This window comes from Virgibacillus halodenitrificans JCM 12304 (assembly GCF_001310895.1).
Taxonomy (GTDB): domain Bacteria; phylum Bacillota; class Bacilli; order Bacillales; family Amphibacillaceae; genus Virgibacillus_Q; species Virgibacillus_Q halodenitrificans.
Map to the genome: position 1 here is coordinate 1 of NZ_BAZS01000022.1, position 57,671 is coordinate 57,671.

Here is a 57,671-nt window from a genome sequence, read left to right on the forward strand (position 1 = left end):
TTAAAAGTAATTATTTAAAATAATATCTGATAAAATTGATTAGAAGAAAGGAGTATGCTAATAGAACAAACAGGCCATATTGTTGAGCACAACTAAATGGAAGAATGAATTTTTATAATGAATTATGGGAGGTTACTATGACTCTAAAATATAAATGTTTAATTTTAGACCATGATGATACAGGGGTAAAAAGTACTCCAGATATACACTATCCATCATTTGTGGAGGCACTTATAGACCTAAGACCAAATGAGCAACCTATCACGCTTGAAGATTTTGTTAGATACTGTTTCAATCCAGGCTTTTCCTCTTTATGTAAAGACATTATGAAATTCACAGAGGAAGAACAAAAACATCAGCAACTAGTTTGGAAAAGGTATACGGAATCAATTGTACCTGACTTCTATGAGTTGTTTGTAGAGACCATTCAAGAGTTTAAACGCCAAGGTGGAATTGTGACAGTGGTTTCTCATTCCGAGAGGAACCGGATTGAAAGAGATTATTCTATTCATTGTGGATTCGTGCCGGACGCAATCTTTGGGTGGGAACTTCCAGAACATCAGAGGAAACCACATACATATCCAATTAAGGAAATTTTAAGACGCTTTAATCTTCTAGAAACTGAAGCACTAATGTTGGATGATCTAAAGCCAGGGTTAGAGATGGCAAGAAACAGTAATGTAGACTTCGCCGCTGCTGGGTGGTCGCACAGTATTCCTGAAATAAAGGAACAGATGAAAAGGGAGTCAAAATATTACCTTGAAACTATAGAGCAATTCAATCGATTAATATTATGTGAATAAATGTTTGGTAATTATTCAATTAAAGAGTGCTTTCAATGAATAAAGAAAAGCGTCCTCTATTGCTTTATTGAGCCAAATAATGGAGTGATTTTCCACTAAAAGTTATCAAGCGATGCTTGGGGACGAATTTTAATGTTATAAGTTTTACCTGAATTTTTAATTAGGAGGTGGACAATGAAAATTTTTGGTGAACGCAACTATGATTTAAATTATTGGAAAAGAACTGGAGCGTACGCTGTCATTCAGAATCATCAACAACAATTTTTATGTGTGGAAGACTTAGACGGGAATTTATTTTTAGTCGGTGGAGGGGTTGAAGCAGATGAAGCTCCTGAAAATGCATTATTAAGAGAGAGTATTGAGGAAACAGGGCATAAAATTCAAATAGTTGAGACCATAGGGAAAGCCGAAAGACATTGGGTTTCAGCAAAATACCCTCGTGATTCTCAACATAATATCGGAATATTATACGCTTGTGAGCTATTGGAAAGGATAGCAGAGCCAGTTGAAAAAGAGCCAATGTGTTGGGTTGATTTCAGTTATTTAGAAAAGTATCTTTTTCATGAACATCACTTATACTTAATCAAACAGTATTTAAATATTTATACATAAGACATACCCAATAAAAGCTGGGAAGGATACATTGTCTTTAGTTGAGTAATGACTTTCAATCATTGGGCGCAGTAGGAGTAACAAACACTGTGCCTGAAACGGGTCAAATCGTGGAAGAAGATTAGGAGAGGATAATTATGCATTTATCACTTTTAGGCATTTCAATATCATTATTTGGAATAGCCTAATACTAACTTCAAGGGGTTTACCAAACGTAATTGGATTGGTCATTTCATTTGTAGGGTTGCTAGTTTCGTTGGTTTCTTGTTTTCTAAATGAGGCAAAAAAAGTAAAAAATAATTCATATTGAAATTTTTTTATTTCAAATTAAAACCAGATTCTCCCCCAAAGTTAAGAGCAATTCTTGAATAATCTTTGCGATTCAAACGTGCCAGTTCTTAAATAACCCATAGGAGGGAATATAATGTCCAACGAAGTAGGAACAAGAAAAATTATCTTAGATTTAGCAGTTACTCTAGATGGTTTTATTGAAGGGAAAAATGGAGAAATTGATTGGTGCATAATGGACCCTGAAATGGAGTTTGCTAAATTTCTTAATCAAATCGATACAATTTTATATGGAAGAAAAAGTTACGAATTGTGGGGGCAATATATTCCAACAACCAAGGCTCCTGATGACGAGAAGGAAATGTGGGAGTTGATACACAGTAAGGAAAAATATGTGTTTTCCAGAACGCAAAAGGGGTTTGATAATAAAGCAATATGTATAAATGAAAATATCCCCGAGGAAATAAATAAATTAAAGGGTAATAGTGGTAAAGATATATGGTTATATGGTGGAGCGAGCCTTATCACGACTTTTATTGATTTGGGACTAGTGGATGAGTACAGATTATCTGTCCACCCTGTGGTATTGGGAGAAGGAAGACCATTATTTATTGATTTAAAACAAAGAATGAATCTAAACTTGATTAATACAAAAACCTATTCCTCCGGCGTAGTTCAACTAATCTATCGATCAAACAGTAATTGAATTTAACAATAGCACGATAGTTGGAATGGCCCTTTATTCCTTGCCAGGTCAAAGGTCGAAAAAGAGAGTCATAGCTTCAAATCCTGTTACACACTCTTAATAAAAAACTTCTACTAATGGTAGAAGTTTTTGTGTGGTCTAGCCTTATAATACTAAATTTACTTCTTGCATCATCAAATTAACCGCCTCTATAGCACTTCGTTTTAGTAAAATTGTATTTACCATTTCTTTTTATAAATATTTAAGGTGTAAATGGATACGTGTGTTAAATGGTACTTTTGTTTACTCTGGTTTCTTGTTGCATTCCTCCTCATTTAAGTCCTTTAGCAAAATAACCAGGCGTCTTTTCTCGCTAGTATGTAATTCCTCATATCGATCAAGTTCGCTTTTAATAAATTCTATTGTTGGGTTTTGTTGTTTTTTGCTACCGACAAAATACGTTGTAATCGAACTAGTCAACATACCTATTAAACCTATACCGATAAGCATTAATATAATTGCAATTAAACGTCCCATACCTGTATCAGGTGATATATCCCCATAGCCTACGGTCGTGGCGGTAACGATGGACCACCAAAGACCATCTTCATATGTATTAATTGATGGTTCGAAATGCTTGACCAAGAAAGTAGATAAGCCTATTAAGAGCACAGATACAGCAAAGACTTTATGAAAATTATTGGTTTTTAGTATATTTCTAAATGGTGTAATATACTTTTTACCTAATGATATAATTCGCAGCACTCGAAACAGCCTAACCACCCTAGCGGTCTGAAAGATGCTATCTAAGGGAATCACAGAAATAATATCAAAGGGGTTTTCTTTTATATAGTGCCATTTATTTTTGCTGATTAGAAACCGAATGAGAACATCTGTAAATAATACGAACCAGATGATTTTATCCAAGTATATTAAGTTGTCCTCTTCATGCCATATCAAAATTACTGATAAGAGAATGAGTATGATCAAAAAAATTTCATAAATTAATGCTAATTTTTTTCGCATGAAAACCACCTTGTTTAGTTAATAGTAAAAAGACACTTATTGCGAATAAGTGTCTTTTAGATGAAATACTCTACCCTCCGATAATATGGTAACCAGAGTCTACATGTAATACTTCTCCAGTTATTCCTCTGGATAATTCGCTCATGAAGAATAAGGTAGCATCCCCAACCTGGTCTTGGTCCACATTTCTACGTAAAGGGGCTTTTTCTTCTATTATACTCATCTTCTCATTAAATCCGGATACACCTTTTGCGGATAACGTACGAATCGGACCTGCTGAGACGGCATTTACACGTATATTGTATTTACCCATATCTTCTGCTAAATATCTCATGCTGGCCTCTAAAGAAGCTTTTGCAACACCCATTACATTATAGTTTTGGATTACTCGTTCCGCCCCTAAATATGTTTGAGTTACAATACTTCCGCCTTCAGTCATCAATTCTTTAGCAGCTTTTGTTACTGATACTAGAGAATACGCACTAATTTCCTGTGCAAGTAAGAAACCGTCACGAGATGTGTCAGCATATTCACCTTTTAGTTCTTCACGTTTAGCAAAGGCTACAGAATGAATAACTCCATGAATGACTCCTATTTTTTCTTTGATTTCTTTAAACGCTTGTTGTACACTTTCATCACTAGCAACATCACATGATACAACTAATTCTGCCTGAATGTCATATTTTTCAAGTAACTTAGTTAATTTTTGATAGGATCGTTCCTGTCTATAAGTGAAAATTAAGTTTGCTCCTGCGTTATGTAATGATTTTGTGATTCCCCACGCAATACTACGTTCACTTGCAACTCCCATAACCACAATCTTTTTACCTTCTAATAAATTTGCCATAAATGTACCTCCATAATATGTTTCTTTTGTATATTATAACTAACAGCCTTTATGAAAGAAACCTTTGAGAAAAATATATTTGTGTACAGGTTATTATGACAGGGTTTAAACGGTGTTTCGACATTTTTATAAAAAAAATTCATTTTACCCTTTACAAATATAAAATATCTGGGTATAATAAAATTCGTTGGTTTGAGAAGAGCATAGTAGAAATCTTCAAAGCCACTTCTATTTTAAATTATATACATTGCACTGGCCCGTTGGTCAAGCGGTTAAGACACCGCCCTTTCACGGCGGTAACACGGGTTCGAATCCCGTACGGGTCACCAATATACGGAGGATTAGCTCAGCTGGGAGAGCACCTGCCTTACAAGCAGGGGGTCGCAGGTTCGAGCCCTGCATCCTCCATCATCTGCCGGCCTAGCTCAATTGGTAGAGCAACTGACTTGTAATCAGTAGGTTGGGGGTTCAAGTCCTCTGGCCGGCACCATTTATTTTTATGTATAATTCTTATATAATAGTTAACAATATGGAGGGGTAGCGAAGTGGCTAAACGCGGCGGACTGTAAATCCGCTCCCTCAGGGTTCGGCAGTTCGAATCTGCCCCCCTCCACCATTTTTATATTGTTGGGCTATAGCCAAGCGGTAAGGCATCGGGTTTTGATCCCGTGTATCCTAGGTTCGAATCCTAGTAGCCCAGCCACTTTTTTTATTTTTAGGATTATTTTTGTTGAGAACAGGGTAATACATAAAACTAGGTATAAACACTCAGTAGGTAGAGCAACGAGCAATCCTTCTACCGAATAAGCTGCGAGTAACCCCGATGTACCTGGCATCATTGAAAAAGCTGGAAGAAGCAGGTGTTCACAAGATGAACGCAGTCTTAAGCAAGAAAACATAAAAATAATATGAGCCATTAGCTCAGTAGGTAGAGCATCTGACTTTTAATCAGAGGGTCGAAGGTTCGAATCCTTCATGGCTCACCACTTAAAAAATGAGGTTAAATACGTCATATATAGCAAATAAGATAAACAAGGTCGTTTAAAAAATGAACAGCCTTGTTTATTTGCATTTTAGAGTAAATTTTTACATAATAGATACAGTCATTTTTTTGTGAATAGATAGCAATCTCGTGTTATACTTTAAATATAATTTAGATGCTAAATAAATTTTATGCGCCATGTGTATGTGTTTATAGCATGCTGGACAAAAGGATGAGTAGGTATGGAAACTTCCAGGATTCCTGGTTTTTACAATATGACGGTTGAGGAACGTAGAGATTTATTAAAGAAGTTGCATTCCTTTACAGAGGAAGAAATAGCTAACTTGTTTTCTAAGGAGCCTCTACCTGCTGAAACAGCAGACAAGATGATTGAAAATACAATTGGTACTTTTCCTCTTCCATTAGGTTTAGGATTGAATTTCTTAATAAATGGGAAAGAATATGTAGTACCGATGGCTATAGAAGAACCATCCGTTGTAGCTTCAGCAAGTTATATTGCTAAAATTGTGAGAAATGCTGGTGGTTTTACCACCGAAGCTACCGATCGGGTTATGATCGGGCAAATTCAAGTAGTTGGTTGTCCAGATTTTGAAATTGCAAAGGAAAGCCTCTTAAAAGAGAAGGAAGCGTTAATTGAAAGTGCCAATGCAGCCTACCCAAGCATGGTAGCAAGGGGCGGAGGCGCAGAGGATCTGGAAGTAAGGGTACTGAATGAAGATGGTGATTCCCCATATAGCAAAATGCTTGTTGTACATGTATATGTGAATACGTGTGATGCCATGGGTGCGAATATAATAAATACAATGGTAGAGTCATTGGCTCCAACAATTGAAAGAATAACTAAAGGAAAGGTTTATCTGCGGATTTTGTCAAATTATGCAGATAAATGTCTGGCACGTGCAAAGTGTGTAATACCTCCAAACCTTTTACAGACCGATGGGTTTTCGGGAGAAGAGGTTCGTGATGGTGTGATTCATGCCTTTGAATTTGCTGACTCAGATCCTTATAGAGCTGTGACCCATAACAAGGGAATTATGAACGGGATCGATCCGATAGTTATTGCGACAGGTAATGACTGGCGAGCAGTAGAAGCGGGCGCGCATGCGTATGCTTCTCGCAGTGGAAAGTATAGATCAATGACCACATGGTCTGTAGATGAACAAGGCAATCTGGTTGGTGAGCTTGAATTACCTATGTCTGTTGGAACGGTAGGTGGATCTATCCGAGTCCATCCGATTGCTAAGACCTCACTGAGTATATTAGATGTGGAATCAGCTCAAGAACTAGCTCAAGTTATCGTTTCTGTTGGACTAGCGCAGAACCTCGGTGCATTAAAAGCTCTAGTGACAGATGGTATTCAGAAAGGTCATATGGCATTACATTCTCGCTCTGTTGCAATAGCAGCAGGGGCCTCTGGGGAGATGATTGATATCATTGCAGAAAAGTTAGTAGAAGAAAAAGAAATCCGTGTCGGAAAAGCTAAAGAATTGGTGGAAATGTATACAAAATGAGTGCAGAAAAAGTAACTACAACAGAACAAACAGCTATCGGTGTAGCTCATAGTAAATTGATTTTGATAGGAGAGCATGCAGTTGTACACGGGCAACCTGCCATTGCTATTCCTTTCCCATTAGTTGGTGTTGAATCTGTGGTAGAGCATGTACCAGGTTCAATTCAGATAGATAGTACCTTCTACCATGGACCACTTGATTTAGCTCCGGAGTCTTTACAAGGTATTGCTAATTGTATTAGAGGTACATTGGAGTATTTGGAGCAACCTTATGGTGATCTAATGATACGAATTAAATCATCGATCCCACCAGGTAAAGGCCTTGGGTCAAGTGCTTCGGTAGCTATTTCATTAGTTAGATCTCTCTTCGCTTATTTTGGAGAAGAGTACACAGAGCAGGAATTACTAGATCTTGCTAACATTGCGGAGACGTATGCCCATGGTGCACCAAGTGGAATTGATACGTTAACAATCACCTCTGGGTCACCTGTTTGGTATGAGAAACAACATTTAATTGATTTTATAAATTTAAGTGATGATTTTCACTTTGTAGTAGCCGATTCTGGGAGAATTGGTGATACTAGATTAGCGGTGGAATCTGTAGCCGAGCTATTGAAAACAGCACCGAAACGGATACAGAAAAAGTTAGATCGTATTGGGGATCTAACACATCAGGCTAAACATGCTTTGGAAAAAAGAGGGAAGCACATTCTTGGACACCTACTAAATGAAGCGCAAAAAGAGTTGGAGTCTCTGGGTGTTAGTGATACTGGCCTTAATAAACTAATCCAATTTGCCAGAAAAGAAGGCGCCCTTGGAGCTAAGCTAACAGGCGGCGGAAATGGTGGTTGTATTATTGCCCTGGCCCAGAATGAAGTACATTCAAGACAGCTTGCTGAAAAATTGAGAAAACTCGGAGCACACGCTGTGTGGCCATTTACATTAAAACAGGAAAACAATAGGAATTATTAAAGGGGAGTAAAGATGAAGGCTACAGCTAAAGCACATACAAATATTGCTTTAATCAAATACTGGGGGAAGCGGAATGAAGAAATTATTCTGCCTACAAATAATAGTCTTTCCCTCACATTGGATGGCTTTTATACAGAAACTACTGTAGCCCTTCATGAGGATTATACGGAAGATCACTTTATTCTTGATGGCCAACCAGTAGTAGGGGAGCAATATAAACGTGTAACAACGTTTTTAGACCTTATACGTAAGCTGGCAGGTAAAAATATATATGCAGATGTTCGTTCTATCAATAATGTTCCTACTGCAGCAGGGTTCGCTTCTTCAGCTTCGGGCTTCGCAGCTTTAGCCGCAGCTGGAACAAAAGCAATGGGGATACATCTAAGTGAGCAAGAACTTTCCCGACTGACCCGCCAAGGATCAGGATCTGCATGTCGATCCATATATGGTGGATTTGCCGAGTGGAGAATGGGGAAGGAAAATGACGGTTCTGATTCCTACGCTGTGCCAATTGCACCTGTAGAACATTGGGATTTGCGGGTAGCTGCAGTGATTCTTTCTTCTACTATGAAAAAGGTATCCAGTCGAGAAGGGATGAAGCGGACGGTTGAGTCCTCTCCATTTTTTGATGGATGGGTGAATAGTATACCCAAGGATTTAGAAGAAATAAAAGAGGGCATTAAAGCACGAAACATGGAAAAGGTTGGAAGCATAGCCGAAGCAAATTGTTTGAGAATGCATGCTACCACGCTGGGGGCTAACCCTCCTTTTACGTATTGGCATGATACGACATTGACTGTTATGCAAACAGTAAAGCAGTTAAGAGAACAAGGAGTTCCTGCCTATTTCACTATTGATGCAGGCCCGAACGTAAAAGTATTGTATTTACCTGAAAATGAAAAGACAGTGGAGAAAGTACTCCGTGAAATTCCTGGTGTCACAGATGTACGTTTAAGCAAATCTGGTCAAGGAGTAACCTATATATAGGGGTTGGATATGTTGCCTAATGCACCAATGACAATAAAAGTACCTGGAAAATTAATGATTGCAGGGGAATTTGCTGTTTTACAACCACATCATGAACTCGTTGTAATGGCTGTTGATCGTTTTGTATATGCAACGATTGAAGACCATGATGCAAATAGAATAACATTAAATGATTTTGGTTTATATGACATTGGATGGACGTATGCTGATAATCGGCTGACTTTTTCTACAGACGATCAACGCACACGTTTTGTTGGGGCCGCTATGGCAACTGCGTTAACATACTTAAAGGAAAAGAATATCCATCCAACTCCATTCCGGCTTGCAATTAAAAGTGAACTTGATGATGTCTCCGGGATTAAATACGGGCTCGGCTCAAGTGCTGCTGTAGTTACAAGTGTCATATCAGCAATTTTAAATAAATACAATGATGAGAAAGCGGCTGCCTTATTAACATTTAAACTGGCTGCTATTTCGCATGTTCGGACACAAGGGAATGGTTCAGGAGCAGATGTAGCTGCCTCTTCCTATGGCGGTTTTCTACAATACGCCTCTTTTCAGGCTGAATGGCTCCAGGAGCAATATGAAAATACACCTACAATCACAGAACTGCTGGAAAAAGATTGGCCATATTTATCGATTAAACCAGTAAAAATTCCTTCAAATGTCTATGTGTGTATAGGTTGGACGGGAAAGCCTGCATCTACTTCAAGACTAGTGGATGATATACTTAAATTAAAAACGGCTAACCAAAGCCAATTTAAACAATTTTTAGATGATAGTGAGACCGCTGTAAGTAACTTCTTACAAGGTATGACAGAGGGAGATCTTCCCCTTTTACTGCAAGGGATTAAACAAAACAGAAAAGCATTGGCGACTGTAGGGGAAAACGCTGGTGTAGAAATAGAAACTCCATTATTACGTACGTTATGTGATATTGCAGAAAATATGGGGGGTGCTGGTAAGCCTTCTGGCGCTGGTGGTGGAGATTGTGGAATTGCCTTTATGCCCTCAAAAAAGCAGGCAGAAGAAATAGTACATGCTTGGGAAGCTGCAGGAATTAAGCCACTTACAATTCAACCATTCCCTACTGGGGCTCATATTGTATCTTAAACATCTTAAGATCAAATGCTTGTAGAAAATCATATTCTACAAGCTTTTTAATATTTGTTCGGGAAATTTCCTACTGACATGAGTATAATCTACTGCTGCTAGAAATTAACAAAGCCTAAGAATTTGTTATAAGTGATTATTCACTTTTTTAATACTGCATAAATATTCAAAAAAATGCTTGGTTGAGTCATCCTCATTCTTTTATATACAATAGTATAAAAGGAGGCGCTTACATATGAACAAAAATATTTCTGTAATTGGCGTACCGATGGATTTGGGGCAAAGTCGTCGTGGGGTAGATATGGGACCAAGCGCGATGAGATATGCAGGTGCTATTGAAAAGTTAACTACACTAAAATATATCGTAAAAGACTTGGGAGATATCCCAATTAATCGACCAGTTAACAATGAATCGACAGATGGAACTAATTTAAAGAACTTACATCAAGTGATAGAGGCCAATCAACAATTAGCAGATATGGTCGATGAAGAAATACAAAAATACAACTTTCCATTAATTTTGGGGGGAGATCATAGCATAGCTATCGGTAGCCTTGCAGGTATAGCAAAGCATTATAAGAATCTTGGGGTTATTTGGTATGATGCACATGGCGATTTGAATTCTAGTGAAACTTCTCCCTCAGGTAATATTCATGGGATGCCTCTAGCTGTGAGTTTGGGCATCGGACATGACAAATTGGTAAATATTTCAGATTACGTTCCTAAAATTAAACCCGAAAATATTGTTATTATCGGAGCAAGATCTCTGGATCCGGGTGAAAAGGAGCTTATTAAAGAAAAAGGAATAAAAGTTTTTACCATGCATGAGATTGATCGTCTGGGTATGCCAAATGTTATGTCGGAAGCCATAAAATACTTAAAGGATCGTACAGATGGCGTCCACTTAAGTTTAGATTTAGATGGACTGGATCCATCTGAAGCTCCAGGTGTAGGCACACCAGTGCTCGGTGGAATTACGTACAGAGAAAGCCACTTGGCAATGGAAATGCTGGAAGAGTCAGGTATGATTACATCAGCTGAGTTTGTAGAAGTAAATCCAATTCTGGATGAAAAGAATAAAACTGCTACAGTAGCAGTTGCATTAATGGGCTCATTGTTTGGAGAAAAGTTAAATTAAGAAAACTAAAAAGACATTAGGTGAACTTAATCTCTAATGTCTTTTCTCTATGTATCTCTGGTTGTATATGAGGCCATTAACATGCCTTCTTTAAGTACTCATTTATTAGCTTATCCAATTTCATACTCGTGGAGACGACAACTTCTGATGTAAGCGCATTGTTGTAACTAAGCATTATCATCTCTTCGCGACATTTTTCAATTTCTTTCTTTAAATTAAAATCACTCACAAAACTGTCCTCCAATCAAGTATACTATAGTAAAGAAGATACCCAGATGTTAACCCTGATAAACATTGATTTACCCAATTTAATAAAAATATAAAATAAAGTGAAACCTTTTCACATAGATGCTCGTATTATGATTACCGCACACCGGCGGAGGTAACCGTATGGATCAATTTATTAGAGACAAAATAATAGAAGTTAAAAAAGGAGACCAATCTGCATTTGAAGATGTGGTCAACTATTTTCAACACAAAATTTATCAGCATTGTTTACGAATGCTTGGTAATGCACACGAGGCGGAAGATATAGCACAGGAAGCGTTTATCCGAGCTTATATCAATATCGAATCCTTTGATGAGCAGCGGAAATTTTCGACATGGTTGTACAGAATTGCTACAAATTTGACCATTGATCGGATAAGGAAGCGTAAGCCCGATTTTTATCTTGATAGTAAGATAAAAGGGACAGAAGGGTTGGATATGTATTCCCAATTGCCAGATCAGGGTAAGCTGCCAGGAGAAGAAGTGGAAAGCCTGGAGCTGAAACGCTATATACATCATGAGATTTCTGAGCTTCCCCCGAAATATCGCAGTGTTATTACATTACGATATTTGGAGGAGTTCTCACTTCAGGAAATTAGTGAAATCCTGGACATCCCGTTGGGTACTGTGAAGACAAGAATCCACAGGGCAAGGGAAGCATTACGAAAAAGACTTCGTCACGTGTAAAGGAGTGGATTCGCTTGAATTGTGATAAAGAAGCTGTTGAGCTTATGCATAATTATTTAGATGGTGATTTAACAAAGGAAAATGAGACAGCTTTACGCCTTCATTTGGAAGAGTGCGAGAAGTGTCAGCAGCATTTTCATGAGTTAAAGCGCACATTAACTTTAATACGAAGCACAGAGCATGTGAGCGCTCCTGCAAATTTTACTGCCAATGTTATGAATAATCTACCTGCCGAAAAGAAGTCAGTGAAGTATAAACGCTGGTTCAGAGCACACCCTATGTTAACGGCAGCTGCAATATTTTTTGTGTTTATGATGAGTGGAATCTTTTCTGCATGGAACCAAGGTAGTGAGCTGGTAGTATCCAAGCAGGATAACTTAGTAATAAAAGGCGACACTGTTATTGTCCCGGAGGATGTCACGGTGGAAGGTGACCTGATTGTTAAAAATGGCAACCTGGTTGTACGTGGAACGATTGATGGAAATGTGACATTGGTAAATGGTAAGCTCATTGAGGAGCCTATTCAGGGAGAAGGCTTGATGGCATCTGTTGGTGAAGTAAATGGAGAGTTGGAGCACATTGATCAGATTTTTGAATGGATGTGGTTTCACATAAAATCTTTCATTAAAAATATATTCGATTTCTAAAGGAACATGGCCTACATGTTCCTTTTTCTAAAGAAATAATATAATAAACCTCCACGTGTAACTCTGCATTCATCCATAGTAAAGAATGAGGATATATTTTATTAGCCAAGTTTAGGAATCGACATGCAGATTACATCCAAATGATGTGTTTTTGTAATAGAAATCACCTTTATATAGAAAGTTAAATGTGATTTTTCTCTGGATAAGTTTAACGCTCTGGAAGTCTTCCCTCAAAAAATATGTTATAATAACTAACGTGACTATTTAAAATATGGTGATACGAATCTATGTGTAAAAAGGGTGTGTAGACATGCTTGGTGGGGGATTGGATATTTTAGAGCTTCTAAGAGTAGGCGTAGATATTGCTCTCGTCTGGTATGTGTTATATAAGCTAATCATGCTGATTAGAGGTACAAAGGCCATCCAGCTTTTGAAGGGGATCGCAGTAGTGCTTGCGGTATGGCTTTTAAGTATAGCATTTAATTTACAGACGGTACAATGGATTACCAGTCAAGCTATTGGCTGGGGATTAATTGTTATTATTATACTATTCCAGCCTGAGTTGCGAAGGGCTTTGGAACAGCTTGGAAGAGGGAACATCTTTGGAAGAAGTGCAAGATCAGAAGAAGAAATTATACAACAGAATATCGAAGCGATTATTCAGTCCTGTAACTATATGGCAAAGCGTAGAATAGGTGCGCTGATTTCTATTGAACGGGAAACGGGAATAGGTGACTATGCTGAAACAGGTATACCAATTAATGGAAAACTAACACATCAGCTTTTGACGAATATCTTCACACCAAACACCCCTTTACATGATGGAGCGGTTATTTTAAAGGGGGAAACGATTGTAGCAGCTGCGTGTTATTTGCCATTATCGGAGAGTCCTTTTATCTCTAAAGAGTTGGGGACAAGGCACAGAGCTGCTATGGGAATTAGTGAAGTAACAGACGCCCTGACAATTGTCGTATCAGAAGAAACAGGTAATATTTCTTGTACAAAAAATGGCGAGTTACATAGAGAACTAGACCAGAACAGTCTAAGTGAGCTATTGCGAGAAAACCTATCTTTAAACGTGAAATCCTCTGAGAAGAAGACAAAAAAACGGAGGGGGAGCAATGATGGATAATTGGTTTAGAAGTAAATGGTTTGTTCGGGTGATCTCCTTGCATTCGCCATCTTATTCTATGTATTTGTATATGTTGATGCAAATAATTCCACAAACTCTGATTCGACGTTCCCAGGGAAGACACAAGAAATGCAAACATTAAACGATGTCCCTGTAGAAATTAAAATAGATGAGGATGATTATGTAGTAAGTGGTGTGCCGGAATATGTAAATGTCTCTTTAGAAGGTTCTTTAGGGGTACTGACACCGCTTATTAAGCAGCGTAACTTTTCTGCCTTTGTGGATTTGCGAGGGTTGGACGCTGGTGAACATATAGTGGAAGTGGAGCATAATATATCAGCAGATTTAAATGTTTATATTGAACCGAAAACAGTAGAAGTAACGATAGAGAAGAAGGCAACTGCTGAATTCCCAATTAATGTTGATTTTATTAATACGGATCAATTAACAGAAGGGTATGAGCTTGGGAAGTATGAAATCGAACCGTCAACGGTATCGATCACAAGCTCTCAAAGTGTAATTGATCAAATCGGAATTGTGAAAGTATATGTGGATGTAAAAGACATTGATAAGTCTATAAATAACAGAGAAGTGCCTATAAATGTTTACGACACACAAGGGAATGAATTGAATGTCAATGTTCAACCAGAAAATGCAGTAGTTTCTGTGGATATAGATAATCCAAGTAAGAAAGTTCCTGTAAGTGTTGAAACAACTGGTGAATTGCCTGAAGGTTACTCACTAAGTTCTATTTCTCCAAGTGTAGAGGAAGTTGAAGTATTTGGGACAAGCAATGTTTTAAAAGATATCAAGGAAATCAGCACAAATGAAATAGATTTATCGGACATCGAAGAATCCGGAAAGGTAGAAGCAGAGCTGTCTTTGCCAGAGGGAACGATGGTACCGAATAATAAAATTGAAGTATCCGTTGAAGTTGAGAAACCAACAACGATTACCAATGTACCTATCGATGTTGAAGATTTAGAAGAAGGATTGGAAATATCTTTTATAGAACCTGATGATGCAAAAATGGATATCTCCGTTGTAGGAAATGAAACAGATGTTAAAGAACTTTCAGCCGAAGATTTTCAAGTAACGATCAGTGCCGCAGATCTAGAACCTGGAGAGCATGAAGTACCAGTTAAACTAGAAGGACCAGATGGGTTAAAAACAACAGGTGAATTTGAAAAAGTAAAAATCAATATAAAAGAATAGCACTTGTGTGTTAACGGTTGAAATGGAAATGAAGGAGAGATACTACATGGGAAAATATTTTGGAACAGATGGTGTGAGAGGAATTGCAAATAAGGGACTTACACCAGAACTAGCATTTAAATTAGGTCGCTTTGGCGGTTATGTTTTAACAAAAGAAACCCAGCGTCCTAAGGTTATCGTCGGTCGTGATACTAGAATTTCCGGGCATATGCTTGAAGGGGCATTGGTTGCCGGTTTGCTTTCCATAGGTGCAGAAGTAATGCGTCTAGGGGTGATTTCCACACCGGGTGTCGCTTATCTTACTAAAGCTACAAGCTCGCAAGCCGGGGTAATGATTTCAGCTTCACATAACCCTGTAGAGGATAATGGTATTAAATTCTTTGGACCGGATGGCTTTAAACTTTCAGATGCTCAGGAAAATGAAATCGAGCAGCTGATGGAAGAAGAAGATAATCTGCCTCGTCCAACAGGTGGAGATGTAGGAACAGTAAATGATTATTTTGAAGGTGGACAGAAATATCTTTCCTTCTTAAAGGATACGATTGATAATGACTTTGAAGGCATTCGGATAGCGCTGGATTGTGCTCATGGTGCTACTTCCAGCCTGGCAACACATCTGTTTGCTGACCTGGAAGCAGACATCTTCTCCATTGGGTCATCACCAGATGGATTAAACATTAATGATGGGGTTGGTTCAACACACCCTGAAACGCTTCAAGCTTTTGTAGAAGAAAAGAATGCAGATATTGGTTTGGCGTTTGACGGGGACGGAGACCGTTTAATCGCAGTAGACGAAAAAGGAAATATTGTAGATGGCGATCAAATTATGTTTATCTGTGCAAAGTATATGAATGAAAAAGGATTTCTTCGTAAGAATACAGTTGTTTCTACAGTAATGAGTAACATTGGGTTTTACAAAGCGATTGAGAAAAACGGAATGCGCAGTGATAAAACTGCAGTTGGTGATCGCTATGTGATGGAAGAAATGCGCAAGGGTGGATATAACCTTGGCGGCGAGCAATCTGGTCATATCATTTTCTTAGATTACAACACGACAGGGGATGGCATGCTGTCAGCTATCCAATTAGTTAATGTAATGAGGGAAACGGGCAAGCCACTTTCTGAGTTGGCAGGCGAGATGGCAATCTTCCCTCAAGTATTAAAGAATGTAAAAGTAATTGATAAAAACGAAGCACTAAGTAATTCAAGAATTAATGAAGAAATTGAAGCAGTCGAAAAAGAGCTTGGTGATCAAGGCCGTGTCCTTGTACGTCCATCTGGAACAGAGCCTCTTGTAAGAGTTATGGTAGAAGCACCTACCAAAGAAGAATGTGAGAAATATGTTGATCAAGTAGCTAACGTGATTGATCAACTCTTAGGAATGAAAGAGTAACAGAATGGAAAACCTGCCCCCTTATGCGGAGCAGGTTTTTCTTATCTTATTTCTTGGTTTTAATATATATGTTGGGTTATTCAATGATTCGGAGAAAAAAATCTGAGCTAACTTTCTTGAACTTTTTCGAGGATGTTGGTCATGCAATCGTTGCCACAGAGTGGTTGGTGGGGCGAGTTAGCGCAGTCCCGGGACGTGGCGTTCTTAGATTGCGATTTTCCATTCAATCAATTGGTATTGCACATTTATTTTAATAATATATTTTTCCGTAGTGATGTTGTTTAGCTTTTTGAGATTACGGAGAATCAAATTCCCTCTTGTTCTATACTTTCCTACTATGAATATACAAGATAAGATTTGCACTCCTAAAATTGCAATGAATCCTAAAAACACTAACTTATTACCAGTTCCTTTCTCGACGATCACCCCCTCCAAGACCCAAGAATATTTCCATTTTAAATAGCGTATGATAAGCTGATGTAAAACAACCAAAGTTAGGAGAGCCCTTCATGATTACCATTTTAATTGTTGATGATGATCCGCATATTCGGGAGCTGCTTCGATTTTATCTACAGAAGGAAGGATATCAAACAGAGCAAGCAACTGATGGAAATGAAGCATTGAAGATATTAGAGCATAAAAGAATTCATCTTGCCCTTGTGGACATCATGATGCCTAATATGGATGGATATGAATTATGCAAGGAAATACGAGACTATTATGACATCCCTGTAATGATGCTTACAGCTAAGGGGGAAATTACCGATAAAGAAAAGGCATTCCTCGCTGGCACGGATGATTATATTGTAAAACCCTTTGAGCCAAAAGAAGTATTGTATCGAATTAAAGCATTACTGCGTCGGTTCCAAATGGTGAACGAGGAGGTTATCCATCTTGGCAACACGGTAATTAATCGAAGGAGTTATGAAGTTACATATCATAATAAAAACTTAATTCTACCTTTAAAGGAATTTGAGTTATTGGCACAGCTAGCAAGCTACCCAAACCGCATTTTTTCCAGGGAGCAATTAATTGAACTCGTATGGGGAAGTGACTATGAAGGAAATGACCGCACAGTAGATGTGCATATTAAGCGTTTAAGAGAGCGGTTTGCAGAAGAAGAACAAGATTTCTCCATTCAGACAGTACGCGGGTTGGGATATAAGCTCGAAATGAAGCAATAAACAAAATGGATACATGCTGTTCATCATCTATTCATAAATAGGTGATATTCTAAACGGAACATTCATTTGGAGGAATTTAGTTATGCGTACCCTTTATGTGCGGATTATTATCACAACAATGGCTATTATGATTGCAAGTGCTGTCATCGCTTTTGCTGTTACAAATATTTATTATCAATACTATTTGAAGCCCCAAAATGACGAGAAGATTACCCACATAGCAAATAATATTGTTGAAATTTATAATCATAATAATAATCAATCCATTGATGATTTTTTAAATGCCATGACAGATTTAGGCTACAAATTTTACTTGATTGATCAGGAAGGAACTGAAAAAACGTTTGGTGATCCATTTTCCTCAACAGCTATGAATGAGCGCTATATTGAGAAAACACTCGATGGACAGATATATCACGGTATAAAAAATTATCCTTGGAAACCTTTTGTTACTGGATTTTTCGATAATGAGCTGGTTAATACCATCGGGGTTCCAGTCATGGTGGATGGAGAAAGACAAGCTCTGTTTGTCCGACCAAACTCTTCGCAACAATTTGGTGAGATGCGTTTTTTCCTTGCCGTATTATTAATATTAACCTTGTTATTCAGTTTTCTTCTGGTGTTAGTCAGTACACGCTACATTGTAAATCCAATTAAAAATTTAACGATAGCCACCAAGAAAATTGCTGCAGGAAATTATCATCTGAAGTTAAAAGTAAAACGAAAAGATGAAATTGGCAGACTTGCCAATGACTTTTCTAAAATGAGTAGAAATCTGGAACAGATAGAAGAGAAAAGGCAGGAATTCGTCTCCAGTGTTTCTCATGAAATTCAATCCCCACTTACATCTATACAGGGTTTTTCCAAATTAATAAAAGAGGAAGAGCTTTCGAAAGAGGAACGGATTCATTATTTAACTATTATTGAGAAGGAAAGTAAGAGATTGTCATTATTAAGTAAGCAGCTGCTAACCCTCTCATTTTTGGACAGTGAGAAAGATATAAATGAAGGGCAGAAATTTGATGTTGCTGCTCAATTAAGAGAAACCATTCAAACAACGGAATGGCAATGGCGAGAGAAAAATATTTCTATTGAATTGGATATTTCCTCCGTTTATTTAAAAGGGGACCCACGTTTATTGCAGCAAGTGTGGGTGAATTTGGTATCGAATGCGATTCGTTATACAGATAATAATGGGAAAATAACACTACGAACGCATGAGAAAAAGAAAGAGATAGATGTTGTTGTAGAGGACACTGGTATTGGTATTACAGAGGAAAACATACCTTTCCTGTTTGATCGATTCTATAAAGTAGATAAAGCAAGAACACGTACAGAAGATAGTACTGGTTTGGGGCTTGCTATTGTTAAGAAAATTATTGAATTACATGATGGTACAATTATGGTAGAAAGTACACTGGGAGAAGGATCACGATTTATTGTAACATTACCAAGAGAAAACTAGGAGTGAGAGGGCTTTTGAGCTGTATAACAGCAACAAGAGTCCTCTTTTTAGTTGTTCATCCTTGGCAGGTGCTTCTGCTTTTGTTTTTCATAGTAACCGTTTGTTCATCTTCTGTTCATAGTATCTATGTATGCTATAGATATTGAAAGAAGAGGAGTGAGGAAATTGTTTCTTGCAATAAGAGAATTATTTTATTCAAAACTACGATATATATTGATTGGTTTAATTATGGTTTTAGTTGCCAGTCTTATCTTTATAATTTCTGGCTTGGCAAAGGGGCTATCAGCAGATAATGCTTCAGCAATTCAGGAATTACAAGCAGATTATGTGATATTAAATTCGGATGCGGAAATGGATATGACCAAGTCATTTGTATCCCGGTCAAATATGAAGCAAATGGAGCAAGCAGATGGTATCAAGGAAGTTAATTCATTATCCATTCAAATGAGAAACGCTACTGTAAATGGTACAGATAAAAATGAAGATGTTTCTATATTCATTACAGAACCTGAGAGTATGTTGCTGCCGATTGTAGCGGAAGGTAATGCAATCAATTCTACAAATGAGGTAATTGTCGATCAGTCACTCAAAAGAGAAGGTATCCAGCTTGGTGATACATTAACCTTTGGCGAGGATAAAGAGGTCAAAGTTGTTGGTTTTACAACGGAGCAGCGTTATAGCCATACGCCAGTTGTTTTTATGACAAGTGAAAAACCAGAGAAAATGAATGCATTTGTTGTAAATTCTGGTGAAGCGAGCTTGACTTCGATACAAGATGAAATTGGGAGTAACTATGAAGTAGTCACAAACGGAGAATTGCTTAAAGGAATACCAAGTTATTCGCAGGAACAAGCATCTCTAAATATGATGATTGTTTTCTTATATGTTATTGCAGCCTTTGTACTAGCAGCCTTTTTCTATGTGATTACTTTGCAAAAGAGAGATCAATTTGGTGTGCTTAAAGCACTAGGGGCGAAAACAGCTTATTTAATTCGAAGTGTAATTGGGCAGGTACTCATTATTTCAGTTCTATGTATTGGTATAGGTGTTGGCTTAACCTATGGTATTGGAGCTGCTTTCCCTGCCGATATGCCATTTAAGTTGAGTCCTATCGGGATGTTGCAATCTTCCATGTTAATCTTAGCAGTATCTCTAGTCGGGGCACTTATTTCCTTAGTTCAAGTAATTAAGATTGACCCAATTGAAGCGATTGAGGGGGCAGGAAAATGAGTTTAGTATTAGAAAATGTTTCGAAAATATATCGTGATGGCCCAAAAGAGTTTAGAGCAGTAGATGATGTGTCTCTAGAAGTAAAGCAGGGGGAATTTATTGCAATAATCGGTCCGTCTGGCTCAGGTAAAAGTACGATGTTATCCATTGCAGGAGCACTTTTGTCTCCAAGTGAGGGAGAAGTTTATCTGCAGGGTGAAAATATTACGAACCTATCTACAAAGAAAATAACTGAAAAAAGACGTGATCAAATTGGTTTTGTATTTCAGGCGGCTAATTTAATTCCTTATTTAAAGGTGAAGGATCAATTGAATCTCATTGACGTTTTATCAAAACAAAAGAGAGCAAAAAGATCAATTGAACTGTTAGAGCATTTTGGTTTGAAGCATCGTATTAATAAGTATCCAAATGAATTATCTGGAGGAGAAAGACAGCGGGTCGCCATAGCAAGGGCATTAATTAATGATCCACAATTAATTCTTGCTGATGAACCGACAGCAAGTCTGGATTCCAAACGCGGTCGTGAAGTTGTGGAATTATTGGCAGATGAAATAAAGAATAGCGGAAAGTCAGGGATAATGGTCACACACGATGAACGTGTACTTGATGTATGTGACAGAGTCATATCCATCCGTGATGGAAAAATAGAGAAACAATGAGTTGACAAGCGAAATACCAACTATATACAGGATATCTGTTTTACTTCAGGGGTGCAAACAAGTAAATATAAAGACAAATCGTACGGTATATCTCATCAAAACACACCGTGCGATTTTTATTGTTATATCCTTTTTATACGGGATCGTGTCCCATCCAGCCTTAATCGTGTTTCTGCAAGGAGGGATGGACAGTGTTACAGACGGGTTCAAGTCCCATGGGCCATACCGTGGAATTAGGGCCTTAAAGACGGGTTTTAAAATAAGTGGCTAAATATGAAAGAGATAATATGGTGTCGTACCTTATTAAAGCTATTTGTAGACTAATGACAATTACCTGAACGTACGTTATAATAAAGGGGCTCTGAATCAGCTTTCGGGTAGGGAAGGTTTTTTAAATGATTACTTTACATAATGTCAGTAAACGATTCGGCTCGTATGAAGCGATTCGGTCGGTATCGTTAAATATTAAGTCGGGCGAAATTCATGGCCTTATTGGCGCGAGTGGTGCAGGAAAATCAACATTACTACGTATGATGAACTTGATCGAACACCCAGATGAAGGAGAAGTCATCGTCGATGGTGTAACGTTAAACCATTTAAAAGGTAAACAGATTCGTCACACGCGTCAGTCGTTAGCAATGATTTTCCAAGGGTATCATTTAGTCAGCAATAAAACGGTTTTCGATAATGTGGTCGTGCCATTAGAATTAGCTAAAGTTCCGAAAAAAAACCGGGCAGAACAAGTAATGGAGAGTTTGCGTTTTGTCGGTCTCGAGATGTTAAAAGATCGGTATCCGGGGCAGCTTAGTGGAGGGCAAAAACAACGCGTCGCTATTGCGCGAGCGATCGTCAATCAGCCGCAAGTGTTGTTATGTGATGAACCCACGTCATCGCTTGATCCAAATACGACAGCGGAAGTGCTCGAAGTAATAAGGCGGATCAATCAGGAATTTAGCGTCACCATCGTTATTGTTAGTCACGAAATGGAAGTGATCAAAAGTGTCTGTGAACGAGTGACGGTTATGGCAGATGGTCAAGTCTATGAAACGATTGAAATTGAGCCGACAGGTGTACACAAACTGGAACATAGCGCCGAAGGATTTGTCAAATGGCTGAGATTAGACGGTGATGCAAATCATGCCTGATGTATTATTGGAGTATCAAACAGAGATTTGGGTGTCAATTGGCGAAACATTTATTATGGTTGGTTTTTCAATACTAGCTGCATTGTTAGTCGGGCTTCCAGTCGGGACCTTTTTATTCCTGTGTCGCAAAGGGAAATTACTTGAAAATCAAGTTGTCTTCTCATCGCTGAACTTAATCGTCAATATTATCCGTTCGTTTCCATTCTTGTTACTCGTTATCTTTTTGATTCCGTTCACCCGCTTTATTATTGGAACGGCAATTGGTACAGCAGCTGCGTCCATTCCGATGGCTGTTATCGCGATTGCGCACTATTCTCGTCTTGTGGAGCAATCACTCCTTGATGTTCCTAAAGGCGTGATGGAAGCGGCGGTTTCGATGGGTGCGTCGGTCAAAGATATTATTTTTAAGTTTTTGTATGTTGAAGCACGCCCGGCGCTCGTCTTAAGTATGACGACATCGACGATTAGTTTTATTTCTTACTCAACGATCATGGGGGTCGTCGGCGGTGGCGGTATCGGCGACTTTGCAATCCGTTATGGTTACCAACAATTTCGAACTGATTTGATGATTTATATTATCATTATTATGGTGGTATTCGTGCAAATCATTCAATACGCCGGTATTATATTAGCAAGAAAATTAGACAAACGATAGGGGAGATTATTGATGAAACAATGGTTTATGATCTTGATGGTCGTCCTATTATCTGTGCTAGTCGCATGCAGCGGCAGCAACGAGAGTGAAAATACAGACGAATCAAGTGATAACAATAATAATGATGAAAGTAAAGAGCAAACAGTAAGAGTTGCTGTCGTTGAATCACCTATGTTAGACGTTGTTGAAATCGCAAAGGAAAATCTCGCAGCAGAAAATATCGAAGTAGAGATTGTTGAAATGGGTGACTATATTCAACCAAACGAAGCGTTAGCAAACGCAGAAGTTGATGCAAACTTCTCACAACATGTCCCATTTATGAATCAGTTTAATAAAAACTCAGACGCTAATTTAGTAGAAGTTCAGCCAATTTATTATGCTAATTTTGGCCTTTATGCACAAGAATACGCTAGCATGGAAGAGCTTCCTGATGACGCAACGATTGGTATTGCGAATGATCCGTCTAACATCGATCGTTCCCTCCGCCTGTTAGCTTCACATCATCTAATTGAATTGAACGAAACAGATAGCGGGCAGTACGGATTAAAGGATATTAAGGAAGACTCACACAACTATACTTTTGAGCAAGCGGGTATTACTGCATTGACTCGGCTATATGAAGATGTTGATGGAGTTATTGTTAACCCGACCCACGCTGGTAACTTAGATTTAACGCCGGCTGACGATGCGCTCATTACTGAAAAGGAAGATAATAAATTCGCGATTACACTAGTCGCTACTGAAGATAATGCGGACTCCAAATTGATTCAACAATTAGCTGAAGCAATGACGAGTGACGATGTTCGCGAGTTTTTAAATTCCCGTGAAGGCGAAGCTTCTATTCCGGCATTCTAAAAACGGAGTGATCCACATTCCTCTGGTGTATAGTATCGTTTGGTGTTCTTGGGTTCCTATAAAGGACGTATTCGCGGGTGTTACTGACTCTTGCAAATACGTCCTTTTTTATTTTTAGTAACCTTGTTATGGTAAATGTGATCCGTTATGAAACATTTTGTTGTAAAAAAATAAAGATCGGCAAGTAATTTTTTGCAAATAGTTTGCCGTAAGCAGGTCGGTTACATGAATACGACTAACCAAATATATTTGCACTAACAGTTATTCGAAAATCTTCACATCGTTCTAAACAATTGAGAAAAAAATAGAGGATATACAAATCAAAAGAGATAATTAATTGTCTAGAATAGGGTGCTAGTACGGCATAATGACCGGAGCCCAATTTGCGATCGGACGTACTGCGTGAATAAGTGTTATTCAGGTATAAGTGTGAGAATGAAAGTTATATAGGAGAGAAAGGTTTATTGTAATAAACGTAAGTGAATTTCAGATTTAAATTCCAACGAACAAAAACCCATAAAGGGAGCTTTAATGGGGTAAGTAATTATAGAAAATAAGGCTTAGAGAATTTATTTCTCCAAGCCCTTTTCATGTGATTAATATTTTGATTTTCACTTGCGAAAATCATGAATTACCTTATGAATTATTGTGCGGATTATCGTTTTTACACCACAAGTAAACCCGTTAATATACAGGATAGCTGGTTTTCAGATCTAAGAAAAGAAAGATAATATTTTGAGCTTTATAACACATCACTATTATTTTGCTGTGCTTCCTGTACTTGCTGGCGCGTATCATGCAAGCTTTCATAAGCTTGTTGAAATTGTGGGTTTTCGGTTGCTGTTTTCCCTGATTGCTGCTGTGCATGCTGCAATTCACGCTCTGCTTGTTGCAATTGATCATGTGCTTGTTGCAATAATTCAGCATCTCTTCCTTGAGCTTGTAAAATTGCATCCTGTGCTTCCTTAATTTGTCTGCTTGCAAATTGTAATTGCTCATGTAGATTTTGATTTGGCATAAATAGAACCCCCATCTTCATTGGATAATGATTATAGTTTGCACAGGAAACATGGAATTATGTACCCCTATAACATAGTAGAAATGATGAAATGGATGGCAATCGTTACAGCAGCAAGAGAAAGCATGACACTAGTGGAAACAAACAGAGTCAACTTAAAAGCAGATGTTTTTCTCATTTTGTAAATGACAATCATACTGAGAACAACTATAAACATCCATACTGTAATTCCATATTGGGAAAACAATAATGAAGAGTTAGCAAGCCATAGGTACAATATAAAAATATGGATTCCAGATAAAAGTAATGCTATCGGCCGCATGCAAGATACTCCTTTCTACTTTATGTATATTTCTCCGGCTTAAGTCGTAGCTAAAAACCAACTAGAGCCTGTTTCCTTGGATGATAAGGCTGGCTATACTTAAACGATTCTTATTATTTTCAGAACATACAAAAGTGTTATATAATTTAAGGGAAGTAATTTTCCACAACATGTAAACATACATATGAAAGTCTAATAAAATCAGGAGGCGTACACATGATTACATTTCCAAAGCCAACGGTTGAACAATTTTTCCGTAGCTATGCGATTACTAATTTTGCAGTAAGTAAGGATGAAAAACAACTCGTATTCAGTACAAATTTAAATGGCAAGATGAACTTATGGGCAATGGATTTACCAGGAAATTTTCCATATCTATTTGCACATGTTGATGAATCGTGCAGTTTTATAAAATTTGATCCAGAAAACAGATATGTACTTGCTGGGTTTGATAAAGATGGTGATGAAAATCATCATATCTATAGCTTGCCTGTTACAGGCGGCCTTCCTCAAAAATTAATAACCGGGGAAGCCTCGGATAAGTTTTTCTTTTCCCATTTGAGTAAAGATGGTGAAAGATTATATTATATGACATCTGAGGAAAACCCTTCTTTCTTAAATACGCGTGTTCGCAATCTAAAGGGTAATTCAGATGAGCTTATTCATACTGGAGAGGAAGCTTTAACAGAGCTTGCCGCCGTTTCAGAAAAAGAGACTTCCTTTGTATACCTTCAATCATATGCAAACACCTATGTAACCGGATTTGTAAACACAGGAACGGGTAAACTTTCGTTAACCCCGGATCCTGAGAAGGTTCATGTCGTTTTTGATCCCGTATTCACAGATGAAGAAACGGTTTACTTTGTAACAGATTATGAAAGTGAATATAGTTATGTGGCTAAATTTGAGATAACTAAAAAGGAATTTTCTGTTGTACAAAAATTCGCGGATGAGAGTGTTACTTCTTTAAAGTGGGATCAGACAAATGATGCGTTTTACCTCGTTACTGAAAAGGGCGTTTCTGACCTGTTGTATCGTTATGATCTTCAGTCAGGGAAATGTATGGAATTAGAAGCTCCCGCAGAAGTAGTTGGACAATTAAGTATTGGGCAGTCCGGGGCAATTTATCTTCTTGGTACAAGTGGTATTCAGCCAATTAACATCTTTTATTCTATGGATGGCATAGAGTGGGAGCAGCTTACGAATAATACCGTATTGGGTGTAAGCAAAGAACATATGGTGGATCCGGAAGTAGTTTCCTACCCTTCCTTTGACGGAAAGAAAATTGAAGCACTCTTATTCAAAGCCTTACCGGAAAATGACAATGGCCACACCATTTTCTGGCCACACGGTGGTCCACAGGCCGCAGAAAGAAAGACATATCGTGCGATGTTCCAAAGCTTTCTCAACCAGGGCTATACCATTTTTGCACCTAACTTCCGAGGCAGTACGGGCTATGGCTCCAATTTTGTAAAATTAGTGGAACAGGATTGGGGAGAAGGACCACGATTAGATTGTGTAGCAGGAATCGAATGGTTATTTGACCAAAAGATCACTGACCGGGAAAAATTATTCCTCGTGGGAGGAAGCTATGGTGGCTATATGGCATTATTGCTACATGGCCGTCACGCAGATTATTTTAAGGCAGTGGTAGATATTTTTGGCCCGTCCGATTTGTTCACCTTCGTAAATTCGGTACCGCCTCATTGGAAACCAATCATGGACCGTTGGATAGGTGATCCGGAACGTGATAAAGAACGATTTATCAAGGACTCTCCGATTACGTATTTGGAGGGGATGACCAGACCGATGCTCGTCATTCAAGGTGCAAAAGATCCTCGGGTAGTAAAAGAAGAATCAGATCAAATTGTTGCTAAGTTAGAAGAAAAAAGCAGGGATGTCGAATATCTTGTGTTGGAGGATGAAGGACATGGCTTCTCCAAAAAAGAAAACGAAATTCATGTTTATAAGCGGATGCTTGATTTCATGGAAAAGCATCAAGCAAGTAAATAGTTAGATGAAAATTTAGCGCCCTGCCATTTCGGTAGGGCGTTTAAGTTATAGGAGTATGGCCATTATACCATTTCCACTCACGTAAGATGTCCGCTAACATAAACTAAACAATAACATCACAAAAAAACAATTGACCGAAACAGGATAAATCGGTTAAAATGTGATGTAGCCTTTTGGAAAAAGAAGGTTTATTCAAACATAGAAAGGGGCATTAAAGTTTAAGTAAGTTTTTAAAGCGCCAGAACTATTTTCCGTCCGCAATGGAAAATAGTTGACGAGGTGGGGGTTATCGAATTTTTTCGGCGGGTACCTCCCGATTGCACATCTCAGTCGTAAGGCTTTTTTCTCAAAACAGTGGGGTGACTCATTGCACAAAGGGAAGAAGTAAGATGTCCAATACGAACACGAGAAAGGGGCAGTTTAGCGGCCCCTGTTAGAGGATGTTCAAAAGGACCGGTAAAAATGTTACATGGAATTTATTAGTTCTTTTTATCCTCCTTTTGAACACGATTTGTTAGATATGAGGTCGTTTTCTGCCCCTTTACGAAGGAGGCCATCAAACGATGTGTGGAATTGTAGGATATATCGGACAAAATGATACAAAAGAAGTTTTATTAAATGGGCTGGAGAAATTGGAATACCGTGGCTATGATTCGGCTGGAATAGCTATGTTAAACAACGAAGGAGTCCATGTTACAAAGGTAAAAGGTCGTATTGCAGTACTTCGCGACCGAGTAGAGCCTTCTATTCATGCAACAATGGGGATCGGCCATACCCGCTGGGCAACACACGGTGTGCCAAGTGAAGAGAACGCACATCCGCATCAAGGCGCGTCTGGCAGATTTACACTAGTTCATAATGGTGTTATTGAAAATTACCATGATATAAAAAAAGACCATCTGCAAAGTACAAATTTTGTGAGTGAAACAGATACAGAGGTTATCGTTCAGCTAATTGAAAAACTACATGATGAATACCAGGATACGAAGGAGTCCTTCCGTCAAGCATTGAAATTGCTAAAAGGGTCCTATGCAATTGGACTCATTGACCACGAGGATCAAGATACACTATATGTTGCAAAAAATAAGAGCCCTTTATTAGTAGGTATCGGAGAAGGTTTCAACCTTGTAGCAAGTGATGCAATGGCAACATTAAAAGAAACGGATCAATATGTGGAAATTCATGACCAGGAAATTGTACTTGTTCAACGTGATTCCGTGGAAATTCAAACACTCGATGGGGAAGTTATCACACGTGAAGCTTATACTGCCCAACTCGATGTGAGTGATATTGAAAAAGGAACCTATCCGCACTTTATGCTGAAGGAAATTGATGAACAGCCTTTCGTTATGCGTAAAATCATTAATGAGTATCAAACTGAGAATAACGAACTAAAACTCGATGAAAATATTCGTGCTGCTATGAAAGCATGTGACCGAATTTATATTATTGCAGCGGGAACCAGTTATCATGCTGGGTTGGTTGGAAAAGAATTTCTTGAAAAGCTGGCGAAAATTCCGGTTGAAGTACATGTAGCCAGTGAATTTTCTTATAACATGCCTTTATTATCAGAAAAGCCACTGTTTGTCTTTATTTCTCAAAGTGGTGAAACAGCAGACAGTCGTGCTGTATTAGTAAAAATTAAAGAATTAGGATATCCGTCACTAACGATTACCAATGTGCCGGGATCCACCCTTTCTCGTGAAGCCGATTATACGCTAAATCTTTATGCTGGCCCGGAAATTGCTGTTGCTTCAACAAAAGCATACACAGCCCAAATTGCCGTGCTTGCCATACTGGCAGTAGATACTGCAAAAGCCCAAGGCATTACATTGGACTTCGATCCGATGCAGGAGCTAGCCATTGTGGCAAATGCCATGGAAATATTAACAGATCAAAAAGAAGGAATTGAAGAACTGGTACGTGAATATTTGCCGACATCCCGTAATGCATTCTTTATTGGTAGAAGCACTGACTACCATGTATGTATGGAGGGAGCCCTGAAGTTAAAGGAAATTTCTTATATTCAAGCAGAAGGGTTTGCCGGCGGAGAATTAAAGCACGGTACCATTGCTCTAATTGAAGAAGGTACACCAGTAATTGCACTGGCAACACAGAACAATGTGAACTACTCCATTCGCGGTAACGTGCAGGAAGTAGTTGCACGCGGTGCAAATGCATTAGTGATCAGTATGAGAGGCATGGAACAGGATACAGACGCATTTGTTATCCCACATGTCCATGAATTGCTCACTCCACTTGTAAGTGTGGTACCGTTACAACTGCTTGCATACTATGCTGCATTACATCGGGATTGTGATGTAGATAAGCCAAGGAATCTGGCGAAGAGCGTCACTGTGGAGTAAATATAAGAGAATAGAGAATTTGCTTCTATTTAACAAACAATAATGCTGTTAGATATGGAAGATTGTCATCCGTTCGTTTATAATCAAGTAAACGAACGGATGTTTTTGTTTTCGAGGTGTTGCAAAAGAAAATTAAAGGGAACTTTTGCAATTAATTTTAAGAAAATTATTTAAATTATAAAAACCATTCAACCATGGAGGGGAATCCAATGCGTAAATATAATAATAATATCTTTATGGCGTTCATTTGTTTTCTGCTTCTTTGGATGTTATTCGGGTATAAGCCTCAAACAACGTTTTCTGCTAATGAGCATGCATTTTTGGAAAATAAATTAGAGAATTACATTGTTAAACATGAAGAGAATATTGCCGGTTTAGCAACAATAATGGTAGTTGATGATAAAATAACCTATAAAATGAAGGGATATTCGAACATAGAAAAAGAAGTTCCAGTTAATGAAAATACTGTGTTCGAATGGGCATCGGTTTCTAAGGTTCTAATTTGGATTAGTGTTTTACAATTAGTAGAAGCAGGAAAGCTTGATTTAGAAACAAATATTGAAATATATTTACCCAATGATTTTCATTACCCAAAGAATTTTGAAGAACCTATCACGATGTATGACTTAATGCATCATTCGGCTGGTTTTGACGATAGTTACACAGATTTAATGATTCATCAATCTACTAAGAAGACTTCCTTAAGAGAAGTACTTGAAAGCGCAGATATTAAGCAAGTATTTTCGCCCGGAGATGTTGTTGCTTATTCAAATTATGGAAGTGGTCTTGCTGCTTATATTGTGGAAGAAGTTAGCGGTATAGACTACCGGGAATATGTAAGAAAGAATATCTTTGAACCACTTCAGATGACAAAAACGGCAATAGACCCTCACCAAGATGACAATAAATGGGTAAAAGAACAAAGAAAAAAGGTGCAGGGATATACAAATGCATCACATTTAATAGAACCTAACAATTACTCAATCCCCATGTTTCCAGCAGGTAGCGTTATGGGAACTGCTGACGATATGCAAAAGCTGTTGCAAGCATTATTAGTTGAGGATGGAGCACCTTTATTTAAGAATAACAGAACGATTACTCAGCTGTTTAAACCAACTTTATTTTATCCGGAAACCAATATCCCCAGAATTGCAAACGGCTTATTTTATTTACCATCAAAGAGCCCAGGTGTTTTTGGACATGGAGGAAATTCGAAGGCTTTTAGCTCTTCTTTTTACGTAGATAGGATAAATCGTATTGGAGTTTTAGTTTTGACGAACATGAAGGATGAAAGTACATTCACTCATGGTATACCTGAAACCATTTTTGGTAAATATGAACATGTTGAAAGTGACTTACATCTGGAAAATTCATCTCAATGGAAAGGTATTTATGAGCCAGCTCGGTTGCCCCGACATGGTTTCAGCAAGTTATATGGTTTATTTCTAAGAAGCCATACAAAACAGCAAGGGTCAGATGCTATTAGGCTTAATGACTTATATTACTCTCAGCTGGAGCCTGGCATTTATAAAACAGACGATGATTTTAGTATGTATAGTGTTGACGTTTATTCAGAAAACCCGCAAAATAAGAAGATTTTATCTAGTACATATTCAGATTTACTTTACATTCCTTCCTATAAACATTTTCTGGAGTGGGCAATAATTATTCTGGGGTTACTAGCTTTCATGTTTTCTGTTATCTATGTGATCGTTACTCTATGTAAAAGGATATGGAGTAAAAAGAATTTGCAAATATTTCATTTTACACAGCATCTTCTAAATATCCTTATGTTTACAAATGTCCTTTGGATCGTTTATAAGACTTTATCGATGGTGAGTTATTCATTTCTTAAACCATTCTTAACTTTAAACCTTATTTATGTTGTTATTGTACTAGTAATTAGTGGTTTTTTAATTATAAAACTAAAAAGAAATAGATTGGTAAATTATAATAAACGTATTTCTGTGATGACGATTATGTCTGCTGGTATTTTATGTATAAATATTTTGTATTGGGAAATTTATTATTAGATGTTTGAGAGGCAATACATAACATAGCCACAATAAAAGAGAGTCAAATCTTAATCAACGTTTACTATCAAATTCAAGTTTTATATTTTCAATATAACCTTCCCTTCTTCTCTCATTCGAAAATGTTACTCCTTTCCTGTAATATAATAATAATAAATATGTTGTGGAAAGTAGCTTACTAAAAAGGAGGTAGCATGGGTGATATATATAGGTGTAACCGGGTGGGGCGATCATCACTCCTTATATCCACCTGAACTGAAATCAAAAGATAAACTGGCCGAATATAGCAGCCATTTTCCAGTAGTAGAGGTAGATACATCCTTTTATGCTATCCAGCCAATACGTAATGCAGAGAAATGGGTGAAGCAAACACCGGAAAATTTCCGCTTTGTGGTTAAGGCATATCAAGGAATGACAGGACACCAACGAGGAGATATCCCTTTTGAAACAAAGGAGGATATGTTTAAGGCTTATCTTGAATCCTTGGTGCCGTATCAGAATGCTGGTAAACTAGCGATGGTATTATTTCAATTTCCCCCATGGTTTGATTGCAGAAAAGAAAATGTGAATTATCTCCGTTATTGTAAACAGCGGATGGGCGACATTCCTATTGCCTTGGAATTTAGAAATCAATCATGGTTTTCGGATGAATTTCGTCAATCCACCCTGGACTTTATGGAAAAGGAAGGCTGGATACATTCCATTGCAGATGAACCTCAGGCTGGTGACAGATCCATTCCAATCGTTCCTGTCGTGACCAATTCAAATAAAACATTGGTTCGTATGCATGGCAGGAATGTTCATGGGTGGAATAAGCCAAAGAATGCAGATACTAACTGGCGCGATGTGCGTTATTTATATAAGTACAATCAGGAGGAGCTCTTGGAATGGAAGCAGAGGATAGAGAAGCTCACACAGGAATCCGAAGATATAATTGTCCTTTTTAACAATAACTCAGGTGGAGATGCTGCAGGGAATGCAAAGGAATTTCAGGGGCTGATGGACATTCAGTATGAGGGCCTTGCACCAAGGCAATTGGACTTATTTTAATGTGCAATCAAAGCGCTCCACCTCTTATAATTGAGGCGTTGTTTGTACCAGTGCTAAGCGAGCGTTTGTGCTTTAATAGTCTCTCTTATAATTAAATTAACTGAAATACTTGAAAATTGTTCGAATTACGGATAGAATAATAGTAACTATTTAGAACGGAGGTGGGTTTAGGATGTTGAATACTACTGTTTTTATGCGCGGATATTGGAATGAATTCCTCTATTTTGTCCGTGCAAAATTTGCTGTTGCAGTTGCTGACGGGATACGTATGCCCTTTTTTAGCAACTGAATAGCAATACAAAAACAGTGAAAACATCTCTATACCCACATATAAAGGATTAGGCGAGAGTCAAATGAATCGTAGCTTATGCCTGTCTATGTATAAAAAAGAGGAGCTTTTTCATGCTCCTCTTTTTTATATTATTTTTTAGTGCCATGGGGAAGTGTGTCTTCCTCATGGCTTTTTTTATTTTAGGAGGAAGTAAAGATGACAATATGCAGTGTAAATAAAGTAAATAAGATGTATGGTGGAAATTCCATATTTGAAAATATTTCATTTGAAATTAAAGAGAAGGATCGTATAGGTTTGGTCGGTCGTAACGGGAGTGGGAAGTCCACATTGTTTCGGTTACTGTCTGGTGAAGAGACACCTGATGAAGGGCATATTCACTGGAAGAAAGGCATACAAATTGGCTATTTAAAGCAAATTCCTGATTTTGAAAAGGAAGATACTACGAAGGAAGTGCTTCTGACTGCTTTTTCACAGCTCTTGGAAATAGCAGAAAGTATGAGGGTATGCGAAGAAGCAATGAGCGAGGAAATAGATGAGTTGAAGTTAAACACCTTTATAAAACGTTACGGAGATTTGCAGGAGCAATTCACACGAGGTGGAGGGTACGAAATAGAGGCAGCTATAGAAAAAATAGTGAATGGCTTAAACATAAATCAATTGCTGGACAGATCGTTTGCTTCTCTAAGTGGAGGTGAAAAGACAAAGGTAGGTTTAGCGCTGATTCTCCTTAAGCAGCCTGATTTATTGTTACTGGATGAACCAACAAACCATTTGGATCTCATGGCTGTAGAATGGCTGGGAGAATTTTTACATGAGTATCCGGGAACCACCGTAGTAATTTCGCATGATCGCTATTTTCTTGATGAAGTGATCACAAAGGTATTGGACTTGGAGGACGGTGAAATAAATTGTTATCAGACGGATTTTTCCGGATTTGTAAAAGAAAAAGAAGCGCGTTTGTTAAACGAGTTTCAAGCATATCGGGAGCAACAAAAGAAAATGAAGAAGATGAAGGAAGCCATAAAGCGACTCAGAGATTGGGCGAACAGAGCTAATCCGCCAAATGAAGGGCTTCATAAACGGGCAAGAAATATGGAAAGAGCGTTGGAGCGTATGGAAAAGCTAGCCCGCCCGGTACTACAGCGAAAGAAAATGAATTTGGAGATGGAGGCAGGCGGCAGGAGTGGAAAAGATGTGATTATATTTGAGGAGGTTTCCAAGCAATTTGGAGATCGCGTCCTTTTTCAAAACGTTCATATACATGTGACATATCAAGATCATGTGGCGATCGTTGGAGAAAATGGAACAGGGAAATCGACATTAATTCATTTAATTCTTGGGGACCATGATCCAGATGAAGGTATTGTCAAAATAGGGAGTAATGTGAAGGTTGGCTACCTGTCACAAAATGTCTATCAGGATATTGAGAATGAAACAGTAATTGACAAATTTAGAGAAGAAATTGCAGTTACGGAGGGGGAAGCAAGGCGCATTCTGGCGAGGTTTTTATTTTACGGACATACGGTGTTTCGAAAGGTATCCCAGCTTAGTGGTGGTGAACGGATGAGGCTTCGTTTGGCACAGCTCATGTATCAAGATGTAAATCTGCTCATACTTGACGAACCCACTAATCACCTGGACATTGAATCAAGGGAAGTGCTGGAGGAAGCATTGGAAGACTTTAATGGTACAATTGTGGCTGTATCTCATGATCGTTATTTTCTTAACAAACTGTTTCAAAAAATATATTGGATTGAATCGAAGACAGTCCATGCATTCGCAGGCAATTATACCTGGGCAAGGGAGAAGTTGGAAGAGAAGAGGTCGAGCGGAAAGCCAAAGGAAGATAACAGAAAGAAAGCTAGTCCATTTCAGCCATCCGAAGATCATACAGTAAAAGAAAGCGACATTGTAGCAACTTATGAAAAAGAAGTGGAGAAACTGGAACAAGAGATAAACGAATTGGACATAAAGTTGGAAGAAACCGGCGATTTGGAAGAAATGCAATCGTTGTTTGGGCAGAAACAGAAATTAGAATTCAAACTTGAGAAAGTATATGAGCAACTAATGGAAGCGCTAGATTAGAGGAAGTCTTTTAACTGTAAAAATTCATTAAGGAGGTGTTGTCTCCTTGTCTAAAATTATATTGTTTGATGGAGATTGTAATTTTTGTAATCAGAGTGTTCAATTTATTATGAAGCGTGATCCTAAGCAGAAGTTTAAATTTGCTTCATTACAAAGTGAAGCAGGGATTAAGCTGGTAAAAGAATGTAAGATTCCTGAAGATGTAGATAGTCTGGTCTATATTGATGATTCCAACTGGTATATCCAATCCTCCGCAGCTCTTCGAATTAGCAAGCATCTGAAAGGAATTTGGAAGCTCGGTGTAGTTTTTTTAATTGTACCAAAACCGTGGAGGGATGCAGTATATCAAGTTGTTGCGAGAAACAGATATACATGGTTCGGTAAGAAAGAAAGCTGTAGGTTGCCAACTAAAGAGGAACGGAGCAGATTTTAGAATAGGAAAGGAGAGCATGGGAGAGTGGCATGACTATGGGCGAACTGGTCAAGTGCATATGCGGAGGGGGAGCGTCTAATGGACAAAAGCAGCTGCAACTTGAGAAGAAGTGTCCAATAGAACGGCCCTAATGGACAAAAGCAGCAGCAACTTGAGAAGAATTGTCCAATAGAACGGCCCTAATGGACAAAAGCAGCAGTATCACGATAAGAAGTGTCCAATAGAGCGCATCTAATGGACAAAAGCAGCTGTATCTGGATAAGAATTGTCCGATAGAGCGCGTCAAATGGACAAAAGCAGCTGCATCTCGAGAAGAATTGTCCGATAGAGCGCCGCTAATGGACAAAATCAGCAGTATCCGGGTAAGAATTGTCCGATAGAGCGCGTCTAATGGACAAAAGCAGCAGTATCTTGAGAAGACCCACCCGATAGAGCGCCGCTAATGGACAAAAGCAGCCGCATCCTAAGAAGACCAGTCCAATAACAAAGCTCTCTCTTAGGTAATCATTCCTGTCTCGCTTGTTCAAGCAATGCACGGATTCTTGCTTTATATGGATCTTCGGGAATGACTGCTTCTATGTCGCCATACACACGGGTTTGGCAGCTTAAACGGATGCCCTTTTCGAGGTTGCTCTCCCCTAATTTCCGTGCTTCTTTCGGTTCAGGTGCTGATACTGCAGATTGATTGGGGATGGTAACTTTGCATGTTAGACAGGAGGCTTTGCCGCCGCATTTATGACGTAAGGCTACCCTGCCTTGCTTGGCTGTTGCAAGTATGGTTCTTCCTTTGGTTGCTTCGACCTTTTTTAGTAGGCTAGTTCCATTGTAAAAAGTAATACTAGGCATAGAGAATCCCCTTTCCGGGAGTGAATCGATTATCCTTACGCATGAAATATGCTAGATGATCCCTTGCGCTTTTTCTATAAAAAAACTATATCCATTATAGGCTGATGATAACATTTTCTCGATAAATTTGGTTAATAAAGACTAATATATCAGAAAATAATGTTATTATTATTTTAACAATTTTAAATTTTTGGGGGCCTTTTATGAAATATTTTCGAATGGTTTTTTTCTATATCCTTGGTATTATTTCTATTTTAATTATTAGTGTACTACCAAATTATTTTTCTAGTCTAGGGTTCCCCGAAGCGCCGGGTTTTCTTAAACAAGTAACTGATTTCCTAGTCGCATTCGTAAACCCCGATAGCTGGCTGTATGCCGTAGAAGGATCACCTGGTAAATTTTCTGTGCTTGATGTCCTTTGGGAACCATTTCTGTATTCAGCGAAAATCCTGCTTGGAGCCCTGCTTTTAGGAGTCGGACTTGCATTTATTCTTGCATTTTCTGCAAATTTCCTGCCGAAGCATATATTGCAACCAATAAAGCGTGTCCTGAATTTCTTGGAATCAGTGCCAGACCTTGTATTTGCTACACTTTTGCAGGTCTTAGTGATCTATGTTTATAAAGCAAGTGGTGTCCACCTGTTTGCTGTTGCTGGTTATATGGAAGATAAGGTTTATCTTGCGCCAATTTTGACTTTGTCTATACTTCCAATGGTGACCTTGTTCAAGCTGTTTTTATTATTAATAGAAGAAGAGTTTATTAAGGAATATGTTGTTTTTTTGAAGAGTAAGGGGATTTCCAGTATAGGTATATTAATAAAACATATACTGAAAAATATTATGCCAAGCTCTTTTTACCATTTGAAGTTAGTAATTTGGGGAACGCTATCGAGTCAATTCATTATCGAGCGTGTATTTAATGTGCATGGATTAACATTCTTTCTCTTGGAAAGCTTTACTCCAATGACCATTGCCTTTTCTCTTATCCTTATCTTTACACCATTCTACTTCTTTTTTCAGTTCATAGATCTATGGATTGGAGGCGAAAAAGTCGCTTCAAAGCAATTTAATACCTTAAAAGGTGCGAAGCAAACAAGGCGAGGAAGTTTTGCCGGATGGATGGAATATGTTGGTCATCGTTTCTTATATAAACTGAAAAATGTGGGTAGTTCCTTTAAAAAAATGAGCAAGCAAGTATTTCGTCTTGTAACCGCTCATATTAAAAATTGGAAGTTTGCTCTGGGTATCTCTTTTTTTATTGTACTTATTGGATATAGCTTCCTTTATTCTGTGATGACAGATAATCTTGTGGAGCAGGCGACGTTGTTGTATGAAGAAGATGGTGTAACGATACGAAGCACACCTCCACATCCGCCCTCGGAAGCTTTTCTGTTTGGGTCTACAGAGCTTGGATTCAGTATTGCAGACCAGCTTATTATTGGTGCGAAATATACACTTATTTTTGGGCTGCTAATTGCATTGCTCCGAGTGCTTGGAGGGTTATTTTTTGGAATTGTATTTGCTTTTTCCCTGCCTTATCGGCTTCAAAAGGCAATTGAGAAACTAACAGATTCCATTCATTTTTTACCATTAAGTTTAATTGCGTACATCTTACTCCGCCCAATTTTAATGCCAACACAATCAGGTTTTGCGTACACTTTTACGGAACGAATTATATTGGAAATAACGATTTTAACAGTATTAGTTATTCCGTTGACGATGGTGTTAATAGGTAAAGAGATGAACCGTGTTCTGCAGTATGAATTTATTGCGAGTGCGAAGGTCTTAGGAGGAGGAAGTTTTCATTTGTTTTGGAGGCACATCCTTCCACATATAGGCCCGCGATTAACCATTTTGTTTGGACAACAATTTATCCAGGTATTGTTAGTGTTTATTCACCTTGGGGTATTTAATCTTTTCTTTGGAGGTACAAAGTTGTCCTTCGATCCAATGATGGGTGATCCCCCCAGTTCGATTAGTTATGAGTGGTCTGGTATGATCGGAGCTGTCGCCAGAGGCTCTATTTCTTCCGGACATTATTGGTACTTATGGACACTGGTTGCGTTTGTGTTATCTATTTTTGCAATGCAACTGATTATTCAGGGAGTCAAGGAAGTCCAACAAGTAAAGGTTGGAGTTATCTATAAGGTTAAAAAAGCAAGGAAGAAGAAAAATGGTAAAGCAAGCATACAAACGCCAGCCTTTTCAAAGAAAGATTTCAAGCAAATTGGCAGAAGAGAAGCATAGATAAACTGTTCGGTTTTAAATATGATAATTCAAGGATTTCCCTATGGACTTTAATACTAACATTGGTAAACTAGTATGGAACATAAGAAAATAGGAGATTCATATGATGGAAAAATTGTTTTTTTATTTTTTGGAAAATATGGCTTTAATTATTGCATTAATGTTTTTAGGGTTAAAAGCAAAGGAAGTACTTTTACAGAAATTCGAGAAATTATTTAGTTCTTTTTGGGTATACCCCCTTTTTGTAACCATTTTAACCTTAATAGTAATGTATAATCCTTTGGAATATGAAGGGATGAAAATAGATTTACGGGCAGTTCCTTTATTCTTTGTTGCCTATGCTGGCGGATGGAGACTTGGTATCCTTTCGGGCATTATACCACTAATATTTCGGGTGTATTTAGGTGGCCCTACGGTATTAATTGGAATAATACAAACGATTATTCTGCCGATATGCTTTGGAGCATTTTTTAAGCATAAACAAAAAGATACCCATCATCCTATATTAAACCTCAGCAAGATGATGTTTTATTTTATCATTTTCGAGATCATCCAATCTGTTTGGATGTACTTCTCGACAGAAGCTACTGTTTTGATTACAGTATTGGTCTTCATTTTCGCTTGTATCGCTGCATGGTCGATGGGGCTCATCTTCAATGATGTACATCGTAGTTTAAATATGATCAATCAATTGGAAATGTTATCCTATCAGGATGCAATGACACTGCTTCCGAATATAAGGTATTTTAAAGAAAAACTATTAAAAATGGCAGAACAGAAAGATCCATTTGCTATTGCGATGATCGATGTGGATTATTTTAAAAAGTATAATGACGCCAACGGTCATCCCAAAGGTGATGTTGTGCTGAGAACAATTGGAAATATCCTTTCAGATAGTTGTGGTGCAGGCGACTTCGTTGCAAGGTATGGTGGAGAAGAATTTATTATGTGCTTTCAGAAAAATTCTCTCCAACAGGTGTCTGATATAACAGAGCGTTTACGCAAATCTGTGGAAGTATATATTTTTGAAGGAGAAGAAACACAACCGGGAGGATTTCTGACTATCTCTATTGGCGTGAGCTTTTCCAAACCTGAGAAGAGTATGGAAGCAATTATTGAAGAGGCTGATAAGGCTTTATATCAATCAAAGAGAAATGGCAGAAATCGTGTGACAATATATAAGGAGGGTTAGGATTGGATCAAATTTCATTTAAAAATATACAAAAATTGGGGAGACTGTATACGAAAATGAACGTTATATTCACGTTCATGATTCGAAATTGACCTTAAGGTATGATAGTAATTATATCGAATTTAAACATATACCTACATTAGCGGAGTTTGATCAAGCGGCTGCTTATTTAAGGGAATATCATCTTATGCGAAACCAACATCATATGAAGTTTTACTTCCCTGAAAATGAGGAGATATCAGGAGAACTTGCCCATCATCTTAAGGAGCAGGGATATGAAGTAGGCTTTATGGAATTATATGCTATTCACCCACAACAATTTACAAAAGTAAATGGACAGGCTTCCATGATTGAAATTAAAGAAGTAACAGAAGAAGATCTAGAAATATATATGGAACTGCAATATGAGCAGGAAGCAGTTAACGGCGCTGACTTTGCTAAGCAGAAGAGACAAGTACATCAAGATAATTTTCTTTCTGAAAATGTGAAGCAAATTCTTGCTTATTATCAAAAAGAGCCAGCAGGTTCCCTTGATCTTATACTCACAGATACAACAATAGAAATAGATGGTTTTAATGTCCGTGAGCAATTTCAAAAACAAGGGATTGGCAGTAAGCTACAGAAGTATGTCATGGATGTGTACAAGGATAAAACCGTCATTTTGGTGGCAGATGGTGAAGACACACCAAGGGAAATGTATCGAAGACAAAATTATAATTGTCTTGGTTTTCAATATGAAGCACAAAAATGTTAAGCTTAAAAAGCAACTAGGCGATTTTCTCGTCATAGTTGCTTTTTTGATAGTGTTCTTATTAATTAATTGGTGCATATGATTTTGACTAAATATTGTGTGAAGAGGGAAAACTATGGGTATATAAATATAATTGAACTAATTTATTTCGTTCGAATTAATGTCATAGATTCGTCATTAACTTCTACACAATTAGTATAAATAATGGTTTATACTATGGGTATAGTAATAATTAATGACTGTGAAGTATGCGTGCTTGATCAGTACTGAGCAATCTAATATTAAAATAACAGCTGTAAATAATTTTTGACTTCAGGGAGGTTTTTTAGGGTGTTTGATATGGATCCGGTGTTAATGAGTCGTTTGCTCACCACCATGACACTTTTATTTCACATTATTTTTGCAACACTGGGTGTAGGGGTTCCTTTGTTTATATCCATCGCGGAATTTATAGGAATCAGAAAGAAAGACCCACATTATCTGATGATGGCTAGAAGATGGGCAAGAGGATTTGTTATTACAGTTGCTATTGGAGTAGTTACAGGTACTGCAATCGGCTTACAACTTTCTTTATTATGGCCGAATTTTATGCAGGTAGCAGGAAATGTAATTAGCTTGCCATTATTTATGGAAGTTTTTGCCTTCTTCTTTGAAGCAATTTTCCTAGGTATTTACCTATATACATGGGACCGTTTTAAAAACCAGATGATCCACTGGGCTTTTTCTTTGCCGGTTGTTATTGGTGGAGGAATGTCTGCCGTGTTTATCACCACGGTTAATGCCTTTATGAACACACCAGAAGGATTTACTACTGGACAAGATGGTTTCGTGACCATTAATCCAATTCAAGCAATGTTAAATCCTGCTACACCAACAAAGGTATTTCATGTGTTAGCATCTTCTTATGTAACTGTAGCGGCTATTCTCGCCACAATTGCTGCATTTAGCTTGCTTAAAAAGAAGTCATCTGAATACCATAAAAAAGCATTGAAATTAACCATGATGGCTACATTTATTTTTGCCATTCTTACTGCAATAGCAGGAGATATGTCTGCGAAATTTCTCGCAAAAGAACAACCTGAAAAGCTTGCTGCAGCTGAGTGGCACTTTCAAACAGAGGAAGGTGCTGATCTAATTCTGTTTGGATGGTTAAATGAGCAAGATATGCCTGTAGGTGCTATACGATTACCAGGGTTGTTAAGTTTTCTTGCCCACGGGGACTTCAGTAGTGAAGTGACCGGGCTTGAGGAAATACCAGAGGATGAACGCCCGCCATTATGGATTCATTATATGTTTGACTTAATGGTATCTATTGGGATGGCATTGGTATTAATCCCATTACTTTATTTAATTTTAATGAAGACGAAAAAGTGGAATGAGCATCATAAATGGATGCTCCGTCTAATTGTGTTAGGCGGACCACTTGCAATGCTCTCGATTGAGTTTGGTTGGATTTATGCCGAAGAAGGTCGCCAACCTTGGATTCTGCGAGGTTTATGAGGGTGGAAGAAGCTGCAACAACTTCTCCATATGTAGATTTAATGTTTATCTTCTTTTTCCTCTTATATGCAACACTGGCGACGGTAGGAATTATTGTTTTACGCAAATTGTTCCGTAATAATCCAGTAGAAGTGGAATTGGAGAAAAAGTATCCTTCAATTGAAAAAGGTGATTCGTAATGACATATGAAATAATTGGTATTACTGTATTGTGGTTATTCTTATATGGGTATGTAATTGTTGCTTCAATTGATTTTGGAGCAGGCTTCTTTTCCTACTATGCAAAGAAAACAAAAAAAGATCATATTATTAATCAATTGATTTCCCGTTATCTTTCTCCTGTGTGGGAAGTAACAAATGTATTTTTTGTGTTTTTCTTTGTAGGGATTGTAGGGTTCTTTCCGGATACAGCTTTCTATTATGGTACAGCATTGCTCGTGCCTGGGAGCATCGCGATAATTTTATTAGCAATCAGAGGTTCCTTTTATGCGTTTGAAAGCTATGGTTCAAAACAAAGTAATGTGTATATGTTCTTGTATGGGGCAACAGGGTTATTAATCCCTGCGTCCCTTTCCACTGCATTAACACTCTCCGAAGGTGGTTTTATTACGGAAACAAACGGAGAGATAACGATGAATTATCTCAAGCTGTTTACGAGCCCATATTCTTGGAGTGTCGTGTTTCTTGCAATTGTATCTGTGTTGTATATAAGTGCTACCTTTTTAACATTTTATGCATCTAGAGCAAATGATACAGAGGCGTTAAAGCTTGTTCGAAAATATGCGTTATTTTGGGGGACCCCAACAATAATTGCCGCATTGACTACTTTTATTGCTTTAGGACAACATAACCAAAGACATTATGATCGTATGCTTGATCTATGGTGGGTTTTCGGTTTGTCTATGGGATTCTTCATGATATCACTTGGATTAATTTATATTGGGAAGTATTATGGTTTGGCATTTATTAGTGTTATGCTGCAATTCTTCTTTGCTTTCTTCGGCTATGGTGCAAGTCATTTGCCGTATATTCTGGATCCATATATTACAATCTATGAGAATGCAACTCATCAATCAACAGGGATTGCGCTAATAATTGTATTTATTGCTGGTCTATTTCTACTAGTACCTTCTTTAATTCTATTAATGAAGCTCTTCTTGTTTAATGCAGATTACGTCAAAGGGAAGAAATAAACACTATCCAGATTGGGGATAGAGCTCATGACTAGTTTAAAAGCTTATATGTTAACAAAGAAAAAAAGCCTTACAATTATGCTTCTTTTATCTATATTAATTGGCGTGATGATTGTAGCACAGGCTTATCTGTTAGTTACTATAATAGATGGCGTTTTTTTACAAAAGCAATCATTTAGTGAAGTCCTTCCGTTACTGGGAGGGCTGCTTTTCGTATTTTTCTTAAGAACCTTATTTAGTTATCTGAGTGGACGAACCGGAGTTAAGCTAGGTGCTCAGGCAAAGAGCTTCTTTCGGAAAGCTCTGTTGAAAAAGTATTCTAGAAATCCGCTGCAGGCTTCCTTGCAGGGACAATCGGGGCAAAAGGTTAGTATGATGATGGATGCTGTTGATGAAATGGATAGTTACTTCAGCAGTTACATTCCTCAAGTGATTCGTTCTGCCTTTATTCCCATACTAATTTTAGTGATTGTATTTATGGAGCATGTAAATACAGGGTTGATTATGTTAATTACTTCTCCATTCATACCAATTTTTATGATTATTATCGGATTGCAAACAAAGAAAAAGTCTGAAGAGCAAATGGATAAGCTTGGAGAGTTTTCTGGCAGGTTTTTGGATACATTACAGGGTCTTGTTACACTTAAAATTTTTGGACAAGCTAAGCGTCAGGTGGAACTGATTAAGGAGAGCAGCTTAGGCTTTCGTGATGCCACGATGGAAATTCTGAAAATAGCTTTTACATCTTCCTTTATGCTGGAGCTAATATCCATGCTGAGCATTGGTATTGTAGCGTTGGAAGTTGCGCTTCAGTTGATTATTTTTGATGGCATCACCTTTTATACTGCATTTTTGGTACTTATTCTTACACCTGAATATTATACAGGTTTGAAAGATTTAGGGAGCGCTTTTCATAATGGACAAACAAGTATAGGCGCAGCCAAAAAGGTGATGCAAGAGCTTCAGCAAGAGGAACAGGCAGTAGAATGGGGCACGGAAGATCTCGCAAGTCATCAACCTCCACAAATATCTATACAACAAGCAGGATTCAGCTATGGAGACGAACAATTCTCACTACATGGAATTCAAGCTGATATAGAGCCAAGAGCAAATGTTGCCATTGTTGGTAAGAGTGGTTCAGGAAAAACTACTTTATTACATCTTTTAGCAGGGCTTCTTCCTGTCTCTGAGGGAAAGGTTTATGTGAATGGAAAAGAACTTCCTGCTTACAAAGAAGAAGAATGGTTTAATCAATTAAGTTATATATCCCAGCATCCGTATATATTTGCAGGTACTATTTCAGATAACATAGCTATTGGAGCAAATAAATCTGTTACCAGGACAGAAATTAAGCAAGCTGCCGAACAAGCAGGTATTGCAGAAATGATTAATATGTTGAAAGACGGCTATGACACCCAGATCGGGGAAGGTGGCAGAGGTCTATCAGGGGGAGAAATGCAACGGGTTGCTTTAGCACGTGCATTTTTAAAACGTCCATCTGTTATCTTTTTTGATGAGCCGACAACAGGCTTGGATGTGCATACAGAAAAGGTATTACAGACTTCAATGGAAAAGCTATCAGAGCGTGCAACGGTAATTACAGTTGCACATCGACTCCATACCATTAAAAAGGCGGACATTATTCTCTACTTGGAAAATGGGAGATTAAAAGCCTTTGGCAAGCATGACAACTTACTTCAAACCGTCCCGGACTATCGCAGAATGGTATCTTTACAACAGGAAGGTGAAGCATGATGAATGATTTAGCCATTGTTACTAAGCTGATGTTTAAGGAAAAAAGGGATATTGTTTTATCAATCTTTTTTGGATTTGTTGCAGGCTTAGCAACTGTCTTTCTTTTTGCTGCAAGTGGCTATTTAATTTCAAAAGCGGCTTTGGCTGCCCCTATCTATGCACTTGCTTTGTTGATTGCTTCCGTAAAAATGCTTAGCTTTATCCGTGCCTTCAGTAAATATGGGGAGAGATACTTTTCACATCGGGCAACCTTCACTGTTTTAAGTAATTTGCGGGTTTCTTTCTTTGAAAAATTGGAACCACTAGCACCTGGTATTTTTCAAAAATATCGAAGTGGCGACCTCCTTTCGAGAATAGTGGGTGATGTCGAAAGTTTGCAGAATTACTTTTTACGCGTGTTTTATCCACCAATTGTGCTTGTTTTGGTGTTTTTATGTACCATTCTGTTTACATCCTTTTTCTCCTTATTTGCGGCAATCCTGTTATTTGTCGGGTTGATTTTGACAACATTCGTCATCCCTGGCCTGTTTGCTCTAAAACAACGAAAAATAGATTCTCATGTCAGAACACATCGAGGTAGTCTTTCGACAGAGGTAGCAGAATTCCTCCATGGATTTCGTGATTTGAAAATTTATCAGAAATTGCAAGGAAAAGAGGAAATGCTGGAAAAATCATCCGATCTGTATATTGAACAGCAGGAGATGGAAAATAAAGCAATTCTTTTTAGCCAATCAGTGAATATATTTGTTACTCTATTTATAACTTGGTCTATTCTCGCTATGGGAGCTTATTTCATTGGGATGGGTGAATTGGATGGAATCTTTCTGGCGATGCTTGTTATGATTTCAATTACTGTATTTGAAGATGCTTCACCAATGGCTGTATTTCCTATCTATTTTAATGATACTAAACGTGCTGCAAATCGTTTGTTTTCCGTAGTAAGTGATACTGAAAAAGGACAAAAAAATAATGACCTACAACAAATGAATTTAAAAGAGATCCCTGATATAGAGATGCGAGATGTCCAATTTGCTTTTCCAGGGGACATGCGGAAAACATTAGATAATATTAGTTTGCATCTCCCAGCGGGTTCTAAAACAGCTATTGTTGGGGCGAGCGGTTCAGGTAAATCGACTGTGATGCAGTTATTGTTGAACATATACGCTGTAGATAAGGGAGAAATATGCTTTGACAATATCCCTCTAACTCAAGTAGAGCAAGAGTCAATTTGGGAGAAAGCGAATGTGGTACTACAATCAAACCACTTTTTCTATGGAACGATCCGGGATAATCTGTTACTTGCGAATACTACTCTGGCCGATGAAGCTCTTAAGGAAGTACTGGAAAAGGTTCACCTTGACTCGTTTGACCTAGATGATCCTGTATATGAAAGAGGTGAAAACCTGTCAGGTGGAGAGAAGCAACGTTTAGCAATAGCAAGAGCTTTATTGAAAAATAAAAAATTGTGGTTCCTAGATGAGCCTACATCTTCCATTGACGCAATAACAGAGAAAAAGATTTACGATCATATTTTTCAGCAAGCTAAGGATGATACGCTTGTGCTTATTAGCCACCGATTAACAGGAATGGAAAATATGGATCAAATAATTGTAATGGATCACGGCAAAATTGTAGAAAGTGGCACGTATGAAGAACTCTTGCACTTGAGAGGTTATTTCTATGAAATGAAAGAAATAGAGAAAAATTTGCTTTAACATGAGAATAGTTATACCTTATCCTGCTACATGTATGATTTAATAGTTATATAAGTAGAAAATAATGTAGTTTGGTGAGTGACTTATGAGTAAATGGTTTTATATAAACTTTTTAGGCGTACTAGTAGTTATCTGGTCTGTGTTTAATCAGGCTCCCATTTCTGTATATGTGTGGTTTGGTTATGTAGGGGCTTTACTTATTATATTTAATTGGACAAGGCATGCTGTTTTTTCAACCATACGCGATTCAACAATTCGCAAGAGAAAAGTTCGTCTTGCAACACTCTCAAAGAAAATTCTGCCTTATCATAAATGGGTAGGATCTTTGGCGCTTATATTTGTCTTGGTTCATGGCACGCTCGTTATAGAACGATATGGATTTCATTGGGATTATCCAAAAATGCTTGTCGGGCTCATAACAGCGAGTATCTTAACACTCCAAGTAGCCACCGGATGGATGCGATTATATAGGCCCACTATCAAAAAGCGAAAAGTTCACATATATTCTGGCATGACGCTTTTCTTTCTGCTCGTGCTGCATTTAATTTTATAATTGAAAAAAGACAAGGGTTATTCTCTTGTCTTTTTTTTAATGGGAATATAAATGAGAGAACCCACATGCCAAATGAGAGACACCCCCGCAGAATGAGAGAACCGGCATGCCAAATGAGAGATACCAGCCAAGAATGAGAGCAACCTCCGATAAATGAGAAGAACACCATTGCCCCTTTAATAAAAGTTCCGTATCCCACTCTACCCACATTGACCACTATGGTCTAATTGAGTTACAATAAGTTCGACCACACTGGTCTGAAACTTTGCAATTAACATAAACTAAACAAAGGGGGAGAACCTCATTACGGAGAAATTTAAAAAATTGGATAAAGCTAAACAAAATCGTATTATTCATGCAGCACTACAGGAATTTGCCAAAAAGGGTTTTGAGCAGGCATCTACCAATCAAATTGTGAAGCATGCGCAAATCGGTAAAGGGATGCTTTTCTATTATTTTACAAATAAACAGGAGCTTTACCAATACTTGGCAGATTACTCACTTGATCTCGTTATGAAAGAATACTTACAGCAAATCGATCAAACACAATCTGACTTCATTGAGCGAATGAAGCAGGCTGTTCAAGTTAAAATGCGGGCCTTTACTGAGAATCCCCATGTATTTAACTTTCTAGGTACCATCTTATTAGCAAAAGAGGCTCATTTGTCTCAGAAACTTGAAAGAAGAATGCAAGAATTACAAGAGCTTGGAAACAAAATTATATATGAGGGAATTGATCTTACATTTTTTCGAGAGGATGTTGATGTTGACAAAGCATTTAAACTCCTTCGCTGGTCTATTGAAGGTTATCAGAATGAGCTAATAACACAATTGTCCGGAAAGAAATTAAGTGAATTGGATATGGAGCCATATTGGGAAGAGTTTTATGACTATCTTGAAGTATTGAAAACCAGTTTTTATAAAAAACAGGGGGAATGAAGATGGGTATCCTTAATGTAACTGATTTGACAAAGCAATTTGGGAAGTTTACTGCCTTGGATGGGGTTGACTTAACAGTAAATGAAGGGGAAGTGTTTGGTTTTATAGGTCCTAATGGTGCTGGAAAATCAACAACTATTCGGGTACTTCTTGGTATCATAAAAGCTACTGCAGGCCAAGTGGAGATATTCGGAAAAGATGCATGGAAGGATGCTGTGGAAATACATAAGCGTATTGCTTATGTGCCTGGTGATGTAAACTTATGGCCGAATTTAACCGGTGGAGAAGTTATTGATCTGTTTCTCCGGTTAAGAGGTGGCAATAACAAAAATAAACGGGATGAATTGATTGAGATGTTTGACTTAGATCCTTCCAAAAAGTGCCGTACGTATTCAAAGGGGAACAGGCAAAAAGTTGCGCTTGTAGCTGCTTTTTCTTCGGATGCGGATTTGTATATTCTCGATGAGCCTACCTCCGGACTGGATCCACTAATGGAACAGGTTTTTCAGAAGTGCGTAGGGAGGGTGAAGGAAGAAGGGAAGAGTGTTTTGCTTTCCAGCCATATTTTATCCGAAGTGGAGAAGCTTTGTGATCGTATTGGCATCATCCGTCAAGGTAAGATGATTGAAACAGGGACATTAAATGAACTGCGTCATTTAACGCGCACACATTTGCTTGTGGAGACGAAGCAACCTATGAAAGGGCTGGAGGAATTGAGTGGAGTTCATGCATTGGTAGAAATGGAACAGGCACTTTCCTTCCAGGTTGATACAGAGCATCTGGATGAGGTAATGAAACATATTAGTAAGTTCGGTGTGCTGAAGTTGGAAAGTGCCCCACCAACATTGGAAGATTTGTTTATGCGACACTATGAAAACAACGATAATATAAAGGCGGGAGGTGCTTCCTGATGGAACGATCTCTTTCAAAAAATACGGGGTTCTTGCTTCGGTTTATAGGAAGACAAGATCGCATCCGCATTCCTTTATGGCTTCTGGGCATCTCTTTCTTTACTCTTGTAGTCCCTGTGGCTTTTAAAGATATGTATCCGACACAGCAGGAAAGAGATGTCATGGCTAAAACCATGGAAAACCCCGCTATGACTGCAATGGTTGGTAATGGAAATCTGGATCATTACACGATTGGTGCTATGACTGCACATCAAATGTTACTCTTGACAGCAGTAGTTGTAGGATTGATGAGCATTCTCCTGCTTACCAGGCATACGCGCGGAGATGAGGAAGAAGGCCGAAGTGAATTAATCCATTCCTTACCTGTAGGAAGACTTGCGAATCTTATGGCGGCATGTATCGTAGTAATAGGCACAAACGTGTTGCTTGCTCTCATTACAGGATTTGGATTATACGCTTTAGGGATAAAAACTATGAATTTAGAGGGCTCTTTGTTGTATGGAGCTATTCTAGGAGGAACGGGGATTATTTTTGCTGGAGTGACAGCCCTATTTTCCCAGCTTTCCGAGAACTCCCGAAGTGTAATCGGATATTCTATTGCACTGCTAATTATCGCTTATTTGGTTAGAGCTGTAGGTGATGTAAGCAATAAGGCATTGTCATGGTTTTCCCCTTTAGGATGGATTACTCAGGCAGAAGTGTATGCAACGAATAACTGGTGGCTCGTTATACTAATGGTAGGAGTTTCAATTGTGCTATTTTTGATCGCAGCCTTTTTAAATATCATAAGAGATCTGGAGGCAGGATTTTTACCTTCAAGACCTGGGAAAGAAACAGCTTCCCTTGTTTTACAACATCCGATTGGGCTTGCTCTAAAGCTGCAGCGTACTGGGACAATTGCATGGGCACTTGGTTTATTTGTCATTGGAGTTTCCTATGGATCTGTGTTAGGAGATTTAGAAACGTTTTTTGAAGGTAATGAAATGCTTGAAAATATGCTGGTGGATAAGGCAGGCTATTCAATGACAGAGCAATTCATCCCAATGCTCATGATGGTAATAGCCATTCTGGCGACAGTCCCACCAATAATGGCGGTAAATAAATTGCTGGGTGAGGAAAAGAAAAATCGAGTGGATCATTTGTTAAGTAAAGCAGTTTCCCGCTCAAGGTTACTTGGCAGTTACTTGATAATTGCAATTATAAACGGCGTTATTATGCTTTCCTTAGCTGCGGTTGGCCTTTGGGCTGCTGGAACAGCTGTGATGGATGATGCCTTTTCGTTTTGGTCTATATATTCAGCAGCAATAGTATATTATCCGGCCATGCTCGTCATGATTGGGGTAGTGGTTTTTCTAATTGGAGTACTTCCTAAGCTCGCAAGCATAATATGGATATATATCGTTTATTCTTTTTTCGTACTTTATTTAGGTGGATTATTTGATTTTCCTGAATGGGTTGGTAAACTCTCTCCATTTGGATATATCCCGCAATTGCCAGTAGAAGAAATGGAGTGGCTGCCTGTTAGCCTGCTGCTGCTAACTGCTATTATTTTAATGGTTGTAGGATTTATTGGTTACAACAAAAGAGATATAGGATAAACGGTCTTGAAAAAAATTCTTTCATATATGGATATAATGGGGTATAGGTAAAGGGTGATACAAGTGGGTGCATATGAAAGACAGGTATACAAAGAAATACAGGAGTGGAGAAGCAAGGTACTGAAGCGCTCCGGCCTGTTTAATCAATTATCGAAGAAAGCTCAAACCAAGGTAAATAGCTATATTCCGGAGAAGGCGCATACAGTAATATCAGATAGTATTAAAAAGATGATAAAAGCAATTTTGGTTGGTTCCGATATTACAACAAAAAAGCGGCAGCCTTACGATGTAAGCCTTTATGCCAGAGATAAACTTTTAAAAGAAAAATTGGCATCTTATCGTAAAACAGCAGTGGTGGAAGGAGCGGGAACAGGAGCAGGTGGTATTTTTCTGGGGCTGGCCGATTTTCCGTTACTATTATCTATTAAAATGAAGTTTTTATTCGAAGCGGCCGCCATTTATGGATACGATACTAAAGTTTATGAGGAGCGCTTATTTCTTCTTCATATTTTCCAGCTTGCCTTTTCAAGTGATGAAATGCGTAAAGAAACATTTAATGTACTGGAAAATTGGGAAAGAGAGAAGGATCGTCTTGCTGATATGGATTGGAGAGTCTTTCAACAGGAGTACCGTGACCATATCGATTTAGTAAAATTACTTCAATTAGTCCCGGGATTTGGTGCTATTATAGGTGCATACGCCAACCATAGCCTGTTAGATAAGCTGGGGGAAACAGCAATGAATGCATACCGCATGCGTTATATAAAGGACTTGTCCTTATCCTAGGTGAAGCCCCCGACAACCAAATGTAAATAAACGTATAAAAAAAGCGATCCAATTACCGAAAACGTGTTGGATCGCTTTTACATGTATAAAATTTCTTCTGTCCCAGCCTCTTATCTCTTCTTCCACCATACCAAAAGTAAAATAGGGGGATTCCCCTCCCAATATCGGGAAGTTCCCTAATTACCGATAATTACCTATCCATCTATACTGAAAGTAAGAGAAAAACAGATGGAGGGAATTCCAATGGAAGCTACTAATTTAAAAGAAACGGTGCAAGATCAGCACCATGCTCCCAAAAAACAAAAGAAGAATTCAATAAATAATGCATTTGCCTCTCATTACGCTAAATCCATGTTTTTGACAGTGCTCGGAATTTTAATATTAATGTTTATCGGAACAAGGATGTTTACCCATGTGGATATGAATTTATATGGATACATGGTTGGTACACTGGTGTTCTTAGGAGGATTCTTTTATCGCTTTATTGCCTGGGGAGAGAGACCTCCAACCAAGATTATTATTAAAAAAGGGATAAAACTACTATTTCGAAAATCTACTCCGAAAACAGCTACAAACCACTTAGCAACATATAAGTTTATCTGGAATAGGGGAATTTACCGATGGACCAACATTTACTTATTGGTTGGGGAGTTATTATTTCTTGCTTTGTAACATTTCCCCTCGTCTTCAGCTGGATGTATTTCACGATGGAAGAGGGCGGCATGTATACGATTGTGCTGATGGGAATGAACATCATGACCGTTCCTGCAGATGGACTAATTGCTTTTATGTCTTATAATGCGTTGAATTTCAGTGCCGTTATGGTAATCACTGGAGTGTGTATGGCCTTGTATCGCAGATTGAAAAATATGCAGGCGAGAGCAGAGCAGAAATTCCTCTATGATTTTGTGCCATTATATCTATTATTATTTATCAGTATTACTGGATTGCTATTAACCTTTATAAATATATTTTTACACGGAGCAGGACATTACGTTATGTCACTTATCCATCAGTACTCCGTTATTCTTACACTTATCTACCTTCCATTTGGAAAGCTTGCACATATCCCGTTCCGACCAATGAGCGTATTTGCTAAAAACTATCGAGAGCATTACGGGGAGAAATCCATGAAGCAATGTAAGGTCTGTGGTACGGAGTTCGTATCTACGGAACAGTCCAAGGATGTTATTGACGTACTGGATCAAAATCAACTGGAATTTAATATGAAGGACGGATTTAATTTGGCGGAGCTTTGTCTGCCATGTCGAAGAAAATATAGGATAGCACGCTTTTCCGGTGTCGCTACACATGAAGTGCCAGTGAAGGAGGCAAATCAAAATGCAAAGGGATAAATTTTTCCGTGAAATAGATAATGTTACACATCCAAATGAAACATTGGTAAAAACTCATTGCAGTTACTGTGGGATGCAATGTGGGATGAACTTACGAGTAGATAAATCAACAAATACAATTATTGGCGTGGAACCACGCTATGACTGGCCGGTTACGGTTGGGAAGATGTGTCCAAAGGGAGTAACTGCATATCAGCAGACAAATCATAAGGATCGGATTTTAAAACCATTAATTCGTGATGATGCTTCCTTAAAAGGAACTGACAAAGGCTTTAGAGAAGCAAGCTGGGAAGAAGCATATGACCTCATTGCTGAAAAGTTCGGTCAGCTTCAAAATGATTATGGAAAAGATAGTCTATCTGTATTTAGCGGTGTGTCCATGACAAATGAAAAATGTTATTTGACAGGGAAATTTGCAAGGGTAGCACTTGGAACAAGATACATTGACTACAATGGACGTTTCTGTATGTCCAGTGCAGCAGGTGGATTCCTAAGAACTTTTGGAGTAGATCGGGGATCAACACTACCTTGGACAGATATTCACGAAACAGATTGCTTATTTATAGCGGGAAGCAATACAGCTGAATGTCATCCAACTTCTATGTTCCGTATTTGGGCAGTGCAAGAAAGAGGCGGCTATCTGATCGTAGCTGATCCAAGAGAAACACCTATCGCGAGAAGAGCAGATGTGCATTTAGACCTTCGTCCAGGGACGGACCTTGCATTAGCTAACGGAATTCTCCATTTATTAATTAAAAATAATTATACAGATCGTGAATTTATTGATAACCATACAAATGGTTATGAAGAAACAAAAGAATTGGTTGCTGAATTTACACCAGAAGCAACAAGTCTAATTACTGGTGTATCCGTAGAAAAAATTGAGAGAGCAGCAGAAATATACGGTAAAGCACCGAATGCTATCGTCATGTTTGCAAGAGGGATTGAGCAGCAGCATAAAGGTGTAGACAATGTATCTGCTTATTGCAATATGGCATTAATCACTGGTAAAATCGGCCGGCCGAAATCCGGTGTAGCTACATTCACCGGGCAGGGAAATGGCCAGGGTGGAAGAGAACATGGTCAGAAGTCTGATCTTTTGCCAGGTTATCGTAAAATAACAAATCCAAAGCACGTGGAAGAAGTATCTAAAGTTTGGGGCATTGAGCCATGTGATATGCCTAAGCCAGGAGTATCAGCATATGAGATGTTTGAGTTAATGAATGAAAAAGAAATACGTGGACTATACTTGCTTTGTTCAAATCCAGCAGTTTCTGCTCCCAATTTGAATGTTGTCCGTGCAGGTCTAAAGAACTTGGACTTCATGGTATGCTCTGATTTCTTTTTATCAGAGTCTGCCGAGTTTGCTGACGTGATCCTGCCATCTGTTACATGGTCAGAAGATGAAGGCACTGTAACGAACCTGGAAGGTAGAATTATTAAGATTAATAAAGCACAGGAACCAATTGGCGAGTCTAAGCCTGATTGGCAAATACAAGTAGAGCTTGCAGAGCGTTTAGGAAAAGGTAAACATTTTTCTCATTTAAAAACAGCCAGAGATGTGGCGGACGAATTCCGTTTGGCATCTAAAGGCGGTAATGCAGATTACTATGGAGCAACATGGGATAAGATTGACAAGCAGGACGGGGTATTTTGGCCATGTAAGGATGGGGATGATCAAGGAACACCACATATGTTCCTTGATAAAAAGTTCTACCATCCAGATGAAAAAGCAAAAATATGTGCTCTCCCTTACAGACCAGCAGCAGAAGAGCCTTGTGAAAACTACCCATTACGTTTAACAACAGGCCGGGTTGTATATCATTACTTATCAGGAAACCAGACAAGAAGAATTCAGTTTTTAAAAGATATGTGCCCGGAGCCGTATGTAGAGGTACATCCTGAAACTGCTGCGAAATATAATATTAAGCATGATGAGCATGTTCTTCTCTTTACCAGAAGAGGAAAGGCTGAATACAAAGTGAAAATTACCGAAGCCATTCGTGAGGATACAGTCTTTGTTCCGTACCACTTTGGACATGATCAATCTATTAATCTGTTAACAATAGCAGCACTTGATCCTATCTCTAAAATGCCTGAATTCAAAGCATGTGCTGCGCAAATAGAAAAACTAGAAGCAAAGAAGGTGCAGTAAATGACAGCAGATAAGACGAAAAAGAGGTTATATATCGAACTGGAGAATTGTATTGGTTGTCGATCTTGTTTGGCTGCATGTACGCAATGTGGTGGACATGAGCAACGAAACAGAAACTATGTGTATGATGTAAACCCATTGGTGAATCGTCAGACAATGCCTCTGATGTGCCTGCACTGTGTTGATCCTGCCTGTGCGAGGAGCTGTCCGGCACAGGCCATCCAAATCCATGAAACAGGAGCTGTGCTATCAGCGCTTGTAGAAAAATGTATTGGTTGTCAGAACTGCACCATTGCTTGTCCGTACGGAATTCCTAAGTTTGATGAAGAAGAAAACCTTATGTATAAATGTGATTTATGTATTGACCGAACAAAGGACGGGATCCCACCAATGTGTGCAAGTGTATGTCCTTCCAATACATTGCAATGGCTGACAGAAGAAGAAATTGAACAAAAACAACGTCAGCATGATCTTGGTAATGATAAGTGGGTAACAAGCATGCCTTATCTTGAAGGAGAAACAAACGTAAAGGTTAATTTGCCAGGTATTTTGCAAGGAACAACAAAACTCTTTTAGGGGGGAGAAACAATGGCTGAAAAGAAGAATACAGTGCGAGTAGAAGACGATAATTATACGCATAATATAGACAGAAATAATGAGAGAGCTTTGGATAGAAGAGGTTTTATGAAGACATTGGTCGGAGCGGCAGGAGTTTTTGCTGTTTCCTCCCTGCCGTGGGGAACGATTGCAGCAAAAGAATTAATGGGATTAGCTGACAAAGAATATCCAGAGCATAAAATTGCTGATATAAAAGATGTCAAAGTAGGCGATTCAGTAGAATTTCACTATCCGAGCGAGCATGATAGTGCTGTGCTTATTCGGTTGGGTGAAAATGAATTTGTCGCATATCAAAATGCTTGTACCCACCTCAGATGTCCTGTTTATTGGGTGAAAGATCAGCAAGAAATGGTGTGCCCGTGCCATCATGGTAAATTTGATGTGAAAACTGGTGCTCCAACTGCCGGACCTCCAAGACGTCCGCTTCCGGAAATCATTGTTAAAACTAAACAAGGCTCTGTTTTTGCAGTAAGGGTGAAACGTTATGAAGCGTAGCTATATAGGAGTTATCACTCTGGCTATCATTTTATTTTTAGATATTATATGTATGCAATTACTTGTTCACCAGTTTTTTTATGAAAATTATGGGAATGTGTTATTATATATGATAATTATGATAATTCTGTTTCCGGTAGCTTTCATTATTTACAAGAAAGAAAAACACAAAGGAGGCGGTGCAAGTGGCAAGTGAAACATATTTAGACTTTTGCTTTATTCAGGAGCCAACAGGTACGCTAACCGAATTTGTGAATCGTAACTTTCAGGAATTATTTAAATTTGAACGGCGTTTGCATTGGCATTTGGAAAAGAAAATGGAACATGGAGCTGAAATTGTTGTAGCGGAAGTGAAAGGCATGAGCAGGTGGGCGTCCTCTGAAGACATAGTAGAATTCCTGGAAGCTCATGCAGAAGATCAATTTTGGAAGACTCTACAAGGCTATCAATTTAAGGTTTATCCTGTGTCGAAAGGGTGTATCCCGAATGGACGTTAAAGCAATAGACGTAGATAAATTTAAAAATCATCCTGTCTTCGTTTGTATTTATGGTGATCAAAATGAAGACCAGGCACCATGGGTTCGCAGAAATATACTTAAAACAACACTTTGCCCGGATAGCACTCATCTGCGAATATACTTTGATAAGCATTTCTTTTTTGCAGTTCCATTGTCCAGCAAAGTAGACATGTCTGATCATGCTTGGACAGCTTATGACGAAACGACTAGATTACACTATGCAATTAAAAAAGAGGTGAAAGTACATGTTTAAAAAGGTCCAGCTTCCATTACAAACAACCAACCTGATTGTCGGTTTTATGGTGTGGGTTATATTATCCTCTTTGTTAACATTTATTATGGAGGATATTAATATTACACCACAGCAGGCCTCTTGGGTGACGGCGGTCCCTGTAATTCTTGGTTCTGTTCTCCGTGTTCCAATGGGATATCTTACTAACGTATTTGGAGCAAGGAAACTGTTCATGATCAGTTTTATTTTACTCTTATTCCCGGTTTATTACATTAGTATCGCAAATAGTTTCATGGATCTAATTATTGGAGGCTTATTTATAGGTATTGGAGGAGCGGTGTTTTCTGTCGGAGTAACCTCCCTACCAAAGTATTATGCCAAAGAAAAGCACGGATTTGTAAATGGTATCTATGGTGCTGGGAATATTGGTACAGCTATAACAGCCTTCGCAGCACCAGTTATTGCAGGGCAAATTGGCTGGTCATTAACTGTGCAGCTTTATATGGTTCTTTTGGCAATCTTTGTTGTTGCAAACTTCTTTCTCGGGGATAAAAAAGAAGAAATGAAAGTAAAGGCTTCCCTTATAGAGCAGATTAAGGGGGTTTACCGTGATGAAAAGCTATGGTTGTTCAGTTTGTTCTATTTCATCACATTTGGATCGTTTGTTGCTTTCACTGTTTATTTACCAAACTTCTTAGTTAATAATTTTGGTTTGGATTCGGTAGACGCAGGAGTTCGTACAGCTGGGTTTATTGCCTTAACTACTTTTCTCCGTCCATTGGGAGGTTGGCTAGCAGATCGCTTTAAGCCATTTGTTATTTTAATGTACGTGTTTGGGATCTTTACAATAGCAGCCTTAATTCTATCCTTTGCTCCATCCATTGGATTATATACAGTTGGAACACTAGCTATCGCCATTGCTGGTGGAATAGGTAATGGGGTCATCTTCAAACTCGTTCCAATGTATTTTAATAAACAAGCAGGAATTGCTAATGGTATTGTTGCAGCAATGGGAGGGCTTGGAGGCTTTTTCCCTCCATTAATGCTAACCACTTTGTATAGTGTAACCGGCCATTACGCCATTGGCTTTATGGCTTTATCTCAGGTAGCGCTTGCTAGTCTGATTCTCGTTATTTGGATGTACTTTAATAAAAGATTAGCCTTATCAGATGAAATTTTAAATA

At 38.3% G+C, this 57,671-nt stretch carries 52 protein-coding genes, 6 tRNA genes and 2 pseudogenes (1 of these 60 running past the window's edge); 54 read left to right on the plus strand and 6 right to left on the minus strand.

The window, feature by feature from the left end; genetic code table 11:
• The first annotated feature begins 137 nt into the window (after window positions 1-137).
• The 3 genes from JCM12304_RS11975 (at window position 138) to JCM12304_RS11985 (ending at window position 2,409) form a co-directional block, all read left to right on the plus strand.
• Window positions 138-803 (plus strand): HAD family hydrolase, encoded by a 666-nt coding sequence (locus tag JCM12304_RS11975; RefSeq protein WP_060680609.1) that lies wholly within the window; start codon window positions 138-140, stop codon window positions 801-803.
• Between the two features lie 174 nt (window positions 804-977).
• Window positions 978-1,415 (plus strand): NUDIX domain-containing protein, encoded by a 438-nt coding sequence (locus JCM12304_RS11980; RefSeq protein WP_060680611.1) that lies wholly within the window; start codon window positions 978-980, stop codon window positions 1,413-1,415.
• Between the two features lie 424 nt (window positions 1,416-1,839).
• Entirely contained in the window at window positions 1,840-2,409 is a 570-nt protein-coding gene (locus tag JCM12304_RS11985) for a dihydrofolate reductase family protein (RefSeq protein WP_060680613.1), read from the plus strand.
• Window positions 2,410-2,691: 282 nt separating this feature from the next.
• Here JCM12304_RS11985 and JCM12304_RS11990 read toward each other — a convergent pair whose 3' ends face one another.
• Window positions 2,692-3,414, minus strand: a complete 723-nt coding sequence (locus JCM12304_RS11990; protein ID WP_019376970.1) for a potassium channel family protein — start codon at window positions 3,412-3,414, stop codon at window positions 2,692-2,694.
• A gap of 70 nt (window positions 3,415-3,484) precedes the next feature.
• Complete coding sequence (gene fabI / locus JCM12304_RS11995) at window positions 3,485-4,261, minus strand: enoyl-ACP reductase FabI (protein ID WP_060680615.1); 777 nt, start codon at window positions 4,259-4,261, stop codon at window positions 3,485-3,487.
• Window positions 4,262-4,515: 254 nt separating this feature from the next.
• Here fabI and JCM12304_RS12000 point away from each other — a divergent pair.
• From JCM12304_RS12000 to rocF, 11 genes are all read left to right on the plus strand, one after another.
• Window positions 4,516-4,590, plus strand: a tRNA-Glu gene (locus JCM12304_RS12000).
• A 6-nt stretch (window positions 4,591-4,596) separates the two neighbouring features.
• A tRNA-Val gene (locus tag JCM12304_RS12005) sits at window positions 4,597-4,669 on the plus strand.
• A 6-nt stretch (window positions 4,670-4,675) separates the two neighbouring features.
• A tRNA-Thr gene (locus JCM12304_RS12010) sits at window positions 4,676-4,751 on the plus strand.
• Window positions 4,752-4,792: 41 nt separating this feature from the next.
• Window positions 4,793-4,877 (plus strand) — tRNA-Tyr (locus JCM12304_RS12015).
• Between the two features lie 12 nt (window positions 4,878-4,889).
• Window positions 4,890-4,964 (plus strand) — tRNA-Gln (locus JCM12304_RS12020).
• A 207-nt stretch (window positions 4,965-5,171) separates the two neighbouring features.
• Window positions 5,172-5,247, plus strand: a tRNA-Lys gene (locus tag JCM12304_RS12025).
• 238 nt (window positions 5,248-5,485) lie between these two features.
• Complete coding sequence (locus tag JCM12304_RS12030) at window positions 5,486-6,775, plus strand: hydroxymethylglutaryl-CoA reductase, degradative (protein ID WP_060680617.1); 1,290 nt, start codon at window positions 5,486-5,488, stop codon at window positions 6,773-6,775.
• The gene (gene mvk, locus JCM12304_RS12035; RefSeq protein ID WP_019376967.1) at window positions 6,772-7,746 is read left to right on the plus strand and encodes a mevalonate kinase; all 975 of its coding nucleotides are present in this window, start codon (window positions 6,772-6,774) and stop codon (window positions 7,744-7,746) included. The genes JCM12304_RS12030 and mvk overlap by 4 nt, the downstream gene beginning before the upstream one ends.
• Before the next feature lie 12 nt (window positions 7,747-7,758).
• The gene (gene mvaD / locus JCM12304_RS12040) at window positions 7,759-8,733 is read left to right on the plus strand and encodes a diphosphomevalonate decarboxylase (RefSeq protein WP_060680618.1); all 975 of its coding nucleotides are present in this window, start codon (window positions 7,759-7,761) and stop codon (window positions 8,731-8,733) included.
• Between the two features lie 27 nt (window positions 8,734-8,760).
• Window positions 8,761-9,846, plus strand: a complete 1,086-nt coding sequence (locus tag JCM12304_RS12045) for a phosphomevalonate kinase (protein ID WP_237669865.1) — start codon at window positions 8,761-8,763, stop codon at window positions 9,844-9,846.
• Between the two features lie 235 nt (window positions 9,847-10,081).
• Window positions 10,082-10,984 carry an arginase gene (gene rocF / locus JCM12304_RS12050; protein ID WP_060680622.1) on the plus strand — a complete coding sequence of 301 codons (903 nt, stop codon included), beginning with the start codon at window positions 10,082-10,084 and terminating at the stop codon, window positions 10,982-10,984.
• Between the two features lie 76 nt (window positions 10,985-11,060).
• Here rocF and JCM12304_RS19110 read toward each other — a convergent pair whose 3' ends face one another.
• Entirely contained in the window at window positions 11,061-11,213 is a 153-nt protein-coding gene (locus tag JCM12304_RS19110; RefSeq protein WP_071648068.1) for an aspartyl-phosphate phosphatase Spo0E family protein, read from the minus strand.
• Between the two features lie 161 nt (window positions 11,214-11,374).
• Between JCM12304_RS19110 and sigW the strand changes: the two genes are divergently transcribed.
• From sigW to JCM12304_RS12115, 13 genes are all read left to right on the plus strand, one after another.
• On the plus strand, window positions 11,375-11,938 hold the full coding sequence (gene sigW, locus JCM12304_RS12055) for an RNA polymerase sigma factor SigW (RefSeq protein WP_019376962.1): 564 nt from the start codon (window positions 11,375-11,377) through the stop codon (window positions 11,936-11,938).
• Between the two features lie 14 nt (window positions 11,939-11,952).
• Entirely contained in the window at window positions 11,953-12,585 is a 633-nt protein-coding gene (gene rsiW, locus JCM12304_RS12060; RefSeq protein WP_019376961.1) for an anti-sigma-W factor RsiW, read from the plus strand.
• A 310-nt stretch (window positions 12,586-12,895) separates the two neighbouring features.
• Window positions 12,896-13,717: a diadenylate cyclase CdaA gene (cdaA, locus tag JCM12304_RS12065; protein WP_040954010.1), complete on the plus strand. Its 822-nt coding sequence runs from the start codon at window positions 12,896-12,898 to the stop codon at window positions 13,715-13,717.
• Between the two features lie 15 nt (window positions 13,718-13,732).
• Window positions 13,733-14,932, plus strand: coding sequence for a CdaR family protein (locus JCM12304_RS12070; protein WP_256200825.1), 1,200 nt, complete (start codon window positions 13,733-13,735; stop codon window positions 14,930-14,932).
• Between the two features lie 46 nt (window positions 14,933-14,978).
• Window positions 14,979-16,325: a phosphoglucosamine mutase gene (gene glmM / locus JCM12304_RS12075; RefSeq protein ID WP_060680624.1), complete on the plus strand. Its 1,347-nt coding sequence runs from the start codon at window positions 14,979-14,981 to the stop codon at window positions 16,323-16,325.
• Window positions 16,326-16,393: 68 nt separating this feature from the next.
• Window positions 16,394-16,579 (plus strand): hypothetical protein, encoded by a 186-nt coding sequence (locus JCM12304_RS19405; protein WP_157782509.1) that lies wholly within the window; start codon window positions 16,394-16,396, stop codon window positions 16,577-16,579.
• 255 nt (window positions 16,580-16,834) lie between these two features.
• Entirely contained in the window at window positions 16,835-17,509 is a 675-nt protein-coding gene (locus JCM12304_RS12085; protein WP_060680629.1) for a response regulator transcription factor, read from the plus strand.
• 82 nt (window positions 17,510-17,591) lie between these two features.
• Window positions 17,592-18,974 carry a HAMP domain-containing sensor histidine kinase gene (locus tag JCM12304_RS12090; protein WP_060680631.1) on the plus strand — a complete coding sequence of 461 codons (1,383 nt, stop codon included), beginning with the start codon at window positions 17,592-17,594 and terminating at the stop codon, window positions 18,972-18,974.
• A gap of 156 nt (window positions 18,975-19,130) precedes the next feature.
• Window positions 19,131-20,204 (plus strand): ABC transporter permease, encoded by a 1,074-nt coding sequence (locus JCM12304_RS12095; protein WP_256200826.1) that lies wholly within the window; start codon window positions 19,131-19,133, stop codon window positions 20,202-20,204.
• The gene (locus tag JCM12304_RS12100) at window positions 20,201-20,863 is read left to right on the plus strand and encodes an ABC transporter ATP-binding protein (protein ID WP_060680635.1); all 663 of its coding nucleotides are present in this window, start codon (window positions 20,201-20,203) and stop codon (window positions 20,861-20,863) included. The genes JCM12304_RS12095 and JCM12304_RS12100 overlap by 4 nt, the downstream gene beginning before the upstream one ends.
• A gap of 395 nt (window positions 20,864-21,258) precedes the next feature.
• Window positions 21,259-22,008 (plus strand): methionine ABC transporter ATP-binding protein, encoded by a 750-nt coding sequence (locus JCM12304_RS12105; RefSeq protein WP_060680637.1) that lies wholly within the window; start codon window positions 21,259-21,261, stop codon window positions 22,006-22,008.
• Complete coding sequence (locus JCM12304_RS12110) at window positions 22,001-22,663, plus strand: methionine ABC transporter permease (protein WP_060680639.1); 663 nt, start codon at window positions 22,001-22,003, stop codon at window positions 22,661-22,663. The genes JCM12304_RS12105 and JCM12304_RS12110 overlap by 8 nt, the downstream gene beginning before the upstream one ends.
• A 27-nt stretch (window positions 22,664-22,690) precedes the next feature.
• A complete protein-coding gene (locus JCM12304_RS12115) occupies window positions 22,691-23,518 on the plus strand; it encodes a MetQ/NlpA family ABC transporter substrate-binding protein (protein ID WP_481584916.1) in 828 nt (275 codons plus the stop codon).
• A 742-nt stretch (window positions 23,519-24,260) separates the two neighbouring features.
• Here JCM12304_RS12115 and JCM12304_RS12120 read toward each other — a convergent pair.
• Complete coding sequence (locus tag JCM12304_RS12120; protein ID WP_060680643.1) at window positions 24,261-24,536, minus strand: hypothetical protein; 276 nt, start codon at window positions 24,534-24,536, stop codon at window positions 24,261-24,263.
• 67 nt (window positions 24,537-24,603) lie between these two features.
• On the minus strand, window positions 24,604-24,858 hold the full coding sequence (locus JCM12304_RS12125) for a hypothetical protein (protein WP_060680645.1): 255 nt from the start codon (window positions 24,856-24,858) through the stop codon (window positions 24,604-24,606).
• A gap of 216 nt (window positions 24,859-25,074) precedes the next feature.
• Between JCM12304_RS12125 and JCM12304_RS12130 the strand changes: the two genes are divergently transcribed.
• From JCM12304_RS12130 to JCM12304_RS12155, 7 genes are all read left to right on the plus strand, one after another.
• Window positions 25,075-26,871 (plus strand): S9 family peptidase, encoded by a 1,797-nt coding sequence (locus tag JCM12304_RS12130; RefSeq protein ID WP_060680647.1) that lies wholly within the window; start codon window positions 25,075-25,077, stop codon window positions 26,869-26,871.
• A gap of 563 nt (window positions 26,872-27,434) precedes the next feature.
• On the plus strand, window positions 27,435-29,237 hold the full coding sequence (gene glmS, locus JCM12304_RS12135; protein ID WP_060680649.1) for a glutamine--fructose-6-phosphate transaminase (isomerizing): 1,803 nt from the start codon (window positions 27,435-27,437) through the stop codon (window positions 29,235-29,237).
• 209 nt (window positions 29,238-29,446) lie between these two features.
• The gene (locus JCM12304_RS12140) at window positions 29,447-31,270 is read left to right on the plus strand and encodes a serine hydrolase domain-containing protein (protein WP_060680651.1); all 1,824 of its coding nucleotides are present in this window, start codon (window positions 29,447-29,449) and stop codon (window positions 31,268-31,270) included.
• Between the two features lie 198 nt (window positions 31,271-31,468).
• Complete coding sequence (locus JCM12304_RS12145) at window positions 31,469-32,320, plus strand: DUF72 domain-containing protein (RefSeq protein ID WP_060680653.1); 852 nt, start codon at window positions 31,469-31,471, stop codon at window positions 32,318-32,320.
• Window positions 32,321-32,492: 172 nt separating this feature from the next.
• A complete protein-coding gene (locus tag JCM12304_RS20390; RefSeq protein ID WP_019376945.1) occupies window positions 32,493-32,609 on the plus strand; it encodes an RAxF-45 family protein in 117 nt (38 codons plus the stop codon).
• A gap of 198 nt (window positions 32,610-32,807) precedes the next feature.
• Window positions 32,808-34,697, plus strand: a complete 1,890-nt coding sequence (gene abc-f / locus JCM12304_RS12150; RefSeq protein WP_060680655.1) for a ribosomal protection-like ABC-F family protein — start codon at window positions 32,808-32,810, stop codon at window positions 34,695-34,697.
• 46 nt (window positions 34,698-34,743) lie between these two features.
• Window positions 34,744-35,130 carry a thiol-disulfide oxidoreductase DCC family protein gene (locus tag JCM12304_RS12155; RefSeq protein WP_060680657.1) on the plus strand — a complete coding sequence of 129 codons (387 nt, stop codon included), beginning with the start codon at window positions 34,744-34,746 and terminating at the stop codon, window positions 35,128-35,130.
• Window positions 35,131-35,634: 504 nt separating this feature from the next.
• Here the strand turns inward: JCM12304_RS12155 and JCM12304_RS12160 are convergent.
• Window positions 35,635-35,976: a 2Fe-2S iron-sulfur cluster-binding protein gene (locus JCM12304_RS12160; protein ID WP_019378810.1), complete on the minus strand. Its 342-nt coding sequence runs from the start codon at window positions 35,974-35,976 to the stop codon at window positions 35,635-35,637.
• Window positions 35,977-36,179: 203 nt separating this feature from the next.
• Between JCM12304_RS12160 and JCM12304_RS12165 the strand changes: the two genes are divergently transcribed.
• The 20 genes and pseudogenes from JCM12304_RS12165 to JCM12304_RS12260 form a co-directional block, all read left to right on the plus strand.
• On the plus strand, window positions 36,180-38,222 hold the full coding sequence (locus JCM12304_RS12165) for an ABC transporter permease subunit (RefSeq protein WP_060680659.1): 2,043 nt from the start codon (window positions 36,180-36,182) through the stop codon (window positions 38,220-38,222).
• A gap of 106 nt (window positions 38,223-38,328) precedes the next feature.
• Entirely contained in the window at window positions 38,329-39,414 is a 1,086-nt protein-coding gene (locus JCM12304_RS12170) for a GGDEF domain-containing protein (protein ID WP_060680660.1), read from the plus strand.
• 88 nt (window positions 39,415-39,502) lie between these two features.
• Window positions 39,503-40,168: a GNAT family N-acetyltransferase gene (locus tag JCM12304_RS12175; protein WP_256200827.1), complete on the plus strand. Its 666-nt coding sequence runs from the start codon at window positions 39,503-39,505 to the stop codon at window positions 40,166-40,168.
• Window positions 40,169-40,504: 336 nt separating this feature from the next.
• A pseudogene (locus tag JCM12304_RS12180) lies at window positions 40,505-41,844 on the plus strand (cytochrome ubiquinol oxidase subunit I).
• Entirely contained in the window at window positions 41,844-42,857 is a 1,014-nt protein-coding gene (locus JCM12304_RS12185; protein ID WP_019378815.1) for a cytochrome d ubiquinol oxidase subunit II, read from the plus strand. Before JCM12304_RS12180 ends, JCM12304_RS12185 begins: the two are co-directional and overlap by 1 nt.
• Window positions 42,858-42,884: 27 nt before the next feature.
• Complete coding sequence (cydD, locus tag JCM12304_RS12190) at window positions 42,885-44,612, plus strand: thiol reductant ABC exporter subunit CydD (RefSeq protein ID WP_060680662.1); 1,728 nt, start codon at window positions 42,885-42,887, stop codon at window positions 44,610-44,612.
• Complete coding sequence (gene cydC / locus JCM12304_RS12195) at window positions 44,612-46,327, plus strand: thiol reductant ABC exporter subunit CydC (protein ID WP_060680696.1); 1,716 nt, start codon at window positions 44,612-44,614, stop codon at window positions 46,325-46,327. The genes cydD and cydC overlap by 1 nt, the downstream gene beginning before the upstream one ends.
• Window positions 46,328-46,412: 85 nt before the next feature.
• On the plus strand, window positions 46,413-46,880 hold the full coding sequence (locus JCM12304_RS12200; protein ID WP_060680664.1) for a hypothetical protein: 468 nt from the start codon (window positions 46,413-46,415) through the stop codon (window positions 46,878-46,880).
• 324 nt (window positions 46,881-47,204) lie between these two features.
• Window positions 47,205-47,819, plus strand: a complete 615-nt coding sequence (locus tag JCM12304_RS12205) for a TetR/AcrR family transcriptional regulator (RefSeq protein WP_082388038.1) — start codon at window positions 47,205-47,207, stop codon at window positions 47,817-47,819.
• Window positions 47,820-47,821: 2 nt separating this feature from the next.
• The gene (locus tag JCM12304_RS12210; RefSeq protein WP_060680668.1) at window positions 47,822-48,730 is read left to right on the plus strand and encodes an ABC transporter ATP-binding protein; all 909 of its coding nucleotides are present in this window, start codon (window positions 47,822-47,824) and stop codon (window positions 48,728-48,730) included.
• Window positions 48,730-50,328 (plus strand): ABC transporter permease, encoded by a 1,599-nt coding sequence (locus JCM12304_RS12215; protein WP_060680670.1) that lies wholly within the window; start codon window positions 48,730-48,732, stop codon window positions 50,326-50,328. Before JCM12304_RS12210 ends, JCM12304_RS12215 begins: the two co-directional genes overlap by 1 nt.
• Before the next feature lie 63 nt (window positions 50,329-50,391).
• Window positions 50,392-51,114, plus strand: coding sequence for an EcsC family protein (locus JCM12304_RS12220; protein ID WP_060680676.1), 723 nt, complete (start codon window positions 50,392-50,394; stop codon window positions 51,112-51,114).
• A 315-nt stretch (window positions 51,115-51,429) separates the two neighbouring features.
• Window positions 51,430-52,469, plus strand: a pseudogene (locus JCM12304_RS12225) (hypothetical protein).
• The gene (locus JCM12304_RS12230) at window positions 52,456-54,624 is read left to right on the plus strand and encodes a molybdopterin oxidoreductase family protein (RefSeq protein WP_040954120.1); all 2,169 of its coding nucleotides are present in this window, start codon (window positions 52,456-52,458) and stop codon (window positions 54,622-54,624) included. The pseudogene JCM12304_RS12225 and the gene JCM12304_RS12230 overlap by 14 nt, the downstream one beginning before the upstream one ends.
• Window positions 54,625-55,200, plus strand: a complete 576-nt coding sequence (locus JCM12304_RS12235; protein ID WP_019378826.1) for a 4Fe-4S dicluster domain-containing protein — start codon at window positions 54,625-54,627, stop codon at window positions 55,198-55,200.
• 12 nt (window positions 55,201-55,212) lie between these two features.
• A complete protein-coding gene (locus JCM12304_RS12240; protein WP_040954121.1) occupies window positions 55,213-55,737 on the plus strand; it encodes a Rieske (2Fe-2S) protein in 525 nt (174 codons plus the stop codon).
• Entirely contained in the window at window positions 55,727-55,933 is a 207-nt protein-coding gene (locus JCM12304_RS12245; RefSeq protein WP_040954122.1) for a hypothetical protein, read from the plus strand. The genes JCM12304_RS12240 and JCM12304_RS12245 overlap by 11 nt, the downstream gene beginning before the upstream one ends.
• Window positions 55,923-56,234 (plus strand): hypothetical protein, encoded by a 312-nt coding sequence (locus JCM12304_RS12250; protein ID WP_060680678.1) that lies wholly within the window; start codon window positions 55,923-55,925, stop codon window positions 56,232-56,234. The genes JCM12304_RS12245 and JCM12304_RS12250 overlap by 11 nt, the downstream gene beginning before the upstream one ends.
• Complete coding sequence (locus tag JCM12304_RS12255) at window positions 56,224-56,508, plus strand: hypothetical protein (protein ID WP_019378830.1); 285 nt, start codon at window positions 56,224-56,226, stop codon at window positions 56,506-56,508. Before JCM12304_RS12250 ends, JCM12304_RS12255 begins: the two co-directional genes overlap by 11 nt.
• Window positions 56,501-57,671: the 5' portion of a nitrate/nitrite transporter gene (locus tag JCM12304_RS12260; protein WP_040954124.1), read on the plus strand. 326 nt of this gene lie beyond the right edge of the window; 1,171 of the gene's 1,497 nt are visible here — the first part of the coding sequence; it begins with the start codon at window positions 56,501-56,503; its stop codon lies beyond the right edge, outside the window. Before JCM12304_RS12255 ends, JCM12304_RS12260 begins: the two co-directional genes overlap by 8 nt.

Coding starts and splice junctions, on each gene's coding strand:
- JCM12304_RS12030 (WP_060680617.1), top strand. CDS start 5,486: ATGGAAACTTCCAGGATTCCTGGTTTTTACAATATGACGGTTGAGGAA.
- JCM12304_RS11990 (WP_019376970.1), bottom strand. CDS start 3,414: ATGCGAAAAAAATTAGCATTAATTTATGAAATTTTTTTGATCATACTC.
- JCM12304_RS12070 (WP_256200825.1), top strand. CDS start 13,733: ATGGTTTGTTCGGGTGATCTCCTTGCATTCGCCATCTTATTCTATGTA.
- mvk (WP_019376967.1), top strand. CDS start 6,772: ATGAGTGCAGAAAAAGTAACTACAACAGAACAAACAGCTATCGGTGTA.
- JCM12304_RS12090 (WP_060680631.1), top strand. CDS start 17,592: ATGCGTACCCTTTATGTGCGGATTATTATCACAACAATGGCTATTATG.
- glmS (WP_060680649.1), top strand. CDS start 27,435: ATGTGTGGAATTGTAGGATATATCGGACAAAATGATACAAAAGAAGTT.
- sigW (WP_019376962.1), top strand. CDS start 11,375: ATGGATCAATTTATTAGAGACAAAATAATAGAAGTTAAAAAAGGAGAC.
- JCM12304_RS12230 (WP_040954120.1), top strand. CDS start 52,456: ATGCAAAGGGATAAATTTTTCCGTGAAATAGATAATGTTACACATCCA.
- JCM12304_RS12110 (WP_060680639.1), top strand. CDS start 22,001: ATGCCTGATGTATTATTGGAGTATCAAACAGAGATTTGGGTGTCAATT.
- JCM12304_RS12165 (WP_060680659.1), top strand. CDS start 36,180: ATGAAATATTTTCGAATGGTTTTTTTCTATATCCTTGGTATTATTTCT.
- JCM12304_RS12160 (WP_019378810.1), bottom strand. CDS start 35,976: ATGCCTAGTATTACTTTTTACAATGGAACTAGCCTACTAAAAAAGGTC.
- JCM12304_RS12215 (WP_060680670.1), top strand. CDS start 48,730: ATGGAACGATCTCTTTCAAAAAATACGGGGTTCTTGCTTCGGTTTATA.
- rocF (WP_060680622.1), top strand. CDS start 10,082: ATGAACAAAAATATTTCTGTAATTGGCGTACCGATGGATTTGGGGCAA.
- JCM12304_RS12200 (WP_060680664.1), top strand. CDS start 46,413: ATGAGTAAATGGTTTTATATAAACTTTTTAGGCGTACTAGTAGTTATC.
- JCM12304_RS12085 (WP_060680629.1), top strand. CDS start 16,835: ATGATTACCATTTTAATTGTTGATGATGATCCGCATATTCGGGAGCTG.
- abc-f (WP_060680655.1), top strand. CDS start 32,808: ATGACAATATGCAGTGTAAATAAAGTAAATAAGATGTATGGTGGAAAT.
- JCM12304_RS20390 (WP_019376945.1), top strand. CDS start 32,493: ATGTTGAATACTACTGTTTTTATGCGCGGATATTGGAATGAATTCCTC.
- JCM12304_RS12120 (WP_060680643.1), bottom strand. CDS start 24,536: ATGCCAAATCAAAATCTACATGAGCAATTACAATTTGCAAGCAGACAA.
- fabI (WP_060680615.1), bottom strand. CDS start 4,261: ATGGCAAATTTATTAGAAGGTAAAAAGATTGTGGTTATGGGAGTTGCA.
- JCM12304_RS11980 (WP_060680611.1), top strand. CDS start 978: ATGAAAATTTTTGGTGAACGCAACTATGATTTAAATTATTGGAAAAGA.
- JCM12304_RS12115 (WP_481584916.1), top strand. CDS start 22,691: ATGATCTTGATGGTCGTCCTATTATCTGTGCTAGTCGCATGCAGCGGC.
- JCM12304_RS12185 (WP_019378815.1), top strand. CDS start 41,844: ATGACATATGAAATAATTGGTATTACTGTATTGTGGTTATTCTTATAT.
- JCM12304_RS19405 (WP_157782509.1), top strand. CDS start 16,394: ATGTTGGGTTATTCAATGATTCGGAGAAAAAAATCTGAGCTAACTTTC.
- JCM12304_RS12105 (WP_060680637.1), top strand. CDS start 21,259: ATGATTACTTTACATAATGTCAGTAAACGATTCGGCTCGTATGAAGCG.
- JCM12304_RS12170 (WP_060680660.1), top strand. CDS start 38,329: ATGGAAAAATTGTTTTTTTATTTTTTGGAAAATATGGCTTTAATTATT.
- JCM12304_RS12245 (WP_040954122.1), top strand. CDS start 55,727: ATGAAGCGTAGCTATATAGGAGTTATCACTCTGGCTATCATTTTATTT.
- mvaD (WP_060680618.1), top strand. CDS start 7,759: ATGAAGGCTACAGCTAAAGCACATACAAATATTGCTTTAATCAAATAC.
- JCM12304_RS12210 (WP_060680668.1), top strand. CDS start 47,822: ATGGGTATCCTTAATGTAACTGATTTGACAAAGCAATTTGGGAAGTTT.
- JCM12304_RS12125 (WP_060680645.1), bottom strand. CDS start 24,858: ATGCGGCCGATAGCATTACTTTTATCTGGAATCCATATTTTTATATTG.
- cydC (WP_060680696.1), top strand. CDS start 44,612: ATGAATGATTTAGCCATTGTTACTAAGCTGATGTTTAAGGAAAAAAGG.
- JCM12304_RS12240 (WP_040954121.1), top strand. CDS start 55,213: ATGGCTGAAAAGAAGAATACAGTGCGAGTAGAAGACGATAATTATACG.
- JCM12304_RS12100 (WP_060680635.1), top strand. CDS start 20,201: ATGAGTTTAGTATTAGAAAATGTTTCGAAAATATATCGTGATGGCCCA.
- JCM12304_RS11985 (WP_060680613.1), top strand. CDS start 1,840: ATGTCCAACGAAGTAGGAACAAGAAAAATTATCTTAGATTTAGCAGTT.
- JCM12304_RS12130 (WP_060680647.1), top strand. CDS start 25,075: ATGATTACATTTCCAAAGCCAACGGTTGAACAATTTTTCCGTAGCTAT.
- JCM12304_RS12140 (WP_060680651.1), top strand. CDS start 29,447: ATGCGTAAATATAATAATAATATCTTTATGGCGTTCATTTGTTTTCTG.
- cydD (WP_060680662.1), top strand. CDS start 42,885: ATGACTAGTTTAAAAGCTTATATGTTAACAAAGAAAAAAAGCCTTACA.
- cdaA (WP_040954010.1), top strand. CDS start 12,896: ATGCTTGGTGGGGGATTGGATATTTTAGAGCTTCTAAGAGTAGGCGTA.
- JCM12304_RS12235 (WP_019378826.1), top strand. CDS start 54,625: ATGACAGCAGATAAGACGAAAAAGAGGTTATATATCGAACTGGAGAAT.
- JCM12304_RS12255 (WP_019378830.1), top strand. CDS start 56,224: ATGGACGTTAAAGCAATAGACGTAGATAAATTTAAAAATCATCCTGTC.
- JCM12304_RS11975 (WP_060680609.1), top strand. CDS start 138: ATGACTCTAAAATATAAATGTTTAATTTTAGACCATGATGATACAGGG.
- glmM (WP_060680624.1), top strand. CDS start 14,979: ATGGGAAAATATTTTGGAACAGATGGTGTGAGAGGAATTGCAAATAAG.
- JCM12304_RS12045 (WP_237669865.1), top strand. CDS start 8,761: ATGACAATAAAAGTACCTGGAAAATTAATGATTGCAGGGGAATTTGCT.